At 65.3% G+C, this 55757-nt stretch carries 54 protein-coding genes and 1 riboswitch (1 of these 55 cut by a window edge); of the genes, 21 read left to right on the forward strand and 33 right to left on the reverse strand.

The annotated features are described in order from the left end of the window. Positions 1 to 84: 84 nt before the first annotated feature. Together QQL24_RS06705 and rsmI are read right to left on the reverse strand one after the other, a co-directional pair. Positions 85 to 456, reverse strand: coding sequence for a YraN family protein (locus tag QQL24_RS06705; protein ID WP_284311133.1), 372 nt, complete (start codon positions 454 to 456; stop codon positions 85 to 87). Further along, entirely contained in the window at positions 453 to 1379 is a 927-nt protein-coding gene (gene rsmI, locus QQL24_RS06710; RefSeq protein ID WP_431310646.1) for a 16S rRNA (cytidine(1402)-2'-O)-methyltransferase, read from the reverse strand. Before rsmI ends, QQL24_RS06705 begins: the two co-directional genes overlap by 4 nt. A gap of 130 nt (positions 1380 to 1509) precedes the next feature. Between rsmI and pncA the strand changes: the two genes are divergently transcribed. The 4 genes from pncA to QQL24_RS06730 all read left to right on the forward strand — a co-directional run bounded on the left by pncA (position 1510) and on the right by QQL24_RS06730 (position 4873). Then, positions 1510 to 2127, forward strand: a complete 618-nt coding sequence (gene pncA / locus QQL24_RS06715; protein WP_284311134.1) for a bifunctional nicotinamidase/pyrazinamidase — start codon at positions 1510 to 1512, stop codon at positions 2125 to 2127. 280 nt (positions 2128 to 2407) lie between these two features. Next, positions 2408 to 3439 (forward strand): histone deacetylase family protein, encoded by a 1032-nt coding sequence (locus tag QQL24_RS06720; protein ID WP_284311135.1) that lies wholly within the window; start codon positions 2408 to 2410, stop codon positions 3437 to 3439. After that, positions 3439 to 4317: an N-carbamoylputrescine amidase gene (gene aguB, locus QQL24_RS06725; RefSeq protein ID WP_284311136.1), complete on the forward strand. Its 879-nt coding sequence runs from the start codon at positions 3439 to 3441 to the stop codon at positions 4315 to 4317. Before QQL24_RS06720 ends, aguB begins: the two co-directional genes overlap by 1 nt. Before the next feature lie 169 nt (positions 4318 to 4486). Then, a complete protein-coding gene (locus QQL24_RS06730) occupies positions 4487 to 4873 on the forward strand; it encodes a DUF2794 domain-containing protein (protein WP_284311137.1) in 387 nt (128 codons plus the stop codon). 85 nt (positions 4874 to 4958) lie between these two features. Here the strand turns inward: QQL24_RS06730 and QQL24_RS06735 are convergent, their stop codons facing one another. Then, entirely contained in the window at positions 4959 to 5564 is a 606-nt protein-coding gene (locus QQL24_RS06735; RefSeq protein WP_431310650.1) for an arylesterase, read from the reverse strand. A 71-nt stretch (positions 5565 to 5635) separates the two neighbouring features. On the opposite strand from QQL24_RS06735, the gene QQL24_RS06740 reads away from it, so the two are divergent. Further along, positions 5636 to 6334: an ABC transporter ATP-binding protein gene (locus QQL24_RS06740; RefSeq protein WP_284311139.1), complete on the forward strand. Its 699-nt coding sequence runs from the start codon at positions 5636 to 5638 to the stop codon at positions 6332 to 6334. Between the two features lie 149 nt (positions 6335 to 6483). Here QQL24_RS06740 and QQL24_RS06745 read toward each other — a convergent pair whose 3' ends face one another. The 7 genes from QQL24_RS06745 to QQL24_RS06775 form a co-directional block, all read right to left on the reverse strand. Further along, the gene (locus QQL24_RS06745) at positions 6484 to 6996 is read right to left on the reverse strand and encodes a VOC family protein (RefSeq protein WP_284311140.1); all 513 of its coding nucleotides are present in this window, start codon (positions 6994 to 6996) and stop codon (positions 6484 to 6486) included. A 144-nt stretch (positions 6997 to 7140) separates the two neighbouring features. Then, positions 7141 to 7746 carry a cob(I)yrinic acid a,c-diamide adenosyltransferase gene (cobO, locus tag QQL24_RS06750; protein WP_284311141.1) on the reverse strand — a complete coding sequence of 202 codons (606 nt, stop codon included), beginning with the start codon at positions 7744 to 7746 and terminating at the stop codon, positions 7141 to 7143. Next, positions 7743 to 8267 carry a bifunctional adenosylcobinamide kinase/adenosylcobinamide-phosphate guanylyltransferase gene (cobU, locus tag QQL24_RS06755; protein WP_284311142.1) on the reverse strand — a complete coding sequence of 175 codons (525 nt, stop codon included), beginning with the start codon at positions 8265 to 8267 and terminating at the stop codon, positions 7743 to 7745. Before cobU ends, cobO begins: the two co-directional genes overlap by 4 nt. 199 nt (positions 8268 to 8466) lie before the next feature. Continuing rightward, entirely contained in the window at positions 8467 to 10653 is a 2187-nt protein-coding gene (locus tag QQL24_RS06760; protein ID WP_284311143.1) for a xanthine dehydrogenase family protein molybdopterin-binding subunit, read from the reverse strand. Positions 10654 to 10657: 4 nt separating this feature from the next. Continuing rightward, positions 10658 to 11113 (reverse strand): (2Fe-2S)-binding protein, encoded by a 456-nt coding sequence (locus tag QQL24_RS06765; RefSeq protein WP_284311144.1) that lies wholly within the window; start codon positions 11111 to 11113, stop codon positions 10658 to 10660. A 201-nt stretch (positions 11114 to 11314) separates the two neighbouring features. Next, entirely contained in the window at positions 11315 to 11926 is a 612-nt protein-coding gene (locus tag QQL24_RS06770; RefSeq protein WP_284311145.1) for an AraC family transcriptional regulator, read from the reverse strand. Between the two features lie 34 nt (positions 11927 to 11960). Beyond that, positions 11961 to 12338 (reverse strand): hypothetical protein, encoded by a 378-nt coding sequence (locus QQL24_RS06775; protein WP_284311146.1) that lies wholly within the window; start codon positions 12336 to 12338, stop codon positions 11961 to 11963. Between the two features lie 95 nt (positions 12339 to 12433). Beyond that, positions 12434 to 12625: riboswitch (cobalamin riboswitch) on the forward strand. Between the two features lie 106 nt (positions 12626 to 12731). Between QQL24_RS06775 and QQL24_RS06780 the strand changes: the two genes are divergently transcribed. From QQL24_RS06780 to cobJ, 7 genes are all read left to right on the forward strand, one after another. Further along, on the forward strand, positions 12732 to 13115 hold the full coding sequence (locus QQL24_RS06780) for a DUF1636 family protein (RefSeq protein ID WP_284311147.1): 384 nt from the start codon (positions 12732 to 12734) through the stop codon (positions 13113 to 13115). Beyond that, on the forward strand, positions 13112 to 14146 hold the full coding sequence (cobW, locus tag QQL24_RS06785; protein WP_284311148.1) for a cobalamin biosynthesis protein CobW: 1035 nt from the start codon (positions 13112 to 13114) through the stop codon (positions 14144 to 14146). The genes QQL24_RS06780 and cobW overlap by 4 nt, the downstream gene beginning before the upstream one ends. Beyond that, positions 14146 to 17646 (forward strand): cobaltochelatase subunit CobN, encoded by a 3501-nt coding sequence (cobN, locus tag QQL24_RS06790; RefSeq protein WP_284311149.1) that lies wholly within the window; start codon positions 14146 to 14148, stop codon positions 17644 to 17646. Before cobW ends, cobN begins: the two co-directional genes overlap by 1 nt. Continuing rightward, on the forward strand, positions 17643 to 19022 hold the full coding sequence (cobG, locus tag QQL24_RS06795; protein ID WP_284311150.1) for a precorrin-3B synthase: 1380 nt from the start codon (positions 17643 to 17645) through the stop codon (positions 19020 to 19022). Before cobN ends, cobG begins: the two co-directional genes overlap by 4 nt. Then, positions 19015 to 19644, forward strand: coding sequence for a precorrin-8X methylmutase (locus QQL24_RS06800; RefSeq protein ID WP_284311151.1), 630 nt, complete (start codon positions 19015 to 19017; stop codon positions 19642 to 19644). The genes cobG and QQL24_RS06800 overlap by 8 nt, the downstream gene beginning before the upstream one ends. Then, positions 19641 to 20369 (forward strand): precorrin-2 C(20)-methyltransferase, encoded by a 729-nt coding sequence (locus QQL24_RS06805; RefSeq protein ID WP_284311152.1) that lies wholly within the window; start codon positions 19641 to 19643, stop codon positions 20367 to 20369. Before QQL24_RS06800 ends, QQL24_RS06805 begins: the two co-directional genes overlap by 4 nt. A gap of 157 nt (positions 20370 to 20526) precedes the next feature. After that, entirely contained in the window at positions 20527 to 21276 is a 750-nt protein-coding gene (cobJ, locus tag QQL24_RS06810) for a precorrin-3B C(17)-methyltransferase (RefSeq protein ID WP_284311153.1), read from the forward strand. A 249-nt stretch (positions 21277 to 21525) separates the two neighbouring features. On the opposite strand, the gene QQL24_RS06815 is transcribed toward cobJ, so the two are convergent. Then, positions 21526 to 22257: a cobalt-precorrin-6A reductase gene (locus QQL24_RS06815; RefSeq protein ID WP_348536438.1), complete on the reverse strand. Its 732-nt coding sequence runs from the start codon at positions 22255 to 22257 to the stop codon at positions 21526 to 21528. Between the two features lie 119 nt (positions 22258 to 22376). Here QQL24_RS06815 and cbiE point away from each other — a divergent pair, with 119 nt between their 5' ends. The 4 genes from cbiE to QQL24_RS06835 all read left to right on the forward strand — a co-directional run bounded on the left by cbiE (position 22377) and on the right by QQL24_RS06835 (position 25972). Beyond that, entirely contained in the window at positions 22377 to 23600 is a 1224-nt protein-coding gene (gene cbiE / locus QQL24_RS06820; protein WP_284311154.1) for a precorrin-6y C5,15-methyltransferase (decarboxylating) subunit CbiE, read from the forward strand. Beyond that, positions 23597 to 23983, forward strand: a complete 387-nt coding sequence (locus QQL24_RS06825) for a cobalamin biosynthesis protein (protein WP_284311155.1) — start codon at positions 23597 to 23599, stop codon at positions 23981 to 23983. The genes cbiE and QQL24_RS06825 overlap by 4 nt, the downstream gene beginning before the upstream one ends. A gap of 32 nt (positions 23984 to 24015) precedes the next feature. After that, on the forward strand, positions 24016 to 24777 hold the full coding sequence (gene cobM / locus QQL24_RS06830) for a precorrin-4 C(11)-methyltransferase (protein ID WP_284311156.1): 762 nt from the start codon (positions 24016 to 24018) through the stop codon (positions 24775 to 24777). 286 nt (positions 24778 to 25063) lie between these two features. After that, entirely contained in the window at positions 25064 to 25972 is a 909-nt protein-coding gene (locus tag QQL24_RS06835; protein WP_284311157.1) for a DMT family transporter, read from the forward strand. A gap of 91 nt (positions 25973 to 26063) precedes the next feature. On the opposite strand, the gene QQL24_RS06840 is transcribed toward QQL24_RS06835, so the two are convergent. Then, positions 26064 to 26951 (reverse strand): DMT family transporter, encoded by an 888-nt coding sequence (locus QQL24_RS06840; protein ID WP_284311158.1) that lies wholly within the window; start codon positions 26949 to 26951, stop codon positions 26064 to 26066. Positions 26952 to 27280: 329 nt separating this feature from the next. On the opposite strand from QQL24_RS06840, the gene QQL24_RS06845 reads away from it, so the two are divergent. Both QQL24_RS06845 and QQL24_RS06850 read left to right on the forward strand, forming a co-directional pair. Continuing rightward, positions 27281 to 28234 carry an L-carnitine dehydrogenase gene (locus QQL24_RS06845; protein WP_284311159.1) on the forward strand — a complete coding sequence of 318 codons (954 nt, stop codon included), beginning with the start codon at positions 27281 to 27283 and terminating at the stop codon, positions 28232 to 28234. Positions 28235 to 28330: 96 nt separating this feature from the next. Next, positions 28331 to 28795 carry a thioesterase family protein gene (locus QQL24_RS06850; RefSeq protein WP_284311160.1) on the forward strand — a complete coding sequence of 155 codons (465 nt, stop codon included), beginning with the start codon at positions 28331 to 28333 and terminating at the stop codon, positions 28793 to 28795. A gap of 1 nt (position 28796) precedes the next feature. On the opposite strand, the gene QQL24_RS06855 is transcribed toward QQL24_RS06850, so the two are convergent. The 8 genes from QQL24_RS06855 to QQL24_RS06890 all read right to left on the reverse strand — a co-directional run bounded on the left by QQL24_RS06855 (position 28797) and on the right by QQL24_RS06890 (position 38403). After that, positions 28797 to 29642 (reverse strand): NAD(P)-dependent oxidoreductase, encoded by an 846-nt coding sequence (locus QQL24_RS06855; protein ID WP_284311161.1) that lies wholly within the window; start codon positions 29640 to 29642, stop codon positions 28797 to 28799. Between the two features lie 193 nt (positions 29643 to 29835). Beyond that, on the reverse strand, positions 29836 to 30876 hold the full coding sequence (locus QQL24_RS06860) for a heme-dependent oxidative N-demethylase family protein (RefSeq protein WP_284311162.1): 1041 nt from the start codon (positions 30874 to 30876) through the stop codon (positions 29836 to 29838). A 117-nt stretch (positions 30877 to 30993) separates the two neighbouring features. After that, a complete protein-coding gene (locus QQL24_RS06865; protein ID WP_284311163.1) occupies positions 30994 to 31977 on the reverse strand; it encodes a PDR/VanB family oxidoreductase in 984 nt (327 codons plus the stop codon). After that, complete coding sequence (locus QQL24_RS06870; protein WP_284311164.1) at positions 31974 to 32579, reverse strand: dimethylamine monooxygenase subunit DmmA family protein; 606 nt, start codon at positions 32577 to 32579, stop codon at positions 31974 to 31976. The genes QQL24_RS06865 and QQL24_RS06870 overlap by 4 nt, the downstream gene beginning before the upstream one ends. A 131-nt stretch (positions 32580 to 32710) precedes the next feature. Continuing rightward, positions 32711 to 33838, reverse strand: coding sequence for an aminomethyl transferase family protein (locus QQL24_RS06875; protein WP_431310651.1), 1128 nt, complete (start codon positions 33836 to 33838; stop codon positions 32711 to 32713). A 169-nt stretch (positions 33839 to 34007) separates the two neighbouring features. Further along, entirely contained in the window at positions 34008 to 36272 is a 2265-nt protein-coding gene (locus QQL24_RS06880; RefSeq protein WP_284311166.1) for a trimethylamine N-oxide demethylase, read from the reverse strand. Between the two features lie 30 nt (positions 36273 to 36302). Beyond that, positions 36303 to 36839 carry a flavin reductase family protein gene (locus QQL24_RS06885; protein ID WP_284311167.1) on the reverse strand — a complete coding sequence of 179 codons (537 nt, stop codon included), beginning with the start codon at positions 36837 to 36839 and terminating at the stop codon, positions 36303 to 36305. A 151-nt stretch (positions 36840 to 36990) separates the two neighbouring features. Further along, a complete protein-coding gene (locus tag QQL24_RS06890) occupies positions 36991 to 38403 on the reverse strand; it encodes an acyl-CoA dehydrogenase family protein (RefSeq protein ID WP_284311168.1) in 1413 nt (470 codons plus the stop codon). Between the two features lie 377 nt (positions 38404 to 38780). On the opposite strand from QQL24_RS06890, the gene QQL24_RS06895 reads away from it, so the two are divergent. After that, the gene (locus QQL24_RS06895; protein ID WP_284311169.1) at positions 38781 to 40493 is read left to right on the forward strand and encodes a trimethylamine N-oxide permease; all 1713 of its coding nucleotides are present in this window, start codon (positions 38781 to 38783) and stop codon (positions 40491 to 40493) included. A gap of 319 nt (positions 40494 to 40812) precedes the next feature. Here the strand turns inward: QQL24_RS06895 and QQL24_RS06900 are convergent, their stop codons facing one another. The 11 genes from QQL24_RS06900 to QQL24_RS06950 all read right to left on the reverse strand — a co-directional run bounded on the left by QQL24_RS06900 (position 40813) and on the right by QQL24_RS06950 (position 53002). After that, entirely contained in the window at positions 40813 to 42768 is a 1956-nt protein-coding gene (locus QQL24_RS06900) for a D-apionate lactonase family protein (protein WP_284311326.1), read from the reverse strand. Between the two features lie 5 nt (positions 42769 to 42773). Further along, the gene (locus QQL24_RS06905; protein ID WP_284311170.1) at positions 42774 to 43874 is read right to left on the reverse strand and encodes an ABC transporter ATP-binding protein; all 1101 of its coding nucleotides are present in this window, start codon (positions 43872 to 43874) and stop codon (positions 42774 to 42776) included. 240 nt (positions 43875 to 44114) lie between these two features. Further along, positions 44115 to 44954, reverse strand: a complete 840-nt coding sequence (locus QQL24_RS06910; protein WP_284311171.1) for a carbohydrate ABC transporter permease — start codon at positions 44952 to 44954, stop codon at positions 44115 to 44117. After that, positions 44954 to 45892, reverse strand: coding sequence for a carbohydrate ABC transporter permease (locus QQL24_RS06915; RefSeq protein WP_284311172.1), 939 nt, complete (start codon positions 45890 to 45892; stop codon positions 44954 to 44956). Before QQL24_RS06915 ends, QQL24_RS06910 begins: the two co-directional genes overlap by 1 nt. A 268-nt stretch (positions 45893 to 46160) precedes the next feature. Next, positions 46161 to 47822, reverse strand: coding sequence for an extracellular solute-binding protein (locus QQL24_RS06920; RefSeq protein ID WP_284311173.1), 1662 nt, complete (start codon positions 47820 to 47822; stop codon positions 46161 to 46163). Between the two features lie 119 nt (positions 47823 to 47941). Next, positions 47942 to 48991: an NAD(P)-dependent oxidoreductase gene (locus QQL24_RS06925; RefSeq protein ID WP_284311174.1), complete on the reverse strand. Its 1050-nt coding sequence runs from the start codon at positions 48989 to 48991 to the stop codon at positions 47942 to 47944. Between the two features lie 4 nt (positions 48992 to 48995). Continuing rightward, a complete protein-coding gene (locus tag QQL24_RS06930) occupies positions 48996 to 49784 on the reverse strand; it encodes an HpcH/HpaI aldolase family protein (RefSeq protein WP_284311175.1) in 789 nt (262 codons plus the stop codon). 156 nt (positions 49785 to 49940) lie between these two features. Next, positions 49941 to 50246, reverse strand: a complete 306-nt coding sequence (locus QQL24_RS06935; RefSeq protein ID WP_284311176.1) for a putative quinol monooxygenase — start codon at positions 50244 to 50246, stop codon at positions 49941 to 49943. Next, positions 50243 to 50965: a transcriptional regulator NanR gene (gene nanR / locus QQL24_RS06940; protein WP_284311177.1), complete on the reverse strand. Its 723-nt coding sequence runs from the start codon at positions 50963 to 50965 to the stop codon at positions 50243 to 50245. Before nanR ends, QQL24_RS06935 begins: the two co-directional genes overlap by 4 nt. A 273-nt stretch (positions 50966 to 51238) precedes the next feature. Next, positions 51239 to 52699, reverse strand: coding sequence for an SNF2-related protein (locus QQL24_RS06945; protein WP_284311178.1), 1461 nt, complete (start codon positions 52697 to 52699; stop codon positions 51239 to 51241). Positions 52700 to 52759: 60 nt separating this feature from the next. Then, positions 52760 to 53002, reverse strand: a complete 243-nt coding sequence (locus QQL24_RS06950; RefSeq protein ID WP_284311179.1) for a DUF3297 family protein — start codon at positions 53000 to 53002, stop codon at positions 52760 to 52762. A gap of 176 nt (positions 53003 to 53178) precedes the next feature. On the opposite strand from QQL24_RS06950, the gene QQL24_RS06955 reads away from it, so the two are divergent. Together QQL24_RS06955 and QQL24_RS06960 are read left to right on the forward strand one after the other, a co-directional pair. Continuing rightward, positions 53179 to 53376 (forward strand): hypothetical protein, encoded by a 198-nt coding sequence (locus tag QQL24_RS06955; protein WP_284311180.1) that lies wholly within the window; start codon positions 53179 to 53181, stop codon positions 53374 to 53376. 206 nt (positions 53377 to 53582) lie between these two features. Then, a complete protein-coding gene (locus QQL24_RS06960; RefSeq protein ID WP_284311181.1) occupies positions 53583 to 53753 on the forward strand; it encodes a hypothetical protein in 171 nt (56 codons plus the stop codon). A 281-nt stretch (positions 53754 to 54034) separates the two neighbouring features. Here QQL24_RS06960 and fabI read toward each other — a convergent pair whose 3' ends face one another. Both fabI and fabB read right to left on the reverse strand, forming a co-directional pair. Continuing rightward, positions 54035 to 54877 carry an enoyl-ACP reductase FabI gene (fabI, locus tag QQL24_RS06965; RefSeq protein ID WP_284311182.1) on the reverse strand — a complete coding sequence of 281 codons (843 nt, stop codon included), beginning with the start codon at positions 54875 to 54877 and terminating at the stop codon, positions 54035 to 54037. 189 nt (positions 54878 to 55066) lie between these two features. After that, positions 55067 to 55757, reverse strand: the 3' portion of a protein-coding gene (fabB, locus tag QQL24_RS06970; RefSeq protein WP_284311183.1) for a beta-ketoacyl-ACP synthase I. Its footprint extends 536 nt past the window's final position; 691 of the gene's 1227 nt are visible here — the last part of the coding sequence; its start codon lies beyond the right edge, outside the window; its stop codon occupies positions 55067 to 55069.

The following is a 55757-nucleotide window of genomic DNA, read 5'->3' on the forward strand; positions in this document are numbered from 1 at the left end:
TCTTCTATAGCGTGACCTTAGGCCCCCGAATCGGTTCATCCAAGGCCGATCTGCAGCTATTGCGAGGCTTTGTAGCTAGTCTGCTCAGCCAATATCGATTTCGAAACTGTTGACGATATGCACCGGCCAACGCCCGGGCGCCACATAGATGGCGTCGAAACGCTGGGTGAGGGCGATGTGCTCGGGATGGCGCGAGAGCCAGGCGCGGGCGGCGTTGGCGATGCGGCGCTGCTGGGCTGGCGTGACGGACTCCAGCGCCACGGCGAGGCTGGCGCGCGCCTTCACCTCGACGAACACCAGCGTGCCGCCCTTGAGGGCGACGAGGTCGATCTCGCCGCCCGGCACTTTGAAGCGATGGGCGAGGATGCGGTAGAATTTCAGGCGCAACAGCCAGGCGGCCTTCGCCTCGGCGCCATGCCCGTATCGGAAGGCGGCCTGGCGTTCGAGCTTGCTCAAGAGACCCTGCTGCGGCGCTCCGCGGCCATTTCGACGGCGCGGGCATAGACGTCGCGCTTGGGCAGGCCCAGGCGGGCCGAGACCGCGGCGGCCGCGTCCTTGACCGAAAGCGTGTCGAGCGCGGTGGAGAGCGAGGCGTCGACGTCGTCGGCGCTGGCGGGTTCCTCGACCGGCGGTCCCACCACCACGACGATCTCGCCCCTCGGCTCGTCGGCGATGGCGAAATCGGTGGCGAGCGAGACCAGCGTGCCGCGATAGACGGTCTCGAAGGTCTTGGTGAGCTCGCGCGCCACGGTGGCTGCCCGGTCGCCCAGCGCCGTCGCCATCGCAGCCAGGCTGTCGGCGAGGCGCGGCCCGCTCTCGTAGAAGATCAGCGTCGCCGGGATCGATTTGAGTTCGGCCAGGCGATTGGAGCGGGCGCCATCCTTGTTGGGCAGGAAGCCCTCGAAGAAGAAGCGGTCTGTTGGCAGGCCCGCGACGGTGAGGGCTGCCAGCGCCGCGGAAGCGCCGGGAGCCGAATAGACGTGAACGCCGGCCTCCACCGCCTCGCGCACCAGCTTGAAGCCGGGATCGGAGACCATCGGCGTGCCGGCATCGGAGACGAGGGCGACGCCCTGTCCGTTCGCCAGCCGCTCCAGGATCTGCGGGCGCACGCGCGGCGCGTTGTGGTCGTTATAGGCCAGCAACTGGGCGTCGATGCCATAATGGTTGGTGAGGCGGCTGGTGACGCGCGTATCCTCGCAGACGATGAGATCGGCGGCCGCCAGCGTCGTCAAGGCGCGCAAGGTGATGTCGCTCAGATTGCCGATCGGCGTCGCCACCACATGCAGCCCGGGCAGCAGGGAAGGCGCGGTCAGGCGTTGGCCGTGCAGCAGATAGCTATGCATATTGCTGGTGATTGAGGGGGAAAAATCTGGGCGCATGGGGTCCCACCTTTACCGGCAGCGAGTCGCGATCCGCCGCCTCTTTCCTGTGTAGACGCCTTGGCTCCAAAGGCAAGTTGATCTTCCGCGCGGGCTGTTGAAGATAGAATGCGAAAAATTGGAGATTTTCATGAAGCCGGGCAAGTACGACCTCCTGCTGGTGATCGACGTGCAGAACGATTTCTGCCCCGGCGGCGCGCTCGCCGTGCCGGATGGCGACTCCGTGGTGCCCGACATCAACCACATGGCCGGCGATTTCGGTCATTGCGTGCTGACGCAGGACTGGCATCCCGCCGGCCATTCCTCCTTTGCCTCCACCCACCCCGGCAAGGCGCCGTTCTCCACCGTCATCATGCCCTATGGCGAGCAGACGCTCTGGCCCGATCACTGCATCCAGGGCACGCAGGGAGCCGCGTTTCATCCGGGCCTCGACCTGCCACGGGCGCAGATGATCATCCGGAAGGGCTATAATCCTGAGATCGACAGCTATTCGGCCTTTTTCGAGAACGACCGCAAGACACCCACCGGCCTTGCCGGCTATCTCGCCGAGCGCGGCCTGAAGCGCATCTTCTGCGTCGGCCTCGCCACCGATTTCTGCGTACGCTTCTCGGCCGAGGATGCCCGTAAGCTGGGCCTGGAAACCGTGGTGGTGCTCGGCGCCTGCCGCGGCATCGACCTCGGCGGCTCGGTCGCGGCCGGGATCGCTGCGATGAAGGCGGCGGGCGTGATGCTGGTGGAGCGGGTGTAGGGGGCGGAGCCGAATGGCGCGACCTAAGCCTCCCCCACGAAGCTGGGGGAGGTGGCCGAACGAAGTGAGGTCCGAGGGGGTGTGGTCAGAATAGGGCGCGCAAAAATGGAACTCAGCGAGACCGCGTCACGCACCATTTTCTGCCCACACCCCCTCCGTCATTGCTTCGCAATGCCACCTCCCCCAGCTTCGTGGGGGAGGCGGTGTCGCGCCCCTTGCCTCACCTTCCTCTTTGTGATCACAATTCCTGACATCTCCCTCCCATCCGGAAATCCCCACCATGAAATCCGTCTATTCCGAGCGCCATAAGGGCCATGCCGGCAATGTCGAGCTGGTGGCGGGCGCCATCGTGCCGGCTTTCGAGATGCCCTCGCGCGCTGAATTCATCCGGGCGCGCATCGACGAGGTCGGCCTAGGGCCGGTGCTCTCGCCCGCTGCCCACACGCTCGACGCCGCCAAACGCGTGCATCGTGCCGATTTCATCGATTTCCTGCCCGAGGCCTATCCACGCTGGAAGGCGTCGGGACGCGAGGGCAGCGCCATCCCCTTCACCTGGCCGACGCGTGGCCTGCGTGGCGACAAGGCACCCGAATCGATCGAGGCGCTGCTCGGCTATTATTCCTTCGACGCCGGCGCCACCTTCGTGGAAGGCACCTGGGACGCCATCAAGTCTTCCTATGAAGTGGCCTTGACGGCGGCCGGCCTGGTGAAGGATGGCGAGCGGGCCGCCTTCGCCCTCTGCCGCCCGCCCGGCCATCACGCCGGCAGCTCGTTCATGGGCGGCTATTGCTTCATCAACAATGCCGCGGTGGCAGCGCAATGGTTCCGCGACCATGGCGCCGGCAAGGTCGCTATCCTCGACGTCGACTACCATCACGGCAACGGCACGCAGGAGATCTTCTACGAGCGCGACGACGTCCTGGTGGTCAACCTGCACGGCGATCCGGCCAACGAATATCCCTTCTTCCTCGGCTATGCCGACGAGACGGGCGCTGGTAAAGGGGACGGCTTCAACGTCAACTATCCCATGCCGGCCGGCACCGGCTTCGATGCCTGGGGCGCGGCGCTCGAGGAGGGCTGCCGGAAGGTCGCGTCCTACAAGCCGGACGTGCTGCTGGTCTCGCTCGGCGTCGACACCTTCGAGAAGGATCCGATCAGCGCCTTCAAGCTGAAGACCGAGCATTATCCGCTGATCGGCGCCCGCATTGCCAAACTGGGCCTGCCCACTCTCTTCGTCATGGAGGGCGGCTATGCTGTGGCGGAGATCGCCGTGAACGCCGTGGGCGTGCTCACCGGCTTCGAGGGCGCGTGATGGTGACAACAACTTTCGGCGTCGTGCAGTTCGCCTGTTCGGACAATGTGGACGAGAACGTCGCCGCCGCGGCGCGGCTGGTGCGCGAGGCGGCAGGGCAGGGCGCGCAGGTCGTCCTGGTGCAGGAACTCTTCGAAGGCCTCTATTTCTGCCAGGAGGAGCGCGCCGAGCATTTCGCCAGGGCGCGGCCGCTCGACAAGTCACACGCCACGCTCCATGCGATGCGCGAGCTCGCCGCCGAACTCAAGGTGGTGCTGCCGGTCAGCTTGTTCGAACAAGCGGGACAAGCCTATTACAACAGCCTCGTCATGGTGGATGCCGATGGCGGGGTGCTCGGCCTTTATCGTAAGTCCCATATCCCAGATGGGCCGGGCTACGAAGAAAAGTTCTATTTCCGGCCTGGCGATACGGGCTTCAAGGTCTGGCCGACACGCTATGGCACCATCGGCGTCGGCATCTGCTGGGACCAATGGTTCCCCGAAGCCGCGCGCTCCATGGCACTGATGGGAGCGGATGCGCTCCTCTATCCCACCGCGATCGGCTCGGAACCCGTCACGGGCTATGATTCGAGGGAGCATTGGCGCACTGTGATGCGCGGCCATGCCGGCGCCAACATCATGCCGGTGATGGCGGCGAATCGCATCGGCATCGAGCGGTTCGGGGAGCGCGAACTCACCTTCTACGGCTCCTCCTTTATCGCCGGCCCGCATGGCGAGCTCGTCGCCGAGGCCGGGCGCTCGGCCGAAGTCGTGCTGACCGCCAGCTTCGATCTCGAGGCAATCCGGGCCGAACGCGCGGCCTGGGGCCTCTTCCGCGACCGCCGGCCGGAACTCTATGGGCGGCTGGCGACCGCCGACGGCAGTACAAAGGTGGGGTGACCCGGGGGGCGGGTCTTCAGACCCGCCTGCTACGCAGCCTCGCAGAACAGGCAGGCGGGTCTGAAGACCCGCCCCCCGACTTGTCCCCCCAAAAACGAAATCGTGGCTTGAACATGCGCTCGATCGGCGTAAACATGACGGTATGACGACACGCCACAAAGGAGGCGTCATGACGGAGGCCGATCCGCCGGGATCGCAGGTGTCGCGAAGCGAAAGCGCAGACATTGCGTATTTTCCCGCTTCGCGACGGCCCGATCCACCAGCCATCGCCTTTGACCGGCACGAATTGCGCCAGATCATGAATCTCTATGGTCGCATGGTTTCCTATGGCGAATGGCGCGACTATGCCATCGACTTCCTGCGCGACAAGGCGGTGTTCTCGATCTTCCGCCGCGCATCCGAAATGCCGCTCTACCGCATCGTCAAGGACCCCGCGCTGGCCCAGCGCCAGGGCGCCTACAGCGTACTGGCGCCCACGGGGATGATCCTCAAGCGCGGCCATGACCTCGCACGCGTGCTGCAGGTGATCGACAAGCCGGTACGGGTGGTAGTGTAGGCTGGGACCGCCGGCTTTCCAGCCGGCCACCCTTGCCCCAAACGTCGCGTTCTGAAGAGCTGGCTGGAAAGCCAGCGCTCCCAGCCTATTTCAGCCCCTTCACGAATCCCGCCACCACCGGCGTGAGCCTGCCGACGATCACGTCCACCCCATCGGCCGTCGGATGCATGCCGTCGGCCTGGTTGAGTTTCGGCGTGCCGGCGACGCCGTCGAGGAAGAAGGGATAGAGCGGCACCTGATATTTCGCGGCGAGGTCGGGATAGATCGCGTCGAACGTCTTCTGGTAGTCGGCGCCGAGATTGGGGGCGGCGCGCATGCCCAGCAGCAGCACGGGGATATTGCGTTGCTTGAGCTGGACCAGGATCTGGTCGAGATTGGCGCGGGCCTGGCCCGGATCCATGCCGCGCAGCATGTCGTTGGCGCCGAGTTCCAGCAGCACGCCCTTGGTGCCGTCGGGCACCGACCAGTCGAGGCGGGCAAGGCCGCCATCGGTGGTATCGCCGGAGACGCCGGCATTGTCGATCGCCACATCGATACCTTGCCTGGCGAGCGCCGCCTGAAGCTTGGCCGGATAGGCATTCTGGGCTTCGAGGCCGAGGCCAGCCGTCAGGCTGTCGCCCAGCGCCACCAGGTGCGGCGGCTCGGCGCGGGCCGCGAAGCCGCTGACAAGGAACGTGAGAATTGCCACAATCGATGCGTAGATGCGAAGACGAACCACGGAAAACCTTTCGAGTGCCCCAAATTCCTGCAAGCACCCCTATCATGAATGACGCTGTCGACCTCACCGATGTCCATCTCAGCCTCGGCACCGGCGCGGCGCGCGTTCACATTCTCAAGGGCGTTACGCTGAAAATAAGGCAGGGGGAGGCCGTCGGCCTTGTCGGACCCTCGGGCTCTGGCAAATCGACGCTGCTGATGACCCTGGGTGGACTGGAGCGGCCGGACAGCGGCACGGTGCGCGTCGCCGGCCAGGATCTCGGCACGCTCAACGAGGATGGCCTGGCCCGTTTCCGCGGCCGGCATATCGGCGTGGTCTTCCAGTCCTTCCACCTCATCCCGACCATGACGGCGCTGGAAAATGTCGCCGTGCCGCTGGAACTGGCCGGCCGGCGCGATGCCTTCGACAAGGCGCGGGCTGAACTGGAGGCGGTCGGCCTCGGTGCGCGCACGGCGCACTATCCGGCGCAATTGTCGGGCGGCGAACAGCAGCGCGTGGCTCTCGCCCGGGCGCTTGCACCGGAACCGGCAATCCTGATCGCGGACGAACCCACCGGCAATCTCGACGAGGGCACGGGCACCAGCATCGTCGAGCTGATGTTCCGCCTCAAGCGCGAGCGCGGCGCCACGCTGGTGCTGGTGACGCACGACCTCGGCCTCGCCGCCCGCTGCGACCGCATGATCCGCATCCGTTCGGGCCATATCGAGGCGGACGAGGCGGCGAAGATCGAGGCGGCGGAGTAGCGCTGGGAGCGCGGACGTCTCGTCCGCTCTTGAAACGCGCCGCTGAAGGATAGGGCTGCAACGAAATTGAATTGAGCAAACCAAAACGGGCAGTGTCTTATCCCAAGCCGCTTTGTTTCAAGAGCGGACAGGATGTCCGCGCTCCCAGGTTACGCCTTCAACAGCCCCGGCACATCCAGCCGCCGCGTATACATCGCCAGCTTGCCGTCCTCGGCCCGAGGCCAATCCTCCTGCGGCCGGTCCCAGTAGAGCTCCACGCCGTTCTGGTCGGGATCGCGCAGATAGAGCGCCTCGCTGACGCCGTGGTCGCTGGCGCCGTCGAGCTCGATGCCGGCGGCCAGCACGCGGCGCAGCGCATCGGCGAGCGCCGCACGCGTCGGATAGAGGATGGCGGTGTGGTAGAGGCCGGTCGAGCCGGGCGGTGGGGGCGAGCCGCCCTTGCTCTCCCAGGTGTTGAGGCCGAGATGGTGGTGGTAGCCCCCGGCCGAGAGGAAGGCGGCCTGCGAGCCATAGCGCGCCATCACGTCGAAGCCGAGCACGCCGACATAGAAGCCGAGCGCCCGGTCGAGATCGGCGACCTTGAGATGGACATGGCCGATCTTCACGCCGGCAGAAACGGGCTGGGGAGCGGGGTCGAGGGGATGGAGCGGTTCGGTCGACATGGATGGGTTCCTTTTCTCAGTGTGAGATAGGCTTTCCGCTCGCTTTTGACCATGCGCGGATTGGAAGAAGTCTGCTGCCGGGGGGAGGATGCTTCTCCATAGACGCTAACATGAAATGCAGAGGCTTGCGTCGCGCTCTTCGCTCTAAAACTCGATGCCTTCCTGCGCCTTCACCCCGGCGGCGAAATGGTGCTTCACCAGCGTCATCTCCGTCACCAGATCGGCCGCCTCGATCATCTCCGGCTTGGCATTGCGGCCGGTGACGATGACATGCAGGTCCGGGCGGCGCGCCTTGAGGGTGGCCACCACCTCGGCGAGGTCGAGATAATCGTAGCGCAGGGCGATGTTGATCTCGTCGAGCACCACCAGGCGCATGCCGGGATCGGCCAGCATGTCCTTGGCCGCCTCCCAGGCGCGGCCGGCCGCGGCGATGTCGCGGGCGCGGTCCTGCGTTTCCCAGGTGAAGCCCTCGCCCATGCTCTTCCAGCTGACGAGATCGTCGAAGCGCTCCAGCGCTTTGCGCTCGCCGGTGGACCAGGCCCCCTTGATGAACTGCACCACGCCGACACGCCAGCCATGGCCGAGCGCACGCATGATCAGGCCGAAAGCGGCGGTCGACTTGCCCTTGCCTGGGCCGGTGTTGACGATCAACAGGCCTTTTTCGGTGATCGTCTTGGAAGCGACCTCGGCGTCCTGCACCGCCTTGCGCTTTTCCATCTTCGCCTTGTGGCGTGCTTCATCGTCCGTCATTTCACCACCATGGGCAGGCCCGCCACCATGAAGACGACGCGGTCGGCAAGCGCTGCGATCTGTTGATTGAGCCGTCCCTGCTCGTCCCGGAAGGCGCGGGCGAGGGCATTGTCTGGCACGATGGACAGGCCGACCTCGTTGGAGACCAGCACCACCGGGCCCGGGGTGGAAGCGAGTGCCTCGGCAAGTCTCGCGAAGGCGGGCTGCAGGGCATGCTTGCCCAGCATGAGATTGGTGAGCCAGAGGGTGAGGCAGTCGACAAGGATCGGCCCCTTGGCCGCACTGATCGCCTCGGGCAGAGCGAGTGGGGCATCCACGGTGCGCCAGCTCTCATCGCGCCGCGCCTGATGATCGGCGATGCGGTCGCGCATCTCCTCGTCGAAGGCCTGGGCGGTGGCGATATAGGTCCAGGGCGCAGGATGGGCCGAGATCAGCGCCTCGGCATGGCGGCTCTTCCCGGAACGGGCGCCGCCGAGGACAAAGGTGAGGCGAGGGGAAGTCCTAAGACGAGGGGAAGTCATGGGGCCTGTGTGGCGGGTTTGGCGGCGGATGGCAAGCCCGGGAGCGCGGACTTCCAGTCCGCTCTTGAACCACAGACGCAAACGAAGAGGGCGGTGCCCGCTTCGGTCGAGGAAACCGAAAGGAGGCGCCGCTCCTTCCTACCAACTCATCGTTTCAAGAGCGGACTGGAAGTCCGCGCTCCCAGGGAGACGCCCCCAGTCACGCCCCGCTCGACAGGTCCACATTCTTGATCGGCAAGGCGCGGATGCGCTTGCCGGTGGCGTTGAAGATGGCGTTGCAAACGGCAGGGGCGATCGGCGGGGTGCCGGGCTCGCCGATGCCGCCCCATTTGGTGCCGCCACTCAGCACCAGATGCGTCTCGATCTTCGGCGTGTCGGCGAGGCGAGCGACCTCGTAGTCGTCGAAATTGCCCTGCACCACCGCGCCCTTGTCGATGGTGATCTCGCCGAACAGGGCGGCCGAAAGGCCGTAGACCACCGCACTTTCGATCTGCATCACCGCCGTGAGCGGGTTGACGACATGGCCGCAATCCACCGCCGCCACCACGCGGTCGACCTTCACCTCGCCCTTCGGGCTGACGGTAAGCTCGACCACTTCGCCGACGATGGTGCCGAAGGATTCATGGATGGCGATGCCGCGCCCGGCCCCCTTGGGCAGCGGCTTGTCCCAGTCGCTCTTCTTGGCCAGCGTGTCGAGCACGGCGAGGAAGTCCGGCTTGCCCTCCAGGAGCTTGCGCCGATAGCGATAGCCGTCCATGCCCGCCGCCTGCGCCAGCTCGTCGATGAAGCCTTCCAGGGCGAAGGCGTTCTGCGAGGACCCGACCGAGCGCCAGAACATCACCGGCACATGGGTGTTCTTGAGGATGCAGTCGACCTGCGTCGCCGGAGAGCGGTAGGGCATGTTGGCGAGGCCCTCCACGGCCGAGGGCTCGACGCCGTTCTCCACCTTGCCCAAGCCGAGCGAGCGCTGGATCGAGCCGACGGCGGTGCGCATATGCATCGCCGTGGGCAGGCCGTCCGTACCGAGCGCGGCCTGGAAGCGGATGGCGGCCTGGGGGCGATAGCGGTCGTGCCGCATGTCGTCCTCGCGGGTCCAGACCAGCTTCACCGGCTTGCCGACTACCTTGGAGATGGTCACGGCCTGGACGAGTTCGTCGTTCACCGCGCGCCGGCCGAAGCCGCCGCCGAGGAAGCAGTTGTGGATCTCGACCTCACTTGGCGGCACGCCTGCGGCCTTGGCGGCGAGCTGCAGGGCCATGTCGGGGTTCTGCGTGCCCATCCAGATCTCGACCTTGCCCTCGGTGACATGGGCCGTACAGTTGAGCGGCTCCATCGGGGCGTGGGCGAGATGCGGCGCCTGGTAGAGGGCATCGACGCGCTTGCCGGCGCTGAGCCCGGCGTCGACATCGCCCTCCTTCTTGGCGGTGACGGCCGGCCCGTCGAGCGCCGCGATATAGTCGGCGTCGAACTGCTTGGAGGTGGTGCTGGCGGCAGGCCCCTCATCCCAGACGATCGGCAGATTGGCGAGGGCTTCCTTGGCGCGCCAGAAGCGGTCGGCGACCACGGCGACACCGCCCTCGATCGGCACCACGGCGATGACGCCGCGGCGGCCCTTGATGGCGCTCTCGTCATAGGACTTCACCGTGCCACCGAAGACGGGGCAGGTGGCCGCGGCGGCATAGACCATGTCGGGCAGGCGGATATCGATGCCGAACTTGGCGGCGCCGACGAGCTTGGGCGGCGTATCGAGACGGGCCACAGGCTTGCCGATCAGGGTGAACTGGTCCGGCGTCTTGATGGCGGGATCGCCGGCGAGCGTAACCTTGGCAGCCTCGGCCGCAAGCTCGCCATAGCGCAGGTTCCTGCCGCTGGCCTGGTGCATCACCTTGCCATTGTCGACGCTGCAGCTCTCGGGCGAAACGTTCCAGCGCGCGGCCGCCGCCTGCACCAGGCGCACGCGGGCATTGGCGCCGGCCGCTTGCAGGAACTCGCGCGACCGCCGGACTGCGCCCGAGCCGCCGGTGCCCATGCGCTTGTAGACGTTGTTCTCGCGCAGGTTCCGGCTGGCGGACGCATATTCGGCCTTCACCTCGGCCCAGTCGCAGCCGAGTTCCTCTGCCACGATCATTGGCAGTGAGGTGAAGATGCCCTCGCCCATTTCCGATTGGGCGACGCGGATGATCACGGTGTCGTCGGGCTCGACCATGATCCAGGCGTTGATCTCCTCGCCCGCCTTGTTCTCGTCCCAGGGTTGCCTGTCGATGACCAGCGCCTGGGTGGCTTGCGGAATGATGCCGCCGATCATCAGACCGCCGGCGGCAGTGAGCGAGATCGAAAGGAAGCGGCGGCGGTTCAGGATCGCGAGGTTCTTGTCAATGGCGTTCATGGTCCTACCCCTTCATCATGTCGGCGGCGCGATGGATGGCGGCGCGGATGCGCGGATAGGTGCCGCAACGGCAGATATTGGTGATGGAATTATCGATGTCCTCGTCGCTCGGGTGCGGCGTGTCCTTGAGGAAGGCGGCGGCGGCCATGATCTGGCCGGACTGGCAATAGCCGCATTGCGGCACGTCCTCGGCCAGCCAGGCCTGCTGCACCGGATGCTTGCCGTCGGGCGATAGGCCCTCGATGGTAGTGATGTGGGCGCCATCCACGTCGCCGACCTGGGTCTGGCAGGAGCGTATGGCGGCGCCTTCGACATGCACGGTACAGGCGCCGCATTGGGCGATGCCGCAGCCGAACTTCGTGCCGGTGAGGCCGAGTTCGTCGCGGAGGACCCAAAGCAGAGGGGTTTCGGGCTCAATATCGAGCCGATGCGAAATATTATTTACAATAAGGGCAACCATAAGCAGGCCTTTCAGCGGCTGATGCGCGGCAGAAGACCGGGCCCATCGGCGTTGGCCTTCTGTTGGGCGATTGCGAGGAGGCCAGATTAGCAGCATCCGAGGGGGCTGAACGGCAGGGTAACGCAGACGTGAGTCATCGTTATCGGCGGGGAGCGCGTCGTGATTTCCGCGTTTCCAAAGCCGGCAAAGTGCCGTACCGGTTCAGCGCTTGGGATGAAAATCCGACTGCGGCTGGATCTTCTCCGCCGAGAAAGTGCCGACGCCGAGGATCACCTTGCCCCTGGGCACCGTGATGTTGCGGGCGACGCCCGACCCCTTGAGCAGGCCGGCCCGCAGGTCCGGATCCGGATCGCGGAAGGTGTCGCCGGCCTCGAGCCTGCAACTGTCGACCGTGATGGCGCCGAGCAACTGGCTGCCCGAGCCGAGCTCACTCTCGCCGAACACCGCCGCGCCGTTCTGGTAGCGCCCCGTGTCGCCGATAAGAATATGAGCGCCGGGCCGATTCGCCTTCGCCGTGAAACCGCCCTCGCCGAACTGGTTGCCGGAACCGATGACGATGGCACCGAGCGAGGCCTCCACCAGCGTGTTGGTGTGGAAGATATTGCGGTCACCGATGGTGAGTTCACCCGCCGCCTCGCAGAGGAGGTAGACGCAGGGAAAGATCGTGTTCCCGCCGCCGATTTGGGCCCTTGCCGAGATCAGCGCCGAATAGGGATCGTAGATGCGATTGCCGGCCTCGATCAGCCGGACGACCTCCTCGATGGTCAGCAGGTTCTGGGCACGCCGCAGGTCGTCGAGCTGGGAGGGATGCACGCGGTCGGGAGCTTTCTGATGATAGGGAAGAGGGTCAGTGCTTGAGCAGGAGCCTGCTGTAGCCGAGGGCGTCACCGCTAATGGCCACCAGCACGCCGACGGATACCAGAGTGAGGCCGATCAGGAAGATTCGGACGAGGCGCTGGTAGATCGGCTCCTCGAGGGAGGAGACGGACAGCATGCCCGCCATCGACCAGATCTGGAAAAAGATGCCGACAGCGATGAGGATCACGGCAGCGAGGTCCTCGGGTATCCAGTTGCCCGGTTGGGAAGCCCAGTTGTTGAGGAAGCCGAGCGAGAAGGCGAGCACCACGCCGATGGCCGTCACCGAGCCATTGCGGAAGGTGGAGTCTATCCGCTTCGGCGGCTCGACAACAGGCGTCGGCGGCGGGGAGGGCGTCTCGTCGGCCATGGCAGCCTCGATGCTTGAGAGCTATTCGCTGATCTTATGCCGGATTTTGCGGCAGTGATGGAAGCGGGAACATTGACAAGCCGGCTCGCGCGGCCCTTATGTCATGCGCGAACGGTCTCTCTCGTCGAGAGAGAAGAGGGAATGCGGTGCGGGCCTTGTCCCAAAGCCGAGGCTGCCCCCGCAACTGTAAGCGGCGAGCGCCCTGCCACAGGCCACTGGGAAACCGGGAAGGCGGCGGAGCGCGGTGAGCCGTGAGCCAGGAGACCTGCCGTTCGCAGGCAATACACCGGTCCGGGCGGGGCGCCGCGGCCATCGGTCCCTTTTTTGGAAGATCGCCGGCCTTGCCGTCGCTTCCGGCGCCCCGCAGCCGTTCCGGCGGCATGAATGGGGCCGATGCAAGAAACTCCGCTGCCAGTCCTGGTGCATGTGTGCGTGACCTGCCGGCGCGAAGGCGATGATCCCGAGGCGCCGCGCCAGGGTTCTCGCCTGCGCGATGCCCTTGTCGGGCTCCTCCCGGATGGCATGACACTCCAGCCGGTCGAATGCCTCGGCAATTGCAAGCGCTCCTGCACCGTGGCGCTGTCGGCCCAGGGCAGCTGGACCTATGTCTTCGGCGATCTCACGGCCGAGAGCGGGCCGGATGTCGTCACCGGCGCCAGGCTCCTCGCTCATTCGACGGATGGCCTGATGCCCTGGCGCGGCCGCCCCGAACCTTTCAAGCGCAGCATGATCGCGCGCATCCCTCCCATCCAACCTCTCAAGGACGCCGCCGAATGAACGCGCACAGCAAGGTTCCCTGCACCATCGTCACCGGCTTCCTCGGCGCCGGCAAGACGACGCTGATCCGCAACCTCCTCGCCACCGCCAATGGCCGCAGGCTCGCTCTGATCGTCAACGAGTTCGGCGATGTCGGCGTCGATGGCGACATCCTGAAATCCTGCGGTATCGAGAGCTGCCCGGAGGACGCGATCGTCGAACTCGCCAATGGCTGCATCTGCTGCACCGTGGCGGATGATTTCGTGCCGGCGCTCGAAACCCTGCTCGCCCGGCCCAATGCGCCCGAGCATATCGTCATCGAGACCTCCGGCCTGGCGCTGCCCAAGCCCCTGGTGAAGGCCTTCAACTGGCCGGCGATCCGCTCGCGCGTCACTGTTGATGGCGTGATCGCCGTGGTCGATGGTGCCGCCGTCGCTGCCGGCCGCTTTGCCGATGATCCCGAGGAGCTCAAGCGCCAGGCCGAGGGCGATGCCTCGCTCGACCACGACAATCCGCTGGAGGAGGTCTATGAGGACCAACTCCTCTGCGCCGACCTCGTGGTGCTGAACAAGGCCGATCTGATGTCGGCGGTCGAGGCCGACAGCGTCGAGAAGGATATCGAGAAGACCGTGCCGCGCGCGGTGAAGGTGGTGCGCACCTCAGAAGGCCGCATCGATGCGGCGGTGCTGCTCGGCATCGGGGCGGCGGCGGAGAGCGACCTCGAAGCACGCCCCTCGCATCACGACCACGAGGAGGAGCATGATCACGACGATTTCGACACCTTCATTGTTGACCTGCCCGCCATCCTCGAAGCCGACGCGCTGGTCCGCAGGCTGAAGGCCGCCGCCGAGACCCATGACATCCTGCGCATCAAGGGCTTCGTCGCGGTTGAAGGCAAGCCGATGCGCCTGCTGGTGCAGGGCGTCGGCGCCCGCTTCTCGCAGCATTTCGACCGCGCCTGGGCACCGGGCGAGGCCCGCGCCAGCCGCCTCGTCATCATTGGCGAGAAGGGCATCGACCAGGGCGCCATCCGCCTGGCATTGGAGGCCTGATGCATCTGCTGCCTGCCGATACGCGTTCGCTCGATGCCAGCGAGGCGGCCATCGATCTGGGCCAGGCGCCCGGGCCGATCGTCTTTGCCTCGCTGACCGATAGCGACCTCGCTCTGGCGGCAGCTTCCGGGCTCGAGGATCTACGCCTCGCGCCCCTGCAGAGACTGCGCCACCCGATGTCGGTGGATCTCTATGTCGAGAACACGGCGAGGCACGCGAAGGCCATCGTCGTGCGGCTGCTCGGCGGCATGGATTACTGGCGTTATGGCGTCGAGGAACTGGCGTCCGCTGCTCGCGCGCAAGGCATCGCGCTGGCGCTGATTCCCGGCGATGCCAGGCCGGATGGCCGGCTCGCCGCGCTCTCCACCGTGCCGGCAGAGGTGCTGGAGACGCTGGCGCGCTATTGGCGCGAGGGCGGGGTGACGAATGTGCGGGCGTCGCTGCTTTATGCCGCGCGGCTGGGTGGGCTGGATTACGGCGAGCCGGACGAGCCGGTCGCGGTGCCGAAGTTTGGCATGCTGGGAGCGCGGACATCTTGTCCGCATCTTGGAAACGAGTCGCTACTCGGGAAGGAAGATGCGGACAAGATGTCCGCGCTCCCAGCCGTCATCCTGTTCTACCGCTCGATCCTGCTCTCCGCGGACACCGCCCCCATCACCGCCCTCACAGAGGCCCTGGAAGCCCAAGGTCTCGCCCCCACCGCCCTCTATGTCGGCTCCCTCAAGGACGCCGAGACCGGCGCCTGGGTGCGCGAGCAGCTCAAGGCCTTGAAGCCCACCGTCATCCTTAATGCCACCGCCTTCTCCGCGCTCGACGACGACGGCGCCTCGCCGCTCGACGTCGCCGATTGCCCCGTGCTGCAGGTCATCACCTCCTCCTCTGCCGAGGAGGCCTGGGAGGCATCCAGCCGCGGCCTTTCGGCCGGCGATCTCGCCATGCATGTGGCCTTGCCCGAACTCGACGGCCGCCTCAGCGCCGGCGTGATCTCCTTCAAGGCCGAGCGGCAGGCCGGCGCCTTCTCGCATCTGGCGCATCAGCCGCATGTGGAGCGCATCGCCGCCGTGGCCGCCAAGGCCGCAGCCTGGGCCCACCTCGCCGCCAAGCCGCGGGCGGAGCGTCGGCTCGGCCTGGTGCTCTCCAACTATCCCGGCGCGGACGGGCGTCTTGCCCATGCCGTCGGGCTGGACGCCCCGGCCTCGACGCTGGCGATCCTCGACCGGCTGGAGGCAGAGGGCTATGTGATCGCAGATCGTCCGAAGGACGGGGCGGAACTGCTCCAGCGGCTGGAGCCGATTCCCGGGACCGCAGGCGTCTCGCCTGCTCTTGGAAACGATGCCGGCTTAGATAAGGGCACGGTTTCGGTGTGCCGGTCTTCAGACCGGCATGCCCGCGACGGCGAAGAAGATGCCGGTCTGAAGACCGGCACACCGAGCCTGCGCCTTTCCCTCCAGGCCTATCGCACGTGGCTCGACGCCCTCCCGCAAGCCATCCGCGAAAAGCTCCTCACGCACTGGGGCGATCCTGCCACCGATCCCCTCTGCGTCGACAACACCTTCACCTTTGCCGGCCTCACCTGCGGCCATGTCGCCATCGCCATCCAGCCGGAACGTGGCTCGGCCCTCGACCGCAAGGGCGATCACCATTCGCCAGACCTGCCGCCGCGCCATGCCTATCTCGCCTTCTATCTCTGGCTGCGCGAGAGCTTCGGCATGGATGCGATGATCCATCTCGGCACCCATGGCACGCTGGAGTGGCTGCCCGGCAAGGCCGCCGCCCTCTCGGCGGCGTGCTTCCCGGAACTGGCGGCCGGTCCTCTGCCGGTGCTCTATCCCTTCATCGTCAACAATCCCGGCGAGGCGGCGCAGGCCAAGCGCCGGCTCGGCGCCGTGACCATCGGCCACCTCACGCCACCCTTGCGCGAGGCCGGGCTCTCGGGCGCCGCGATCGAAGTGGAGCGGCTGATCGACGAATATGCCAGCGCCGACGGACTCGACCCGCGCCGCATGGGCTATCTGCGCCGCGAGATCATCGAGAAGGCGCAAGATGGCGGCCTCGCCGCCGAATGCGGTATCGCCCCCGATCTCGGCGAAGAGGAGACGCTCGCCCGCCTCGATGCCTTCCTCTGCGACGTCAAGGAGTTGCAGATCCGCGACGGCCTGCATGTCTTCGGGCAGGCGCCGGCGGAGTCCGGCCACCTCCTCGATGTCCTGGCCGCAGCCAGCGGCGAAGCCGAGCGCCCGGTGCTGGCGGCCCGGCTCGATCGCTGCGGCGAGGCCGAGATGACGGGCCTGATCGCCGGGCTCGACGGCCGCTTCGTCCGGCCGGGTCCGGCCGGCGCGCCGACAAGGGGCCGGGCGGACGTGTTGCCCACCGGGCGCAACCTCACCACGCTCGATCCGCGCGCCATCCCCACCCGCGCCGCCTATGCGATTGGATCGCGTGCGGCCGATGCCCTAGTGCAGCGCTTCCGGCAAGATCACGGCGACCATCCCCGCCGCATCGTGCTCGACCTCTGGGGCTCGGCCACCATGCGCACGGGAGGCGATGATCTCGCCCAGGCTCTGGCCCTGCTCGGCGTCAGGCCGATCTGGGACAACGGTTCCAACCGCGTCTCCGGCTTCGAGATCCTGCCGCAAGCCAGGCTCGACCGGCCGCGCGTCGACGTCACCCTGCGCATCTCCGGCCTGTTCCGCGATGTCTTCGCCCAGCAGATCGCTCTGTTCGACGAGGTCGTACGGGCGGTCGCCGCGCTGGATGAGACGCCAGAGTGGAACCCGCTGGCCGAAGCAGCCCGCGCCAGTGGTGAACGCCCGCTACGCATCTTCGGCGCCGCGCCCTCCGCCTATGGCGCCGGCATCACCGACCGCATCGCCCGCGGCGCCTGGGAGACCCGCGCCGATCTCGGCCGCGATTATCTCGCCGCCAGCGCCCATGCCTATGGCGCCGGCTTGGACGGCGATGCCGCCCCCGCCGATTTTGCTGCGCGCGTCGCCAGCGCCGATGCCCATGTGCATGGTCAGGATCATCGCGAGATCGACATTCTCGATGATGTCACCTTCGCCGCGCATCAGGGCGGCTTCGCCGCGGCGCTGGAAGCGCTCGGCGCCAAGGCCGCGCTCTACCACGCCGATCTCAGCAATCCGCAGGCGCCGAAGCTGCGCAGCCTCGGCGAGGAGGTCGGCCGCCTCGTGCATGGCCGCGCAGCCAGCCGGCGCTGGATCGACGGCATGATGGCGCATGGCTATGCCGGCGCCGCCGAGATGGCGAACGCCATGGACTCGCTCTTCGCCTTCTCCGCCACGGCCGGCGTCGTCACCAACGCCGCCTTCGACCGCATGCACGAGGCCTATGTCGAGGACGCCGAGGTCGGCGCCTTTCTCGAAAAGCACAATCCGGCGGCTGGCCGCGCCATCCGCGCGCGCCTTGCAGAAGCAATCCGCCGCGGCCTTTGGCAGCCCCGGCGCAATTCCGCCAGCCAGCTCCTGGACGACGCGGCATGAGCGGGCAGCGCAAGGGGTGGTGCCCAGGCGCCCTCAAGCCGATGCGCACCGGCGACGGCCTGCTCGTGCGCGTGCGACTGACCGGCGGACGATTGTCGCCGGCGCTGGCGGCGGCGCTAGCGCAGGCGGCGAGGGAGCATGGCAACGGCCTGTTCGACCTGACAGCGCGCGCCAATCTGCAGCTTCGCGGCGTGCGGGATGAGACGCTGCAGCCGCTGCTTGATCGCTTGTCGGAGCTTGGCGTGCTGGATGACAGCGCGGCGGCGGAGCAGGTGCGCAACGTGCTGGCGAGCCCGCTGGCGGGGCTGGACGAGACGGCGCTGATCGATGTGAGCCCGTTAGTGGTGGAGCTGGAGCGGCGGCTGACCGGGGACGAGCGCTTTCATGCGCTACCGCCCAAGTTTGGCTTTCTGGTCGACGGCGGCGGGGTGTTGCCGCTGGAGGGGATCGAGGCGGATATCGGGTTGCGGGCGGTGAGTGCGGATGCTTTCAGGCTGACGGCCGATGTGACGGAAGTCGGGCCGGTTTCGAAGGGCGAGGCAGTTGAAGCGGCGTTAGAGGTCGCAGAGCAGTTCCTGCAAACGCGTCAACCTGAAGAACGTCGCATGCGGGACGTGGTGAGACGCCTGCCAGCCGAGGCGCGGGCCCTCCCCACGAAGCTGGGGAGGGGCAGGGGTGGGGTGTGGTCCGCTAGGGAGACCTCTACGGACAGGGCTCAGCCAAGCTTGGCCCCGCCTTATCCGGAGGTTCCATCGCAAGCGGACCACCCCCCCTCCGACCTCACTCCGTTCGGCCACCTCCCCCAGCTTCGTGGGGGAGGCGAGTCGCACCTCGCTGGCAAGTATGACACCTTCTTTGCCGCTGCGGCTCCCTTCGGCCGGCTCGATGCACGCCAGCTCGAAGGTTTTGCCACACTCGCGCAAGCCCACAACCTCGAACTCCGCCTCACGCCCTGGCGAGCCATCCTGCTCGCCTCGAACACCACCCCACCCCCTGAGCTTGGGGACAACATCGCCGCCCTCGGTCTCGTCAGCGACCCCTCGGACCCCCGCCTTGCCATTGCCGCTTGCCCCGGCAGTCCTTCTTGTCTATCCGGCGAGGCTCCGGCGCAGGTCGATGCTGCGAGGCTCGCGCCCGCGTTGGCGCCTTTCATTCAGGCGGGAGCTTCCGTGCACGTCTCAGGCTGTGCCAAGGGCTGCGCGCGGCGGGCGCCGGCCTCGATCGTGCTGGTGGGGGAGGCGGGGCGCTACGCTGTGGCTTTCGAGGCCGACAGCAAGGCGGCGAGCTCCTGGCCGGCGATGGAAGTAGACGAAATAGCGGCGTTCCTGGCCAAGAACCCGCAACTGAACAGTTCCAAGAGCAAGTCCCATGTCTGAACGCGACTATATCCGTGACGGTGCCGAGATCTATCGCCGCTCCTTCGCGATGATCCGGGCCGAGAGCGACCTGTCGCGCTTCACGGCGGAGCAGGCGCCCGTCGTCGTGCGCATCATCCATGCCTGCGGCATGGTGGAGGTCGCCGGCGATGTCGAGATGTCGGCCGACCTCGTTTCGGCCGCCCGCGCTGCGCTGCGGGCTGGCGCCCCGATCCTGTGCGATTCCAAGATGGTTGCCAACGGCGTCACCCGCGCCCGCCTGCCTGCGGACAACCCGGTGATCTGCACGCTGGACGATCCGCGCACGCCTGATATCGCCAGGGAAATCGGCAATACCCGCAGCGCGGCGGCCATGGAGTTGTGGCGCAAGCACCTCGGTGGCGCCCTGGTCGCCATCGGCAATGCGCCGACCGCACTCTACCACCTAATGGACATGATCGACAAAGGCGCGTCCAAGCCTGCCGCCATCCTCGGCGTTCCCGTCGGCTTTGTCGGCGCTGCCGAATCCAAGCACGATCTCCGTGCCTGGGGCCAGGTGCCCTGGCTGATCGTGCAGGGGCGCAAGGGCGGCAGCGCCATGACGGCGGCGGCGATCAACGCGCTGGCGAGCGAAATCGAATGAGCGCCGGCCGTCTCTACGGTGTCGGGGTCGGCCCCGGCGATCCCGAGCTGATGACGCTGAAAGCGGCGCGGCTCCTACGCTCGGCGCCGGTCGTCGCCTATTTCTGCAAGCTGGGCAACCGTGGCCATAGCCGCACCATCATCGAGGGCTTCCTCGCCGACGACGTGATCGAGGAGCAGCTTGCCTATCCGATGACGACGGAGGTCGCCGCCTCCGATCCGGCCTATCGAACTGCGCTGACCAGCTTCTACGACGCTTCCACCGCGCGTCTGTCCGCCCATCTCGACGCGGGGCGCGATGTCGTGGTGGTGTCGGAGGGGGATCCCTTCTTCTACGGCTCGTTCATGCCGATCTTCCATCGCCTGTCTTCCTCCTATGAGACGGAGGTGGTGGCCGGCGTCTCCGGCATGGCGGGCTGCTGGACCCGGGCGGGCACGCCGATCACCTATGGCGACGATATCCTCACCGTGCTGCCGGCGACACTGGGGCGCGAGGCGCTGAAGCGCCATCTCGAACTCGCCGACGCGGCCGTGATCATGAAACTCGGCCGCCACTTCGCCAAGGTGCGCGAGGTGCTGGAAGAGCTCGGCCTCGCCGCCCGCACCGTCTATGTCGAGCGCGGCACCATGGCGGGCGAAAAGATCCTGCCGCTGCCGCCGGCTGATTTCACCGGCGCGCCGTACTTTGCCATGCTGCTGGTGCCAGGGCAGGGGCGGCTGCTGTGAGGGAGATGGTGGGTCATCCCGTGCGCAACGCAGCGCAAAGCGACGCGATGCAGACACGGGACCGTTCTCCGTTTGCGCCTCTTTCGTCAGGCTGTCCCGTGTCTGCGGCGCGTCATTGCATGCCGCACCGCGCACGGGATGACGAGGAGGGCCTCCCATGACCGGCCGCGTCATGATCATCGGCCTCGGGCCCGGCCCTGCCAAATGGGTGACGCCCGAGGCGAACACGCTGCTGGCCGAGGCTACCGACATCATCGGCTATGGCCCCTATGTCGCCCGCGTGCCGCCCAGCAAGGCCGTGCGCCATGCCAGCGACAACCGCGTCGAGATCGACCGGGCTCGTCATGCCCTCGAACTCGCAGCCGATGGCGCGCAGGTGGCCGTGGTCTCGGGCGGCGATCCCGGCGTGTTCGCCATGGCGGCGGCGGTGTTCGAGGCGGTCGAGGTCGGCGAGGAAAGCTGGCGCGAGCTCGACATCGTGGTGGCGCCTGGCGTAACGGCGGTGCTGGCGGCGTCGGCCCGCATCGGCGCGCCCCTCGGCCATGATTTCTGCGTGATCTCGCTCTCCGACAATCTCAAGCCCTGGTCGATCATCGAAAAGCGGCTGGTCGCAGCGGTCGAGGGCGATTTCGTGCTTGCCCTCTACAACCCGGCTTCGAAGGCGCGGCCGGACCAGATCGCCAGGGCTTTCGAGATCCTGCGCCGAAAGGCCGGCGAGCGCGTCGTCATCCTGGCCAAGGCGGTGGGGCGGCCGGATGAGGAGATCGTCTATACCAGTCTAAAGGCGGTGGAGCCCGCTGATGTCGACATGCGCACGCTGGTGCTGATCGGCTCCTCGCAGACACGGATGATCGCGCGCGAGGACAAGGAGCCGTGGGTCTACTCGCCGCGCCGCTGGGAGGCGTGAGTGAGGGGGCGCGAGCTTTCCGGAGTAGAGCGCGACTCGCCTCCCCCACGGAGCTGGGGGAGGTGGGCCGGCGAAGCCGGCTCGGAGGGGGTGTGGGCCGACAGGCTCGACCTCCCAGAAAAGCGCTCCGCTTCTTTGCGAAATGGCACCTCATCCTGTCATGAGCAGCTAGCGGACCACACCCCCTCCGACCTCGCTTCGCGAGGCCACCTCCCCCAGCTTCGTGGGGGAGACCTGTCGCGCTTGCCGCTAGGCCGATCTCTTCTCGATCCAGGCCAGCGCCTCTTCCGCCGTCGCAACGCTTTCCACTTCCACCACCTCAGGCCGCTTCAGCAGGATCACTGGCAGCCCCAATCGCCTCGCCGCGACAATCTTGCCATAGGTCGCGCTTCCACCCGAATTCTTGGTGACCACCACCTCGATCTCTTCCTCCTGCATCAGCGCAAGCTCGTCCTCCTCTGCAAACGGCCCGCGCGCCAGGATCAGCCTGGCATAAGGCGGCAGTTCCTCCGGCGCGTCGACCGAGCGCACCAGGTAGAAATGCTGGGGCGCGGCGAGAAAGGCTGGCAGTTCCAGGCGGCCGGTGGTCAGGAAGACGCGGCGCGGCTTGGCTCCCAGCGCGACGGCCGCCGCTTCGGCATCCGCCACTTCGGTCCAGTCGTCGCCGGGCTCGGCGCGCCAGGCAGGGCGGCACAGGGTGAGCAGTGGCACGCTCGTCCGCTGCGCCGCCGCCACCGCATTGGCCGACATCTGCTCGGCGAAGGGATGGGTGGCGTCGACCATCGCCGCCACCTGATGCTCATTGAGGAAGGCGCTCAGTCCGTCCACGCCGCCGAAGCCGCCGATGCGATGGGGAATGGGCGGCGGCGCCGGGTTCTGCGTGCGGCCGGCCAGCGAGAGCATGGCTGGGATCCCCGGGCGCTCGGCCAGCAGGCGCGCCAATGCCGCCGCTTCGGTTGTGCCGCCGAGGATAAGGATCATGATGACCTCCAAAGCAAAATGCGTTTGGCTAGAGGCGGTCTTCCGGATTGGCTCATTGTCATCAGAGCATTTTGCGATTCTTGGCGACGCGACGAAGGTATGGCGTCTATGGGGATTCGATGAGCGCTATCAATCATTCCCAACGCTGGCTGTCCATCGTGGGCATCGGGGAGGACGGCCTTGCGGGCCTTTCGCCGATCGCAGCCGCTGTGGTCGCCCAGGCGGAGTTGCTGGTCGGCGGCGCGCGCCATCTCGCCATGGTGTCGGCGGGATCGGCTGAGCGCCTGGCCTGGCCGCCGCTTCTCAGCGGTGCGATCGCTGAGATCGAGGCGGCGAGGGGCCGGCGCGTCGTGGTCCTGGCGTCGGGTGATCCCTTCCTCTGGGGCGTCGGCGTTACGCTGGCCCGCTCCATCCCGGCCGAGGAGATCGCCTGCTATCCCGCGCCGTCCTCCTTCGCGTTGGCTGCAGCCCGGCTCGGCTGGGCGCAGCAGGATTGTGCGCTGATCTCGCTGCATGGCCGCCCCCTCGAGACGCTGGTGCCGCATGTCCAGCCCGGCGCACGCATCCTGGCACTGAGCTGGGACGGCAAGACTCCGGCCAGGGCTGCCGAGCGCCTCACCGCCATGGGCTTCGGCCCCTCGCGCCTCATCGTGCTGGAGCGCATGGGCGGGCCGAACGAGGTGATTCGTACGGCACGGGCCGATACTTTCGATCTCAGGGATGTCGACCCGCTGAACGTGCTGGCCATCGAGGCCATGCCAGGTCTGGAGGCGCGGCCTTTGCCGCTCACCGCCGGGCTGCCTGACGAGTTTTTCGAGAACGACGGCCAGCTCACCAAGCGTGAGATCCGGGCGGTGACACTCTCGGCGCTGCATCCGCTCAAGGGCGAGCTTCTGTGGGATATCGGCCTCGGTGCCGGCTCGATCGCCATCGAGTGGCTGCTGCGCCATCCCGCCAACCGCGCCATAGGCATCGAGGAGAATGCCGAGCGTGGGGCGCGGGCGATCGTCAACGCCGTCAATCTGGGCACGCCGCACCTGCGCATCGTGCATGGCGCGGCCCCGGCGGCACTTGAGGGGCTGGAGGCGCCGGATGCCGTCTTCATCGGCGGCGGCGTGGGCGATGAAGCGGTGTTCTCGGCCGCCTGGGCCGCGCTGAAGCCGGGCGGCCGGCTGGTCGCCAATGCCATCACGCTGGAAAGCGAGCAGAGGCTGGCACAATATTTCGCCCGTCACGGCGGCAGCCTGATCCGTGTTTCCGTCGAGCGGCTCGTGCCCGTCGGCAGCATGCATGGCTGGCGGCCGGCCATGCCGGTGACGCAATGGAGCGTGGTGAAGCCATGACCCGTATCGTCGCCGCCGGGCTCGGCTGCCGCAGGGACTGTCCTGGCGCGGAGATCGCCGCGCTCGTGCGCCTGGCGCTGGACGAGGCGGGCCTCGCGCCCGGCGATCTCGCCGGCCTGTTCGCCCCGGCCTTCAAGCAGGGCGAGGCGGGGCTCACCGCGGCGGCGGTCCTGCTCGGCGTGCCGCTGGTGCTGATGCCGGAGACGGCGATGAAGGAGGCCGAGCCACGGGCTGTCACGCGTTCCGAACGGGTGGTGGCCTTGACCGGACTCGGCAGCGTGGCCGAAACCGCGGCGCTGGCGGGGGCTGGACCGCGGTCGCGACTCCTGCGCGCGCGCATTGCGAGCGCGCACGCGACCTGTGCCCTGGCCGTAAGCGAGTAAGGATTCAGCGTGTTGCGCAGCGGAGCTTTTTCATGACCGTGCATTTCATCGGCGCCGGGCCCGGTGCGCCCGACCTCATCACCGTGCGCGGGCGCGATCTGGTAGCGCGCTGCCCTGTCTGCCTCTATGCGGGCTCGCTGGTGCCGCCGGAGATCATCGCGCTGGCGCCCAGGGATGCCCGCATCGTCGACACCGCCCCGCTGACGCTCGATCTCATCATGGTGGAGATCGAGGCGGCGCACGCCAGGGGGCTCGATATCGCGCGCCTGCATTCGGGAGACCTGTCGATCTGGAGCGCGCTGGGCGAGCAGACGCGCCGCCTGCGGGCGCTGGACATTCCCTATACGATCACGCCCGGCGTGCCTTCCTTCGCTGCAGCCGCCGCCGCGCTCGGCAAGGAACTGACGCTGCCGGAGGTCGCGCAATCCGTGGTGCTCACCCGCACCTCCGGCCGCGCCTCGGCCATGCCCGAGGGCGAGAGGCTGGAGGCCTTCGCCGAGACGGGAGCGACGCTGGTGGTGCATCTTTCCATCCACGCGCTCTCCCGCGTTGTGGCGGAAACCATGCCGCACTATGGCGCGGATTGCCCGGCGGCGGTGGTGTTCCGCGCGAGCTGGCCGGATGAGCGCGTGGTGACCGGCACGCTGGGCGATATCGAGGCGAAGATTGCCGCCGCCCCGATGGAGCGCACGGCGCTGATCCTGATCGGGCGCTCACTCGGCGCCGAGGATTTTCGCGAGAGTGCGCTCTACGATCCCGATTATCGCCGCCGCTATCGTGGTTTCGAGGGGTAGGGGCGCTTCGGGTGCACGGGCATCCTGCCCGTTCTTCCTCTCCCCTAGAGCAAAACGCGTTTAGGCGTAAACGCTGCTTTGCACTAACTCCATGTTTCGACGCGTCTTTGCGATTCTTGCCGATTCCGCCAAATCGCAAAACGCTTTAAGCGCGATGGTTCCAAGAACGGGCAAGATGCGCGTGCACCCGGAGGCGACCGCAATCGAACAGGAATGTCGCGTTCAGGCTATTTGATGTCCTGAATCCGGGCATTCTGCTAAAATCCTTCTCTGGTTGCGTCACGCCATGACTTCCCGTCAGACTGCTCTCTATGGCGCCTTCCTGGCGCTGGCCGCTGGAACGGTGTTTTCCTTCGGCAGCCTCACGGTGCGTGTCTCGCCCAGTCTCGATGCCGTGCAATATCTGCTCTGGCGCAGCTTCGGCCTGTTGCCGCTGGTGCTGATCGTCGCCCTGCTCCAGGGCAAGTCACCACTTCGCCAGATGGTTGCCGGCGGCTGGCTCGGCCTCGGCGGTGCCGTCTGCATGACGGTGATGGCCGATCTCTTCATCTTCGCCATGAAGACGACCACCATCGCAAACGCCTTGCTGTTCTCCAGCGCCGCGCCCTTGATCGGCGCCATACTGGCGCGGCTAATCCTGAAGGAGCGCATCCTGATCTTCACCTGGCTCGGCATCGTCATCGGCATCGGTGGCCTGCTGATCATGACCTGGGGCGAGCTCGGCAGCGGCAATGCCATCGGCAATCTCGCGGCCTTCGGCGTCGGCTTTGCCTATGGGCTCTATTCGATCATCGCGCGGGTGGGGCGCGACCGCGACATGTCCGGCGTGGTGATGGGCTGGGCGGTGATCACCATCATCACCTGCAGCCTGTTCATGCTGGCGACCGGTTCGAGCTTCGCCACACCGATGGTGGAGAACCTGGCCGCGATGCTGCATGGCGCGGCTTTCATTGGCGGCGGCATGTATCTGCTCAACACGGCCGCCCGCCATGTCGGCGCCGGGCGCCTGGTGCTGCTGGCGCAGACCGAGACGATCCTCGGGCCCGTCTGGGTCCTGCTCTTCTTCGCCGAGGTGCCGCGGCTGACCACCATCATCGGCGGCGCGGTGCTGCTGGCCGGTGTGCTGCTGTCGGCCTTTGCCCGCAGCGATGCTCCCGAGGACGAGACCGAGGTCGCGGCGCGGGCCTCAGTGTGAAGCCGGGTGTACGGGCATCCTGCCCGTTCTTGAACCGCCACGCTTGATGAGAAGGAAGAACGGGCAGTATGCCCGTGCACCCCGGGCGCTCTCAGCGCCTGGAGACGCGCAGCCCGTCGATGACGTGCCAGACCACCGCGCCGAAGACGATGGTGCCGCCGATGATCGCGGCCTGGCCAGGGTTCTCCGCGAAGATCAGATAGACCCAGAGCGGGGAGAGCACCACGTCGAGCGTGGTGATCAGGCCCGATTCCGCGGCCGGGATCTTGCGGGCGCCGGCGAGGAACATGAAGAAGGCCAGCGGGATCGAGGTGAAGGCGAAGACGGCCAGCACCAGCCAATCGAGCTGCGTGGCATGGCCGGGCGAGGCGAAGGGCAGGCCGATCAGTGCCGTGAACAGGCAGCAGAACAGGTTCACCGGCAGCATTTCGAGCCCCGGCCGTGCCCGCACGATCACCGCCACGGTGGCGAAGGAGAGCGCCATGCCGAGCGCCATGCCGTCGCCGAGCAGATGGCCCGAACCGAAGGAGCCGGAGACCATGACGATGACACCCACCAGCGCGACCAGCGCGGCGACCAGGGTCTTGAGCGGCACGGCTTCGCGCATGATCATCCAGGCCAGGCCCGCCGCCCAGAAGGGCGTGGTGGCATAGATCACCGAGACATTGGCGATGGTGGTGTGGAAGAGCGCGCCGACATAGAACAGCATCGACAGAGAGGCGCAGGCCGCCACCCCCACCCCGAACCAGCCGATCGAGCGGATTGCCTTGAGGCTGTCGCCGCGATGCATGGCGATGAGGCCGACCAGCATATAGACCGCGCCGACCGCCGCCCGCATGCTCACCGTGGTCCATTCGTCGACCGTCAGCAGGCGCGCGAAGATGCCGCTGATGCTCCAGGCCACCGCCGAGGCGGCAACCAGGAAAACGCCGAGACGATGGTTGGATCGGACGGCGGCGGAATCGGCGATGGCGGACATGGGGGAACCTGTGAGTTGCTCCGCACCATCGTGGTTTCCAGTGATTTCTTCAAGGTGGGTTATCTATCTTCATCGACAAGCAAAACTTGATGATCCTGGGAGCGCGGACATCCCGTCCGCTCTTGAAACGTTTCGGCTGAAAAATAGGGCAGCATCGTTTCCGGTTGCGGAACTGCAAAGAGCGGCGCCCTATCCGCCAGCGCAACGTTTCAAGAGCGGACGGGATGTCTGCGCTCCCAGGCTTGTCGCGATCCGCATCACTCATGTCGCGCCATGCAAAGGCGGCGGCGGCTTTGCCCTGTCTATTCGCGTCGACAGGGAGGAACATCATGGCCAGGACATTCGCGATTGTTGGAACGGGCGTCATCGGCGCCGGCTGGGCGGCACGGGCGCTTGCCCATGGCCTGGATGTCGTGGCTTTCGATCCCGCGCCGGGGTCTGAGGCCAAGCTGCGCGCCGCCATCGACAATGCCTGGCCGGCGCTGGAGAAGCAGGGTCTGGCCGAAGGCGCCGACCGCAAGCGCCTGAGCTTCGCCAGGACGATCTCGGATGCCGTCGGCCGCGCCGATTTCATCCAGGAGAATGCGCCCGAGCGCGAGGAACTGAAGCAGAGCCTGCTCGCCGAGATCGACGCCGCCGCCAAGCCCGGCGCCATCATCGGCTCGTCCACCTCGGGCCTGCTGCCGAGCCGCCTGCAGGCCAAGATGGCCAATCCCGGCCGCCTCGTGGTCGGCCATCCCTTCAATCCGGTCTATCTCCTGCCGCTGGTCGAAGTGCTGGGCGGCAAGCAGACCACGCCGGAAACGGTGGAAGCGGCCAAGGAATTCTACACCTCGATCGGCATGCGCGCCCTGCATGTGCGCGTCGAGATCGAGGGCTTCATCGCCGACCGTCTGATGGAGGCGCTCTGGCGCGAGGCGCTCTGGCTGGTGAATGACGGTGTCGCCACCACCGAGGAGATCGATGCCGCGGTGGTCTATGGCTGCGGCCTGCGCTGGTCGCTGATGGGCACCTTCCTCACCTTCCATCTCGCCGGCGGCGAGGGCGGCATGCGCCACATGCTGCACCAGTTCGGCCCGGCCCTGAAGCTGCCCTGGACCAAGCTGGTGGCGCCGGAACTCACCGAAGAGCTGATCGATCGCGTCGCCGATGGCTGCGAGCACCAGGCTGCCGGCCGCCCGATCAAGGAATTGGAACGCCGCCGCGACGATTTCCTCATCGAGGTGATGGCGCTGGCAAAGAAATACTGGCCCGAGGCCGAAGGGCTGGAGGGAAGGATCTGATCCCCGGGTGCGCGGACGTCCCTTCCGCTCTTCCTTCTATCCAGCACGAATCGTTTCCAAGATGCGGACGGGACGTCCGCGCACCCGGGAATTAATATGCATCTCATCGACGAAACTGTCCGCCCGGAATGGATCGACTATAACGGCCACCTCTATGACGGTTACTACGCCGTCATCTTCGCCAAGGCGATCGACGAATTCCTCATCCGGGTCGGCCTCACGCCAGCTATGCGCGAGAGCACGCGCCATACCATCTACACGATGGAGACCCATGTCCGCTTCCTGTGGGAAGTGAAGCTCGGCACGCCCGTGAGCGTGACCTGTCAGGTCCTGGACCTCGACGCCAAGCGCGTGCGGGTGTTCCTGTCGATGCACGACAAGGTCCGCAACATCGCGGTGGCGACCTCCGAGCAATTGCTGATGTCGATCGACCAGGCCGGCGAGGCGCATTCGGCGCCCTGGCTGCCGGAGAGCGCCCGCATCCTGGAGGGGCTGCGGCAGGAGCATGCCGCCCTGCCGGTGCCGAAGGATGCAGGGCGCAGCATCGCCATCAAGCGATAGATCAGTCTTTGAGCCGGAGAAAGTCGTCGATCGCCTGCGTGTTCGCCTGCGGACCCTCATAGTCGTCAGCAATCGTCTCGTAGAAGTCGGCGAGCGCTTGATAGAGCCGCGCGCTGGCCGGGTCGTCGCCGGCGAAGGCCGCGATCTCGCGCATCTCCGCCACCCAGCGATAGGCCTTCGGATACATGTCCGGCAGCGATTTGCCGAAGCGCTGCAGCAATTGCGCCTGGCTGAGGCCGAGTTCCTTGTGAAGCGAGGCGGCGGCTCCTCCCCGCACTGCGGCAAGAATCATGGCGGCAGCGATGCCGGTAAGGCCCTTGGTGATGCCGGCATAGGACATCTTCAGCGCCGAGGCGGTGCCGATGGGGCCTTCCATCACCACCGTCTGCAACCCCACGTCATTGAGAGCGTCGAGCTCGAGCGCCGGTGTGCCGGACATGTAGAAGGTCGGGCCTGCACCCCCGGGAACCGGAGGGCCGCCGATGATCCCGGCATCCGCGAAGGGAGCACCGCTTGCCTCAATGACACCGGCTACCCGGGTAACCGTTTCGACGCTGACCGCATTGCAATCGACGAAAATAGGCTTGCGATGGCTCTGTCTGAGGAGAGGAGCAATGGTTTCGGCAAGCGGAAGCGCCTGCGCCGGCGGAACGATGGAAAATATAATGTCCGCTTCGACGAGCCGTGTCGGCTCGACGCCGATCATGCCCGCGTCGTCAGCTCGCCTTCGCGACTCCACGCTCCTCCCCTCCAGCAGGGTCGTGACGCGAATGCCATGTTCGAGCAGGCGGCGCGCGACGGCGCTTCCCATCGCGCCCGGTGCAATGATGGCGATCTCCCGAAACATGGTCATCCTCTCCGGCTGCGCCCCGCCGAACCGTATGTAGGATGAATCGACCCGTTGTCGATTTTAAGATGGGCGGGGCGGTGGCTGGGAGCGCGGACGTCCCTGCGACACTCGAAGAGTGTCGGACGATCCGCTCTTGAAAACGAATCGTTCTGTGACTGAGGAAGAGCGGACGAGACGTCCGCGCTCCCAGTCAGTCCGGCCACCCTCCCGGGCTCGTCTCCGCGCCGTCGTCATAGCGAGACAGCCACTCCACGGCCATGTCGCGATAGCGCGTCAGGCCCTTGTAGTCGACCAGCTCAGGCGGCAGCGTCTTCAGCACCCGCGGCAGGCGGCGGCCCCATTTGGGTACGGTCACCAATTCCTCCAGCTTGATCAGGTAGCAGCGGATCGGGAAGACGATGGCGTTGGAGCGCGGCAGGCGGAAGAAGCTCTGCAACTCCACGCGCAGATGCAGCTTGTTGCCGATATTCTCGGGGGTCAGCGTGGCGCGGTCGGTGCCCCATTTGTGATAGTTCTCGGGCGAGGTGTCGAGGCGGGGATTGACCGTCATCGTCCAGTTGAGGCGGCGCACCGGCGAGCCCTGGCGCAGGTTCAGCATGAATTTCAGCGCCCGTTCGAACACGCCGAGCTGATGGGCGAGCGGCACCGGGCCATGCCATTCCATGAAGTTCATGCCGATGTCGAAATCGAGCGACCAGTCGGCCTGGGTGGTGACGATGCCGGCATCCATCCACAGATTGCCGTCGCGCTGGTCGAGCAGGCAGAAATCGCCTTGGGATTGCCTGGTGATGTATTCCATCGGCCCGTAGGGCAGTGTCGAGACATCGCCGAAGGTGAACTTATCGTCGATGCCGAGCGGCCGGTTGATCCAGTGCCATTTGTCGCCGTCGCGCGTCAGCGAGAAATGCTCGGGATAGGAGGTCGACTTGCACTCCATCAGGAGTTCCAGGAGGTCCCAGCCCGCCAGCGTCATGTGCGGCAGCGACTGGCAGCGCAGCGGGTCTTCCTTCAGCACCAGTGCGCGGTCGGCCATCTCGGAGACGTAATGCTCGTCGACATCGATGGGATGCTCATAGACCGAGCCCTTCGGTCCGGACACATGCGGCTCGATATTGACCGCATACATGTAGCTGTCCTTGTCGAAGGGAAAAGGAAAACGCCGGATCGCCGCCGGGCTGTTGCGGAAGGTGAAATCGTCGCGGAAGGTTTCGTGGCGGAATTCGATACCCATTTTGGCGTTCCTTGTGAGAGGTTCCTGGGATCGCAGGCTTCCAGCCTGCATCTTGAACCGCTTGCGTTGCAAAGAGCAGGCTGGAAGCCTGCGGTCCCAGGGAAGGCGGTCCCAGGATTACAAATCCAGCACCAGTTCCCGGCCCTCGAAGCGCGAGACGCAGGGCATGACCTTGGTGCCTGAGGCCTTGTCGGCCTCGGAGAGGTAGTGGTCGTTGTGCAGCAGCCTGCCGTCGCAGGCGATGACGCGTGTTTCGCACTGGCCACAGGCCCCGCCCCGGCAGAGATAGGGCGCATCGACGCCGGCGGACTCGATGGCCTCCAGCATGCTCTGATGCGTGCCGACCAGGATGTGCTTGCCGGACTGGGCGAGGGTGATTTCGTAGGGCGACCCGGTAGCCGGCGCCAGGAACTGCTCATTATGTAGGTTCTGCTCCGGCCAGCCCTGGTTGCGCGCGGTGGAGAGCACCCAGTTGATCATGCCGCCGGGACCGCAGACATAGAGATGCGTGCCGAGGGGCTGGCGCGACAACAACTGGCTCAGCGGGATCGCCTCGCCCTGGTTGTCTCGATAGATGTGGATGCGCTTGCCATGGCGCTCGGCCAGGTGCTCGAGATAGGCGCCATGCTCGTCCGAGCGTACGGCGTAATGCAGCTCGAAGGGCCGGTCCTCGTCCGAGAGCTGCGCCATCATCGCCATGAAGGGCGTGATGCCGATGCCGCCGGCGAACAGGAGATGCTTCTTCGCCCTCTGGTCCGGCGGGAACAGATTGACGGGGTGGCTGATCTTCAGGACATCGCCCGGCTTCACCTTGCCATGCATGAAGAGCGAGCCGCCGCGCCCGTTCTCGTCACGCCGCACGCTGATCGTGTAGCAGGTCTTGTCGCCCGGCGTGCTCATCAGCGAATAGGGATTGCGCCGCAGCGTGGGGCCATCCTCCATCTCCACCACGACATGGGCGCCGCCGGAGAAATTCGGCAAGGCGGAGCCATCGACAGGGGTGAAATGGAAGCGCTTGATCTCGGAGGTGACGTCGTGGATCTCGGTGACGCGCACTGCGATCTTCGGGGTCTTGTCGCTCCGATTCTTGGTTTCATTCATGGGAAGGCCTCCTCGGTCGCCGGGACGACGCCGGGTTCTTCCGCATCGATGCACACCCCCTGAAAGGCAGCGATACGGCGGGAATAATGGTCGCGCACCAGCAAGGTCAGTCCGCAATGGGCGCATTTGACCGGCTGCGTCCTGACATTCTCGGTGATGCCCTTGCAGTGCACGCATTGCACACGCCGCTCCTCGGAGCCGCGATGCTCGGTCTGCATCGAGAGGTGGTCGACGCCGGCCTCGATCGCCACCTTCATGGCCTGGCCGATCAGGCCTTCGGTGCCGGCGAGATAGATCTGCGTGCCCATATGGGCGGTCGCCAGCGTCTGGGCGAGGCGGGGCAGGGCGGCGGCGAGGGAGGGGCCCAGGTAGAACATGTCGGGGCCGAGCGCCTTCAGCGCCTCGCCGTAATTCTTCGGCGCCGCACCAGCCGGAATGTAGATGATGTGCGCCTTGTCGAGGAACGGCACGGTGGCCGTCTTGGCCGCATCGAGAATGGCCTGCGCCCCCTCGGCATCCGCCACGAACAGATGCAACGTGGGGCCGGGGCGGATGGCGAGCTTGCCGTAGACAGGGCGGCTTTTTATGCCAGATACGAGCATTGTTCGTTCAGTCCTGCAGATCTATCGGCTCCACAAAGCAAGGAGCGGGCCAGATGCATTGCGGAGGAGCGGACCAACGTTTGACTGTCAAAGTCGCGTTGGCCCTCACGGCATAAAGCGCCGTTTGCTCCTCACGCAGCCGTGCGCTTCTTCTTCTCCGGATCGTCGAAGGTGATGGTGTGGGCGATCGCGGAACACCGCACGTTCTTGCCCTTCACCTCGAGCTTGGTGCCCTGCTTGGCCACCCCGACATCCATGCGGGCGATGGCCATCGAGCGCTTGGTGGCGCGCGAATACATGCCGCAGGTGACCAGGCCTACCTTCTTGCCGCCGGCCCAGAGTTCGTCGCCGGCATCCAGGATCTTGTCGGTGTCGGCCAGGACGCCGAATATCTTGAAGCGCTCCTTGCCCTTCAGGCGATAATGCTCCTCGGCGCCGCGGAAGCCGGTCTTGCCGGGCGAGACGGTGAAGGTGAGGCCGAGCTCCCAGAGCGTGTCGCCGGGGCCTTCATTCTCGAAGGGATACATCTGCGAATTGTCATAGGGATAGAACAGCAGGTAGCTCTCCACCCGCAGCCAGTCGAGCGCGGTGAAGGAAGCGGGCACGATGCCCATGCGCTTGCCTTCCTTCAGGATGGTGTCCCAGATCTCGACGGCATCCTCGGCCTTGCAGAAGATCTCGTAGCCGCGCTCGCCGGTATAGCCGGTGCGCGAGATCATCACCGGCTTGCCGAACAGGGTGGTCTGCATGTGGTGGAAATATTTGAGGTCCTTGATCCCGGGCACGTGCTTGGAGAGGTATTTCACCGCCAGCGGACCCTGCAGCGAGAGGTCCTGCAGATCGTCGTCGAAGATCACCGCGACATTCTTGCCGGCTGCATCGCGGGCCATGTCCTCGAAGCCCGTACCCGAGCCATAGACCGTCATCCAGGAGTTGGGGCCGGTGCGATAGAGGATGCAGTCGTCGGTGAACTTGCCGGCATCGTTGAGCACGCAGGCATAGGCGGACTTGCCGGGATAGATCTTGCGCACGTCGCGCGTGGTGAGGCGCTGCAGCACCTGGTGCGAATGCGGGCCGACCAGATGCGCCTTGCGCAGGCCCGAGACGTCCATCAGCGCCGCCTTGGTGCGGATCGCCTCATGCTCATCGGCCAGGTCGGACTTGGTATAAGTCCATGCCGTCTCCATGCCGTTCCAGTCTTCCAGCGTGGAGCCGAGAGCCTTGTGGCGCGCAGCGAGCGGCGAACGCCGCCAGGACATGACACTCATCGATGGTTCCTTCTTTATAGGTGTTTTGTCATCCCGGACGCATTGCAGCACGAAGTGATGCGATGCAGATCCGGGACCGTTGGTTGAAAGTGCTCTACTCGTCTTGCGGTCCAGGATCTGCGTCGTGGCGCTAGGCGCCACTCCTTGTCCGGGATGACGTTCACATCTTCACCCTCGTCTTGTCCGGATCGTAATGGGCAAAGCGCACCACCTTGGCTTTGAGGCGCTTCTGGTGGCCGTCGAGCTTGCCGACCTCGATTTCCGTGCCGATGGCGCTGGAACCGACGTCGACTCTCGCGAGCGCAATCGTCTTGTCGAGAATGGGTGAGCGCATGCCGGAGGTGACGACGCCGATGCGGGCGCGGCCGGCATAGACATGGTCGCCGTGATGGGCGCTCTCGCGGCCCTCGATCTCCAGGCCGACGAGCTTGCGCTGCGGCTCGGCCTTGCGTTTCACCAGCGCCTCGCGGCCGACGAAATCGCCCTTCTTGGAGACGAGCGGCACGGTAAAGCCGATACCGGCCTCAAAGGGGTCGATCTCATCCATGAATTCATAGCCGGCAAAAATAAGGCCGGCTTCGATGCGCAGCATGTCGAGGGCTTCCAGGCCCATCGGCACCACCCCGAGCGGCTTGCCGGTGGCGAAGACAGCGTCCCACAGCGTCGCGCCGTCGCGCGGATGGCAGAAGATCTCGTAGCCGAGCTCCCCCGTATAGCCCGTGCGCGACACCACAAGTGCCGGCCCCTGCGCATCGCCGAGACGGCCCACGGTGGAGCGGAACACGCCGATTTCCGTCACCGCGGGCTGGGTCGGCGCGGTCCAGACGATCTTGCTCAGGAGATCGCGGCTCTTCGGCCCCTGCACCGCAATGTTGTGGAGCTGGTCGGTGGAGGAGCGCACCCAGGCCTTGAAGCACTTCTCGACAGCAAGCTGGCGCAGATGCGCGCCGACATAGGGATCGCCGCAGATCAGGCGGAACTGCTGCGGCCCGAGGCGGAAGACGGTGCCGTCGTCGAGCATGCCGCCATGCGGATAGCAGATCGCGGTGTAGACCACCTGGCCGACCGCGAGCTTGGTGACATCGCGCGTCACTGCATAGTCGAGCAAAGCCTCGGCGTCGGGGCCCAGCACCTCGAACTTGCGCAGGGCGGAGAGGTCGATGACGGCGACCTTTTCACGGCAGGCCCAGTATTCGGCGACAGCCCCATCGGCCAGGAAGGAATTGGCGAACCAGTAGCCCTTGTATTCCACCATACGGCGCGAGAGGGGCGCCACGCGCGAATGGAAGGCCGTTTCCTTGGTGAAAACGGGGGGTGAATCGGGTGTCATGCGGGTCGCAATCGCCTTGGGGAAGTCATGCTCCGCGCCATAGACGCGGACCTGGATGTCGGTGGGGTTCCAGCCATTGGCCGGATCGATGTCGTCGGCGCAGGAGGAGGCCGCACAGGTGAGATCTGCGAGCGCGCGCAGCAGCACATAGTCGCCAGGGCGCGACCAGGGCTCGTCGGCGCCGATGGTGCCGTCGTGATTGACCTGCGTGTTGAAGAAGAAATTGATCGCCGGCCAGCCCGGGCGCGAGGGGATGCCGACGGGAGCCAGCACCTTGTTGAAGTTCTCCGAGCAGGAATCATGGCCGGGATAACCCTGGTCATCATAATACTTCATGGTGCAGGCGAGGCCGAAAGTATCGTGCCGCCCGCAGGTGTCCTGCACCACCTCGACGGTTGCCCGCATGCGCTGGTCGTAGAATTTCGAGAACAGGCCAGGGCCGGGATAGGCGCGGCCCATGATGGTGCGGGTGGCCGTGGCGTCGAGCCCGCATTCGATGCCTTGGCCGAGGAGCTCGGTATCGAAGGCGAGGAAGTCGGAGCACTGGCGGCCGTCGATATCCATGATCTGGATATATTGGCCGGCCTTGACTTCGAAACGTTCTGCCGTGGCCGCCTTGATGCGGAAATCCTGCAGCGGTTCGGCCAGAGGCGGAACCGGCTGGCTCGCGGGCGGCGCCTGCTCGCTTCTGGCGATCTCCAGAGCGAAATCCGTGGCGGGGGCGACGGCATCGGCGGTGGAGGGTGTAGAGGGCACAATGAGCACGCAGGTCATCTCGTCCTCCGCCGCGAGGGCGAGGGCTTCGCCGGCCTCGGCCTGCGGTCCCGACACCAGGATGCCGCTGGCGCTGGCGAGATCGCGGCCGGCAAGACGGTGGTGTGTGGCGCCGGCATTCTCATTGGCCGCGATCAGCCCCGCCAGAGCGTCGCGTGGAGCGGCCGGATGCGAGGCGGGCAGGGCGTCCTTCGGCCCGAAAGCATAGAGCAGGGCATTCTGGCCGCCCTCGAGATCGAACACCCGCAGGCGGTCTCCCTTGCCAAGCGCAAACACCTGGCTCGACCCTCCGGTGACACGAAGCATTTCGGCTTCAGGCATGATGTGCTCCCAAGCTTGGCCCCCACGCCATTAGCCGATCTCCTCGCCCAAAGCGCGGTAGCGGCCGCCGAAAAAGAGCAGGGGCTCGCCTTCGACATTGTGTTCCATGTCCACCACCCGCCCGACGATGATGCGGTGGTCGCCGCCTTCATATTGGGCGTGATGCAGGCAGTCGAAGGCGGCCATGGTGTTGGGCAGGATGGGTGCACCGAAGCGGCCGGGCGTGTAATCGACGCCTTCCCACTTGTTGCCGCCCAATTTGTTGTTCCCTTGTCGGGAGAAGCGCACCGACAGAGCGCGCTGGTCCTTGCGCAGCACGTTCACGCAAAAGCCGGGCGCTTCCAGGAAGGCGGACAGGCTGCGCGCCGTATTGGCGATGGAGAACAGCACCAGCGGTGGATCGAGCGACACGGAGCTGAAGGAATTGGCGGTGATGCCGATCAGGCCGGCCTCGGGATGGCTGGCCGTCACCACCGTCACGCCAGTGGCAAACAGGCCAAGGGCCCCCCGGAACCGCAAGGGGTCGAGCACCTGCTTCACCGATCCTGCCGCGCTCCCCTGGGCCATGCTTCCTCGCACCCGCAAGCCGTTTCCGGTCCCATGGACCGGAGACAACCCCGCTTTCCTGTTTCCACGCATCCTCTTAGCCGAAAAGCCGGTCGGCTTTCCTCGAAAATGCTTGCCTGCAAGCGGGATATGAGCTGCCGTATCCACGATTTTACGCCGTTTTCCGCGCGGCGGGTGGATTGGCTTCGGCAAGAATCCGCTCGGCCAGCGCGCGCTTGGCCTCGGCGTCCATCTTCTTGATCTCATTGGAAAGAACACGCTCGTTGATCGCGGTGTTCCAGTAGTCCAGCGATTCGAAGCCGAGCAGCGAGGCCTTGCCGACGAACTGGCGCAACACCTCATTGGTCGGGCCCATCACCCAGCCGGCCTTGGCGTCGCGCAGATAGCGCTCGATCTGCAATTCGGGCTTGTAGCCGGTGCCGCCGCAGGCATGCAGCATCTTGTCGGAGACATGGGCGACATTCTTGGCGGCGGCGAATTTGAGCTGCCAGAGCCAGTGCAGGAGGCCGGCGCGCGGCAGATAGGTCACATCGTCCTTGTGAAGGGACCAGTCATTGTTGCCGGTGGCGTCATCCAGCGCCCTGGCGATCGTGAAATCCATCGAGCGCACCACATTGGTGTCGATGATGGCCTCGCCCACATAATCCTGGATGGTGGGATAGTCGGCCACCCGCATGCCGACATCCTTGTGCGTCTTCTTGGTGGTGTGCGCCTTGGCGATGTCGATCATGCCCATGGCGATGCCGTTCCAGCAGGCCGAGGAGCAGAGCAGGAAGAAGGGATCGACCACCTCGTCATTGGAACGGGCGCCATCGCCGACCGGGCCGACGAGACGGTTCTTCGGCACCACCTTGTTAATTTCGAGCGGGCCGGACTGGTTGCCGCGCAGGCCGAGGCCGTTCCAACTCGCCGGATCGTAGCTCGCCTCGTCCCCCAGGATCAGGAAGCAGGAGAGGTCGGCATAATTGCCATTGAAATTGGGCGAGGTCGTCTGGACGATATACCAGTCGGCAAAGCCGCCGGAGGTGGTCCAGGAGGCCTTCTTCTTGACGTGCCAGCCTTCCTTGGTTTCCTCGGCTCCGGAGGAGATCGGGTACCAGAAATGCGAGCCGGTCTCCGGGTCGGAATAGGAGAGGGTGCCGATCAGGCAATCCTTGTCGAGGCGCTTGAGGATGTCCTTGAGGGCGGCGTTGTCGTGATGGCGCAGCAAGGCGGCGGCGACAGCGCCTGTATGCATGGTGTAGCACATCGCCGTGGAGGCGCAGCCATAGCGGGCGATGGTCTCCACCACCATGGCGGCGCAGACATGGTTCTCGCCCAGGCCCCCGAGTTCCCGGGGCACGATCAGGCCGAGGAAGCCGTGCTTGGCCAGGGCCTGGAAATTCTTGCGGGGATAAACGCGGTTGCGATCGCTTTCGATGGCGTTGACGCGCAGTTCGGTGTGGCAGAGTTCGATGAGCGTGGCTTGCAGGGCCTTCTGGCGTTCGGTGAGGACCCATTGCGGGTCCCACTCGAAGCCGAGGCCCCAGAACGGTTCCCCGCCCCACATCTTGCCTGCCGCCATTCTCGGTATCCCTGGTCTGGTCCCGGACTGTTATCGACACGCCCGGTGATCGGCGAAGTTTCCAGACAAGAAACAAGTTTGTCCAGCAGGAAATTTTCGCAAGCCCTATTCTTTTTCGGGGACGCTGCAACCGGAGCGTGTAGAGGCTGCCAAATTGATGCATGTGCATAAAAAATAGGCAAGAAATCTGTGATTTGTGGCTTTTTCGCTAAAAACTAGGAGTTGACGCTTCCTCTCAGTATGTCACTCTTCACTCATAGGAAAAAAGAAAGACGGCAGGTAAAGTCGGGAGCTCCATCCGGTCGCCATGACTCACCTCCGCGAACCACTTGCCTTCGCGCACCATCCTGTGAAGTCGATCTGTCCGGGGAACCATAATGACAACAACAACCAACATCGCGACCAGCGCGGAAGCCGAGGGTCAGCTTCTGCGCCATATCGATTGGCGCGGCGCCTTCTGGGTCGCCAGCGGCGTGCCTGCCCTCGTGCTGTTCTCGATCGGCGGCATCGCCGGCACGACAGGCACGCTAGCCTTCCTGATCTGGACGGCCTCCATGATCATGGGCTTCATCCAGTCCTTCACCTACGCCGAGATCGCGGGCCTGTTCCCGAACAAGTCGGGTGGCGCCTCGGTCTATGGCGCCACGGCGTGGCTGCGCTATTCGAAATTCATCGCGCCGCTGTCAGTGTGGTGCAACTGGTTCGCCTGGTCACCGGTGCTCTCGCTCGGCTGCTCGATCGCGGCGGCCTATATCCTCAATGCCTTCTTCCCGATCCCGGCCTTCACAGAGACCTCGCCGGAAGTGGTGGCCTATATCGCCGCCCATGTCGGCACGGCGCCGGCTGATGCCATCACGGCCGTGACCACGGCGGCGACGCCGGCGATCCGCACCTGGTCGCTGTTCAGCCACACGCTCGGCCCGGTCGGCTTTTCCTTCAACGCGGTGTTCTTCATCGGCGCCATCCTGATGCTGATCACCTTCGCCATCCAGCATCGCGGCATTCTCGGCACGGCCAATATGCAGAAATATATCGGCTTGCTGGTGATCATCCCGATGCTGATCGTCGGCGTGGTGCCTTTGATCACTGGGCAGATCAACTGGGCGAATTACTCACCGCTCGTGCCACTCGCCACGGCCTACGCGCCTGATCCCGGCCACTGGAACATCGCGGGCTGGACCCTTGTGCTCGGCGGCATGTTCATTGCCGCCTGGTCGACCTACGGCTTCGAGACGGCGGTCTGCTACACCAGCGAGTTCAAGGATCCGGGCACCGACACCTTCAAGGCCATCTTCTATTCCGGCCTCCTGTGCATGCTGCTCTATATCCTTGTGCCTTTCACCTTCCAGGGTGTGCTCGGGCTGAACGGCATGCTGGCTGGTCCGATCGTCGATGGCTCCGGCGTGGCAGCGGCCATGGCGCAGATGGTGCATGGCGGCGCGCTCATCACCAATCTCCTGGTGATGCTGATGATCCTGGCCCTCATGCTGGCGATCATGACAGCCATGGCCGGCTCCTCCCGCACGCTCTATCAGGGCTCCGTCGACGGCTGGCTGCCCAAATATCTCAGCCATGTGAACTCGCATGGCGCACCGACCCGCGCGATGTGGACGGATCTCGTCTGCAACCTGATCGTGCTCGCCATCGCTTCGACGGATGCGACCAGCTTCTTCTTCATCCTTGCCGTGTCGAATTGCGGCTACATCATCTTCAACTTCCTCAACCTTAATGCCGGCTGGATCCATCGCATGGATAATGGCCATATCGCGAGGCCCTGGAAGGCGCCAACCTTCATCATCGCCCTCGGCGCCATCTTCGCCTATGTCAACGCCGTCTTCATGGGCGCGGGCGCCAAGGTCTGGAACCCGCAGGCGCTGTGGGCCGGCCTGATCTTCGCCGCCCTCATCATTCCGGTGTTCTGCTTCCGGCACTTCATCCAGGACGGCGGCAAGTTCCCCGATCATATGCTGGACGATCTCGGCCTCAAGGCCTCCGATCTCCAGGTGAAGAAAGCGGGCATGCTGCCCTACCTCACCCTGGTCGCGGGCATCCTCGTGGTGCTCCTGGCGAACTGGTACTTCACGATGTGAGTCGTCCTGCCACGGACTGACTGAGAAGCCTTCCGCGATTCGGCTGTTGAATTCATACATCGCAGTATCGTCAGGAAAGGGCGCGGGCCATCCTTCCCCGACTGCGGGGAAGGTGGCATTGCGAAGCAATGACGGAAGGGGGAGAGCGACGCGACGGAGCTTTTTTGGATTGGTAGTGCCACCCTACCCCTTCCGGCCCGGCTGCGCCGGTCCACCTTCCCCGCAGTCGGGGAAGGACAGCCGCGCCTCTTCTTGCCGGCGCAGATGTGTGAATTCGACAGCCAGCTTCGTGGAGAAAGCTCTTCTCTGTCTGTGCACGTCAGCCGATCTCGATTCGGGCGACCGCATAGGAAAGCAGGCTGAGAGGGGCATTGCCGAGCGTGCGGGCTTGTCCGAAGGCTCCCGCCCTGGTCGAGGCCTCGACGAAATTCGTCTCGTCCAGCGTGGCGATCCTGGCCCCATCAACGCCCTTCAGCACCACCTCCTGCACTGCCGATGTCAGGTTGGCGAGCCAGAGCACTGTGCCCTTTCCGGCGCGATAGGCAAAGGCCTCGACGGCCGTCTTCCGGTCCGATTTCGCCTCGACCAGCCTGGCCCCGCCATCGGCCGCCAACGCCGCCATGACATGGAAGGCCGGATAGAGGGCGCCGTCCGGCTGGCTTTCATAGAAGGGATGTGGCCCGTCCATGTGGCGGTGGATGAAGCCGAAGGGCCCGGTCGGCGCACCCATGCTCAAGGCGCTGACACCGCCGCGGGCACAGGCTGCGGCATAGCCCAGCGTGTAGGCGGCGTTGAAGAGGCCGCGCTGGCGCGGATCGAGCCGCGACAGGCAGGCGCGCCGGTTGTCGGGGTTGGGCGTGGTCGCCCTGCCATAGGGGTTCTCGCGGCAGCCGATGCTGCTCGGGCCGACACGATAGGGCTTCTCGCCCATGAAGGCCTTGGTGGAGAGGAAGACATAAGGCAGTGATTCGAGCGTCTCCATCACCGAGCGGTCGTCGGCGGCGTGCACGGTGGGGCAAGTGGTGTGGGTGACGAAATCGAGCAGCGCGGCCGGCGGGCGCTTGCGGTTGAGCTCGGTGAAATAGGTCGCCATGCCGCCGCCGAGCTTCACGCCCGGAAAGGCCGCGCGCGCCGCGCCGAGGATCGCTTCGAAGCCCGGCATTTCCGGCCAGGGCGAGCCGGGCAGCACGGATTTCATGTCCTGGGCCGGGAAGACCTCGATAGCGGTCGGTTTCAGGCCTGATTCGGCCACCGCCTCGGCCACGGGGCTCAGATCGGCCGCCGGATCCATGCTGCCGGGAATGATGATTTCGAGCGTCACCTCGGCCCGCAGGGCTTCGGCGAGCTTGCGATAGGCCTGGAGCTCGCTAAGGCCGTCGCCGTGGCGGCGATCGACCTCGCAGACCAGGAATCTGGCGCCGAGCGCCTTGAGGCGATCGATATGCTGCAGGGCATGAGGCGCCTCTTCCGCCGGCACGCCGATGCCGATGGCCGGCAACCTGCCCGTGGTTTCTCCGTCAAGTGTAACGTTGATGGGCTGAACGCCGACGCTCGCTGCCGCCTTCGGCCTGTCGCCGCTGATCGAAAGCTTCACGGCCTGTGCGATCGGTTCGCCCTGCTTCAGCGTATAGGGCCAGGGACGGGCGAGGGGGCGGACATAGGTCTTGTAGGAAGCATCCGTCCAGTTGCGCTGGTCTTCCATCTCGAAGGTGTCGCCTGTCATCGTGCAGGTGACCCAGGTGCCCGGCACCACCTCATGCGACAGCGAGCGAATATCGAGGAAGGGCTGCATGGGATCGATGCGGTCGGGGAAGGCCGCGGTCTCGTCGGGGCCTTCCACATGCTGCACTTTCACCGGCTGGCCGGCCACGCCCACGAGCGGGTGCAGCACGATGAAGCCGGTGCGATTGGTGAGGACATCGGTGTGAGGATGGGCGGTCACCTCGAAATCGAGCGAGCCGTCGCTGCGTCCCGCGATGTGCGCATCATAGACGAGCTTGCGCTTGGCATCCTCGCAGGTGGCGCGATAGGAAACACTGAAGCCTTCGGAGCTCTCTTCCACCGCGAGGTCCGTGATTTCCGGCGAGAGCGTGCCCCAGTTCTCGTCGCGGATCAGGAAGGCGATGGCGCGGATCATCTCGATGCCGCCGAGGCGGATGGCGCGCAGGGCGGCGCCATCGAGCTCCGCGGAGAGCGGGCCGGCCTTGAGCAGCCGGGTCTGGGCCGAGGATTCCTCGGTGCCGTAGAGCCGGATGGCGAGACTAGGTTCGGGCATCGTCGTCACAGCGCTTTCTCCGTTGCGGCGTCGAACAATGACGCGCGATTGAGGTTGATGTCGAGGGGAATGCGCTGGCCCGGCCGGCTGACGTCATGGGCCTGCAGCTCGGCCAGCACCGGGGTGCCGGCAAGACGCAGCGTCGCGAAGCTGCGTGAGCCCGTGGGCTGCAGCAATTCGATCTCGGCATCGATGCGGGCGATGCCGGGGCCGGGGGCCGACCCGCTTGCGCGGCTCACATGTTCCGGGCGGATGCCGAGCAGGATGGCGCTGCCATCGGCAATGCCGGCCGGCATGCGTCCGGCGGGCAAGGGCAGGCTTTCGATCGGCCCGGCCAGACGGATGGCATCGCCCGCTTCGTTGCGTGCGAGCGTGCCGGGCACGAAGCCCATCTGAGGCGAGCCGAGGAAGCCGGCGACGAAGCGCGAGGCCGGCTTCTCGAACAGGTCGAGCGGTGCACCGCTCTGCTCGATCACGCCGTCACGCATCAGCACGATGCGGTCGGCCAGGGTCATCGCCTCGATCTGGTCGTGGGTGACATAGATCATCGTGGTCTTGAGGCCCTGATGCAGGCGCTTGATCTCGCCGCGCATCTCCTCGCGCAACTGCGCGTCGAGATTGGAGAGTGGCTCGTCGAACAGGAAGATCCTGGGATTGCGCACGATGGCCCGGCCGATGGCGACGCGCTGGCGCTGGCCGCCGGAGAGCTGGCGCGGATAGCGGCCGAGCAGAGCGGTGATGCCCAGCATGGCGGCGGCGCGGTTGACGCGCTCCGCGATCTCGGGCGGCGGCATCTTCCGGGCGCGCAGGCCGAAGCCGATATTCTCGGCCACCTTCATATGCGGGTAGAGCGCATAGTCCTGGAACACCATGGCGACGTCACGGTCGCGCGGGCGCATATCGTTCACCACCTCGCCGCCGATGGCAATCTCGCCCTCCGAGATATCCTCGAGGCCCGCTATAGTGCGCAGCAGGGTGGATTTTCCGCAGCCGGACGGGCCGACCAGCACGGTGAACTCGCCATCGGCGATGGCAAGATCGATGCCCTTGACGGCATGATAGGCGCCATAGCGCTTGTGCAGGCTGGTGATACGGACCTCAGCCATGGGGAACTCCGCGTTGGTTGAAGGGCGCGACCTCGCCTCCCCCACGAAGCTGGAGGAGGTGGCATTGCGAAGCAATGACGGAGGGGGTGTGGGCAGAAAAGAGTACTGGAAGCGCAAGCCCGGAACGGCGCTTCCCGAGCCTCACTCCGCCCACACCCCCTCCGACCTCACTTCGTTCGGCCACCTCCCCCAGCTTCGTGGGGGAGGCTGATCGCGCCTTTTCCTGACAACGATATCCCCTCATCCCCTCACCGCCCCCAGCGTCAGCCCCCGCACCAGATGCTTCTGCGCCAGCACGCCCAGCATGATGGACGGCACCAGCGAGACGATCGCCAGCGCGCTGGCCTCGCCATATTGCGCGCCCTGGAAGCCGAGGAAGGCGCGGAACACGGTGGGCAAAGTGAAGGCGGCCCGGCTGGTCAGGATCAGCGCGAAGAAGAATTCGGTCCAACAGGCGATGAAGGCGAACACCGCCGCCGCCACGATGCCGGGCGCCGAGAGCGGCACCGCCACGCGCCAGAAGGCCTGCCAGCGCGTGCAGCCGTCGACCAGCGCGGCATCCTCCATCGAGCGGGGCAGGCCGCGAAAATAAGCGAACATCATCCATACCGTCACCGGCAGAGTGAAGACGGTGTAGGCGATGATGAGGCCGACATGCGTGTCGTGCAGGCCGAAATTGCGATAGATCAGGAAGATCGGCAGCACCACCGCGATCGGTGGCAGGAAGCGCTGCGAGAGCACCCAGAAGGAGAGATGCTTGCCGCCCGTGCCGAAGCGCGCCAGGCTGTAGGCCATCATGGTGCCGAACAGAGCGGAGAGGATGGTCGCCGCCACCGAGATCACCAGGGAGTTGATCAGCCCCTGCATGCCCCGATAGGCGAACAGCGCCGCGGTGTAGTGCACGATGGTGGGCGCCTTCGGGAACCAGACCGGCGGCACGGCGAGATAATCGTCGCTCGGCTTGATCGAGGTGATGAACATCCAATAAAGCGGCATGAGCACGAAAAGCAGGAAGAGGCCGATGAAGATCAGCCGGCCGATCATGCCCCTGCGCCGCCATTTCGGTGTGGGATCCGCCATCACGCTTCCTCCGTGTTCAGGAGACGCCGCACCAGCAGGCTCACCACTGCCGCGGTGAAGATCAGGAAGATCCATGCCCCCGCCGTGGCCTGGCCGATATGGAACTGGGTGAAGCCCACCGTGTAGAGATAGAAGGACGAGGTGTAGGTCTTCGTGCCCGGGCCGCCGCCCGTCATGATGAAGATGGTGTCGAACAGCTTGATGGCGTCGAGCAGGCGGAAGGTGATCGCAAGCAGGATCATCGGGGCGAGCTGGGGCAGCGTGATGGCCCGGAAGGCCAGCCAGCTGTCGACGCCGTCGAGCTCGGCCGCCTCATATTGGTTGGCGGGGATCGAGGTCAGGCCGGCGAGCAGGATGACGAACATGAAGGGCGTCCACTGCCAGACATCGGCGACCACCAGCGAGATGTAGAGCCACGGCGTTTCGGTGAGCCAGGAGATGGTGACGTCGTGGCCTGTGAGCACGGAAAGCACGTAATTCGTCGGCCCGAAGGGGCGCTGGAGCATCAGCGCCCAGGCCTGGCCGACGATCACCGGACTGATAAAGAGCGGGATGATCAGGATCGACATCACGAGCCCGCGACCCGGAAAGCTGCGCACCATGGAGAGCGCCAGGGCGAGCCCCAGTCCGAACTCGATGATGACATTGACGGCCGAAAGCAGGACGGTCAGCAGCAACGACCAGCGCGCCACCGGGTCGAATACGACTTGCGAGAAGTTCTTCAGGCCGATGAAGGCGTGGCCGGGAATCTGGAAATCGTAATTGACGAAGGCGACCCAGACCGAGAACAGCAGGGGGTAGACCGACAACGCCAGGATGAGCAGCACGGCGGGCGCCACCAGCAGCCATTTGAAGTGCCGGTCGCTCCACTCCGACAGGCGCGTGAGGGCGCTTGGTGGCGGGCGAGGGGGAGAGAGGGGGCTGGTGTTTTGTGTCATCCAAGCCGGTCCGTTGCCATTTCAGAACAAGGCGCGGGCCCTCCCCACGAGGCTGGGGAGGGGTAGAGGTGGGGTGTGGCCAGGACAGAGTGCGTCCGTGAGTTGGTGACGGTATCTGCTATTTCCGCCGGATGACTCGTGAACACAGCAAGAGGAACGAAGTGGTGTTCCAGCTGCTTTTTTTGGCCCACACCCCCTCCGACCTCACTTCGTTCGGCCACCTCCCCCAGCTTCGTGGGGGAGGCTCGCGTCGCGCCTTGCTCCTCCCTCACTCCAGCTTCACCGCCATGCCCAGCGATTCCACCGTATGGTCGGCAGAAGAGCCTGGCAGCTTGTTGTATTCGGCGAAGAAGGCCTTCTGGCTGTCGACGCCGAGGCGCTCGGTGGTCTGGTCCCATTCGGCGGCGGCGGTATCGAGCGCCGCCTTGGGATCGGTGCCGGCCCAGACCGAGGAGCACATGCGGTCGAGCGAGAGGGCATAGTCCTGCCAGCCGGGCATGACCATGTCGAGCAGGCCGCCATTGGCCGAATTGCAGAGATTGACGAGATATTCCTTCGCATCCGGCCAGAGCGCCCGGTATTCCTCCGATTTGTAGTGCGAGAGGCGATAGGGATCGCGCAGCGAATAGGGCAGCATGGTGCGCGCCAGCGAGACCGGCGGCGAGGTCGCCCATTGCATGAAGAGATAGGCCGCCTCGGCATTGGGCGAATCCGCCGTCAAGGCCTTGGAATAACCGGTGGCATGCTCGGGATGGCCGCCGGGCACCACGGCATAGCCCACCTTGCCGGCGATCGAGGATTGCGGAATGAAGTTGATCGCCTTGGCGCTCTGCGAATAGTTCGCGGCCATGCGCCCCGTGGGCGGCCAGGAATAGATCATGGCGACCTTGCCTTGCAGGAAGGCGGCCCAGAGCGAGACGGCATCGAGTTCGTTGTTGCCGGGGATCGAGGCCTTGTTGGCGGCGATCATGTTCTCCAGCGTCTTCATGCCGGCGGGCGTGGAAAGCTGCGCCTTCATGTCGGCATCGAAGAACACGCCCTTGTTGGCGCGGAACTGCTGCAGGAAGTCGAACTGGTTGCCGGGGCTGCCCGCCTTGCGGAAATGGCCGGCACCATAGACGTTGGGCTGCAACTGGTCGGTGATGAACTGGGCGGTCTGAGCATAATCCTCCCAGGTCTTGGGGACTTCGAGCGCCTTGCCGAACTTCTTCTGATAGGCATCCTGGAGCTTGGGATCGCTGAAGATGTCCTTGCGATAGTAAAGGGCGAACATGTCACCATCGTCGAAGAAGCCCCAGATCTTGCCCTTGTAGGTCGGCAGCGCCTTGAAAAGCGGATGATAATCGTCGAAATCCGCCTTGTTCATATATTTGGCGATGTAATCGTCGAGCGGGGCGATCACGCCGCCATCGGCGAGCGAGGGCGTCCAGGCCGGTTCGATATCGAGGATGTCATAGGCGCCGGAGGCAGCGATGTGCTCCGCGATCGGCTTGGAATATTGGTCGGGGTGCGAGAGCTCGACCACATTGGACTTCATGCCGGTGAATTTCTCCCAGACGGGGCCGGAGAAATTGCGCGGATCGAGCGCCTGCAGGCCGGACTCATAGGTCATGTTAAGGGTGACGTTTGGAAACTGCTTGGCGGCTTGCACGGCGCGGAAGGCCGATCCGTCGGCCGGTCCTTCCGTCGAGGCCTTGACGGCGGCGGCCTGGGCCCTGCCGAGCGGCGTCGAGGCGTCCGCGAGGTCGACGGCCGCCTGCGCGAGGGCCTGGTCCACCCAGGCCGGCAAGGCGAGGCCCGCCAGCGGGATCATGCCCATCATCTGGCCGAACCTCTTGATGAAGGTCCGCCGCGAGGGCTTGCCGGCCAGGAAGGCATCGACTTCCTCTGCCAGGCCCTGTTCGAAATCACGCCGTTCACGCTCATTCATGGTCTTGCTCCTCCCGATTGTCTCGTCCCGAGGGCGCTTCGGCCGAGACCTGTTTATGCGAGGGCGCCCGGATATTGGGTCGTTCTAAGATGTCGCGCAGCCCCTCATGTCTGCCTCCTCTACCCCCCAAACCTCTCGCCATACTCCACCAGCCGCTGCTTCCAGCGTGCATCCTCCAGCACCGCGCGATTGACCACGCCACGGGGCACGCGGCCGTGCTGAACCTCGATCACGGCTGCAACATCGGCAGCTCCATTGCCGGCAAAGCACTGGTCTGTCCAGCACAGCGCATGCGGGGCCAGGATGACGTTGTCGAGCTTGAGGATGGCATCGTCCGGGTCAGGCGGCTCCTGCTCGAGCACGTCAAGCCCGGCGCCGGCGATGCGGCGTTCCTGCAGCACCTTGGTGAGCGCCTTCTGGTCGACGATGGGGCCGCGTGCGGTGTTGATCAGATAGGCCGTCGGCTTCATCAAGGCGAGGCGTTCGGCATTGACGAGATGGTGCGTCTCGGGCGTCAGCGGACAGCTCACCGAGACGATGTCGGCGCGCCGGAACACATCCTCCAACCCGACCAGCTCGATGCCGAGTTCGGCGGCCACCGCCTTGTCGGCATAGGGATCGTGGGCGATGAACTTCATGTCGAAGGGCTTCAGCAGCCGGAACAGTTCGGCGCCGATATTGCCGATGCCGAGCGAGCCGATGGTGCGCCCGACGAGGCCGACGCCCATGTGCTCCGAGCGCCTGGCGAAGCCCTCGGCGGCCTGACGCGTCAGCCTGTCCTTGACCATCAGCTTGCCGGTGAGAGCGAGCATCAGGGTGATGATCGAAACGGCGACCGGTCGGCGTACGCCGTCTGGCGTGATCACCAGGGCGATACCGGCCTTGGTGCAGGCCTTGACATCGACGGTGTCGTAGCCCACCCCGAAGCGCGCCACCACCGCAAGGCGCCCGCTTTTCGGCACGCTGTCGGCATTGAAGCGGTGGGTGAGCAGGATCAGGGCGTCGAAATCCTCGAGCTGCTCGGCCCGTAGCGGATTGGCCACCTCCAGATACTGCATCTCGACGCCGGGCGCGTTCCTGAGGGCCTCGAGATCGAAATCCGGATAGGTCGGGGAACCGTCCGCCTTCCTGAAATCGCCCGACAGGGCAACGCGGAAAGGTGCAGCCATGGCGCTAGCTCCTGTGGTTCTTGGTGCCTTCGCGCAGGCGGTTGATCGCCTCCGCAAGGGCTGACTGCAGCACCCAGACGTCGCCGGAATAACAAATGAAATCAAAGCCTTCCTTGACGAGCTGGATGCCCGTCTCGACATTGGGCACCAGGCGGCCCAGCGACTTGCCATGCTTCTTGCAGGCAGCATGGGTGCGGGCGATCGCCTCCTTGAAGGTCTTGTGCTCGAATTCACCGGGAATGCCGAGCGAGACCGAAAGGTCGAAATGACCGACCCAGAGGCAATCGACGCCATCGATGGCGGCGAGTTCGTCGGCATTCTCCACGCCCTCGGCCGTCTCGATCTGGCAGAAGAAGGTCGAGCGCTTGTTGGCGGCCAGGAACTTGTCGGCGACGCCCCCCGGGGTATAGCGGTCATGTGCCACGCCGAGGGCGACGCCGCGGCCACCTTGCGGGTAATATTTCATCGAGTTGAGGATATGCCGGACCTCGGCGGCGTTGTTCACCATCGGGAGCATCAGCCCTTCGGCGCCCATGTCCATGGCGCGGGCGATGTGGTGATATTCCTTCGAGGGTACGCGCACGATGGCGGGCAGGGTGGCCGCCTCGAAATAGCGGATCACGCTCTTCACGGTCTCGAAGTGAAAGCCGGAATGTTCGAGGTCGAACAGCACGAAATCGCAGCCGGCCGATTTCAGGATGTGACCGATGCCGGGTGTGGCGAATTCCACGACGAAATGGCCGAATTTCGGCGCCCGGCCTTGCGCCATGGCTTTGAGGCCCTGGTCCGTCATTCCAATTTCCTCCAAACAGGTCCGCCCGTTTTCCGGGTCGATGTCATCAAAATCAGTTCGTTCGCCGCAATATCTAGTCGGCAAACCAATAGGTCTTTTGTTGTGACAAAACGCGGCGGGTACGCCCGCTCGCGGCATGCGCAGTCTTCTTGGACGTCAGGCCGAGCCTTCGCAGACAAGTCCGCCTGTCGTCACTACTTTGCTGGCAACCATTTCCGCGCTCTCGGCATCGAAGGCGAAGTAATGCTTCGTTTTCATATGGGCGTCGAAGGCGGCGCGGTCGTCATAGATCTCGTAGAGCAGCACCCTGTCGGCCTCGCCATCGAGCTCGACCACGTCGAAGCGCTGGCAGCCAGGTTCGTCATGGGCGGATACCCTTGCGTTGAGATCGACGAGGGTACGGAAGGCGGTGCGGGCGCCCGGCCTGAGGCGGAAGTCGACCATGACGACATAGCGGCTCATCGCCGGCCCTCCACGATGTCCGTGTAGCGCTGCGCGACATATTCGAGATGATTGCGCATGGCCTGCTCGGCCCTATCAGGATCGCGGGCGGCAACGGCCTCGTAGATGGCGCGGTGGGCTTCGAACACGGTCTGGTAGACGGCCGCGTCCCTGGCGGGCGCCAATGTGGTCTGGCGCTGTTCCGTCAGCCAGTCGGCAAGCGCGGCATGGATGGCGGTGAAGATCGGATTGCCGGGAATGACGGCCAGCACATAGTGGAAGGCCACATCCGTGTCGCGGAAGCGCTTGAGATCGCCGATGGCGGCCTCGTTCCGGTCGAGAGCCGCCTTGAACTCCACGATGTCCTCGTCGGTGGCGAAGCGCGCCGCATAACGGGCCAGACCTGTCTCGAAGAAGATGCGGGCGTTCTGGAAGTCATGCACGCCGCCGGGCGCCGCCAGCATATGGCGGGCGGTACCGGAGAGGGCGCCGATGACGAATTCCGGCGTGGGGCGGGTGACGCGGGCGCGCTCGCCGGAGCGAATCTGCACCAGGCCCATCTTGCGCAGGTGAAACAGCGCCTCCCGCACCGCCGGGCGTCCGACGCCGTATTGGCGCATCAGGTCGCGCTCGGAAGGCAGGAAATCGGAGGGCGCGTATTGGCCATCCTGGATCAAACGCTCCAGGTCATCAGCCACTTCCTCATAGAGCTTGCGCCGTTTGATCGCTGCATGGGCCATTTTTGGTATACCTATGATACCAGGAAGAGGAAGGTTAATACCGGCGGAGACGGCGAGTCAAAGAAATTGCATGCTGCAATGCGGGGTGCGGATCGCCTGGTTGGCAGGAGGGGCGAACTCGGTGTGCCGGTCTTCAGACCGGCATCTTGACCCCTTATGCCCGCGGGCATGCCGGTCTGAAGACCGGCACACCAAAGCCTTTCTTGCAAGCGAACTGTTTCCAGGAGCAGGCAGGGATGCCTGCGATCCCAGGACGCTGCGGACAGGTGAACTCTATCCGGCTTCCGCTACCGCTCCGTCGATCACCCGCCCGATCGCATCCAGCATGGCGGTGTCGTCGCCGGCCATGCCGTCCATATCGGCCATGCGGGCCGTGACGGTGGCGGCGATCGTCTCCTCCACCGTGTTCTCGGCATAGGCGTAATAGATCACCGCATGCTGACCGTCGCGGTGGCAGCGTCCCTCGATCTGCTGGAGCTGGATGGCGCTGTGGCGCATGTCGTGCACGATGAGGGAGCGTTCGCGCTCGCCGCCCGGCAGTTCGCCGCGATGAAGCGAGATCGATTCGGTCACCGTGAAGACGACGGCGTCGAGCTCGCCGCTCTGGAAGGCGATGCGCATCGCCTCGTTCGTCTCGCCCGTCTGCGTGCCGTTGATCTCGCCGACGCGCCAGCCATGGCCCCTGAGCTTTTCGGTGAGCAAGGCGCTCGTCTCCAGGAAGGCGACGGAGATGGCGACCTGCTGGCCATTGCCGATCAGATCGTCGGCGAAGTCGGCGGTGCCGGCGATGCGCAAGAGGCTGCCCTTCTGGCGGAAGCGCAAATCGGCCGCCCAGCCGGCGGCGCGGCGGGTGGAGCCGCCGAGCAGGCCGATCTCCTTGCGGAATTCGCGCCAGGTCGCCTCATAGAGCCGGCGGCTCTCGGCATCGAGAGCGGTGGGCGTGACCTCGCGCTGGACTTCCGGCCAGCCGGCGATCTCCTCCGGCCGCCGCCTGAGGCCGATGGCGTTGGCGCCCTTGTAGAGCAGGTCCGACATCGCCTTGCGGTCCGGCTCGTTTGGTTCCCAGGACCAGTTCTTCCAGCGCCCCTTGGCCCGCCCGATCCTCAGCCGCTTCATCAAGGCACGGAAGGCATCGAGATCGGCGCCTTTCTCGCCCGTGGCGGCCGCGAGGAGCCGGGCGAGGTAGGAGAGCTCGTGCGGCGCCTGGCCCGCCGTGGCGCTCATATAGAGCGTGAAGCTCGCCGCCGCCGCCATCTGCCGGCAAACGAGGCCCTGCTGCGAATAGGGATTGCGGATGCGGTGGCTCTCGTCGACAACCACCAGCGGCCAGACGCGCTTGGGCGTGCCGAGCTTGGCAAGCTCGTTGTTCTTGGCCCGGGTCGAGCGCTTGCTGCTCACGGGCGGCGGCGCCATCAGCGATTTCGTCTTCTCGAAATTCATCAGCGTGACGGATTTCGGCTTCAGCCCCGAACGCACGATGGTGCTGCGCCATTGTGGGATGGCACCCTTGGGGCAGATCACCAGCACGTCCTGCTCGGGCATGGCCGACAAGGCGAGCCAGGCCGACAGCGTCTTGCCGAGGCCGGTCAGGTCGCCGAGCAGGAAGCCGGGCTTGCCCGCGGCCCGGGCGGCCAGGATGGCATCGCGGGCCTGGAGCTGATGGACGCGCGGAACAAGAGCGGTTCCCGATCCGATCGATCGGAAAATTTGCTCTTGATTCTTGGTTTCATGCATTTTCTTCACGCGAACCGGCATCCACTTCGCTTGAAAATGTCATGACGAGAGGGGAGTTACTCACTCCTTCTCCCGGAAATAGGGCTCGACCTTGCCCTTGAGCTTGATGGTCAGCGGATCGCCGTGGCGATCCCTGGCATTGCCGGCGGCGACGCGGATCCAGCCTTCGCTCACGCAATATTCCTCGACATTGGTCTTGTCGACGCCGTTGAAGCGGATGCCGACGCCACGCTCCATCAGGGCCTCGTTGAAATACGGGCTCTTGGGGTTGGCGGCGAGGCGGTCGGGCAGCGTGTCGGTCATGGCGGGCACTCTCGGAACGAAATCATGTGCCGCACTTACCCCCAAGTGCGTCCGATGCCAATGCATTCTGCACATTTTCCGGCTCGGAAAGCGTGCCGGGCCTCGTAAAGCAGGTGCATGCGGATGCGATGCCAGCTAAGCAGGGCTCTTAGAGAATCGAATGCAGGAGCGCAGCGATGGACAATCTTCCCCTCAAGAAGGCGAAGCTGCTGGCCGAGATCGTCAACATCCAGAAGCAGGCCAAGGTGGCGGCGGTGCAGAAGAACCGCGGCGCCCATTACGAGCGCCAGGCCCGCGAGGCGGAGGAGCGCGTCGCCAAGCTGCGCGAGGAGATCGCCACGATCGACGCTGAAATCGCCGCCAAGAAGGGCTAGGCCCATCTCTTTGATGGGCTGAGCGACCAGATAGGCGTCAAAGAGATGCAATAATTGCAGGGCTTTTTATCAATTTGGTAAAAAACGAGGCAAAATAGGGCCATAAAGTCGTTAGCTATGCATATAGCGTGTCGCTGCAATGCGACATAGGTTATTGCAATGCAGCATGATCGTGCCAAACTCTTTGCAACAGAAGGAGTTTCATCATGATTTTCGTCAGCCTTATCGCCCATCTCAAGGATCGCATGGCCAAGCACGCGGAGTTTCGCCGCCTGGTCGCCGAGATCAACAGCCTTTCCAATAGCGACCTCGTGGACCTGCGTGCCGATCGCACCGATATGATCCGCTACGCTCACCATCAGGTTTACGGCGTCTGAGCGGCTTGAGTGACGGTGCCGGCTTTGCCGTCGGCGCTGCTGCCTCCCACGTGACCGGATCCGTCGAAAAAGCGGGTTCGGGCTGCGTGTGAGATCCCGGAAGCGCGGACGTCCCTATGATACTCAAGAGAGTGTCGGACGGCCCGCTCTTGGAGAGGGTTCGTTCAGTAAATAAGGGCGTCAACCTTGGTGGTTGCGCCCTTTTTTGCGTCGTTGTCGTTTCCAGGAACGGATCGTCCGACACTCTCTTGAGTGTCGTAGGGACGTCCGCGCTCCCAGACTTACTCCGCTGCCGCCTTGGTCGGGACGACGCTTGCTTCGGCGGCTTCCTGGGCCTTGAGGGCCTCCGGATGCGGCATCGAGATGATGTTGTAGCCGGAATCCACGAAATGCACTTCGCCGGTGACGCCCGAGGCGAGGTCCGAGAGAAGGTAGAGCGCCGAACCGCCCACTTCCTCGATGCTCACTGTGCGGCGCAGCGGAGCGTGGGCGCGCTGGTAGTTGAACATCAGGCGGGCATCGGTGATGCCGGCGCCGGCCAGCGTGCGGATCGGGCCGGCTGAGATGGCATTGACGCGCACGCCCTGTGGGCCGAAATCCGAGGCGAGGTAGCGCACGGAAGCTTCCAGTGCGGCCTTGGCGACGCCCATGACATTGTAGTTCGGCATCACGCGGGTGGAGCCGCCATAGGTGAGCGTGATGATCGAGCCACCATCATGCATCAGGTCGGCCGCGCGCTTGGCGATCTCGGTAAAGGAGAAGCAGGAGATCACCATGGTTTTGGAGAAATTGTCCCGCGTCGTATCGGCGTAACGGCCCTTGAGCTCGTTCTTGTCGGAATAGGCGATGGCGTGGACGAGGAAGTCGATCTTCCCCCACTTCCTGGCGAGCGTGGCGAACACCTCGTCGACCGAGGCGATATCCTCGACATCGCAAGGCACCAGCAGGTTCGAGCCGACGCTGTTGGCCAGCGGCTCGACGCGCTTGCGCAGGGCTTCGCCCTGATAGGTGAAGGCCAACTGGGCGCCGTGGTCGGCAAGGTTCTTGGCAATACCCCAGGCGATCGAATGATCATTGGCAACGCCCATGATCAGACCGCGCTTTCCTTGCATAAGCCCCAACATGGCGTGCAACTCCAAATCCTGAACTTCAGTTGTTGGGTGCTATCACGACTGAATCGGCAGACCGCACCGCATTTCCGCCTCTTTACCACGTTTCGATAAAGCTGCTGGCGATTTGCTTGTTGCGCCAATCACTTTATCTGTCTCTTTGTTACGCGATATCGGCCGGAAAGCGGCTTTTGCGGTGGTTTTTCAGGCGTCGAGGCGCTTGAAGACCAGGGCCGCGTTGGTGCCGCCAAATCCGAAGGAGTTCGACAGGACATGGCTGAGCTTGGCGTCGTCGATCCGCTTGCGCACGATCGGCATGTCAGCAAAGGCCGGGTCCAACTCCTCGATATGCGCGCTCTCGCAGATGAAGCCATTATTCATCATAAGAAGTGAATAAATTGCTTCCTGCACACCGGTAGCGCCTTGCGAATGGCCGGTCAGGGCCTTGGTGGCCGCGATCGGCGGGCACTTGTCTTCGGAACCGAAGACCTTGCGGATAGCCTCGATCTCCGGCGGGTCGCCGGCCGGGGTCGAGGTCGCGTGGGGGTTGATGTAGTCGATCGGCGCCTTCACATTGGCGATGGCCATGCGCATGCAGCGCTCGGCGCCCTCGCCCGAGGGGGCGACCATGTCGTGTCCGTCGGAAGTGGCGCCATAGCCGGCAACCTCGCCATAGATGCGCGCGCCGCGTGCCTTGGCATGCTCCAGCTCCTCCAGCACCAGCACGCCGGCACCAGCCGAGATGACGAAGCCGTCACGGTTCTTGTCATAGGGGCGCGAGGCGGTGGAGGGGGTGTCGTTATATTTGGAGGACATTGCGCCCATGCCGTCGAACAGCACGGCCAAGGTCCAGTCGAGCTCCTCGCAGCCGCCGGCGAACATCACGTCCTGCTTG

Origin of the sequence: Labrys miyagiensis (assembly GCF_030160835.1) — a bacterium.
Lineage (GTDB): Bacteria > Pseudomonadota > Alphaproteobacteria > Rhizobiales > Labraceae > Labrys > Labrys miyagiensis.

Bases quoted from the DNA above. Each gene is read 5' to 3' on its own strand.
- cobJ (WP_284311153.1), top strand. From the start codon at position 20,527: ATGACCGGCCGCGTCATGATCATCGGCCTCGGGCCCGGCCCTGCCAAA.
- QQL24_RS06775 (WP_284311146.1), bottom strand. From the start codon at position 12,338: ATGGCCGACGAGACGCCCTCCCCGCCGCCGACGCCTGTTGTCGAGCCG.
- QQL24_RS06930 (WP_284311175.1), bottom strand. From the start codon at position 49,784: ATGACGGACCAGGGCCTCAAAGCCATGGCGCAAGGCCGGGCGCCGAAA.
- pncA (WP_284311134.1), top strand. From the start codon at position 1,510: ATGAAGCCGGGCAAGTACGACCTCCTGCTGGTGATCGACGTGCAGAAC.
- fabI (WP_284311182.1), bottom strand. From the start codon at position 54,877: ATGTTGGGGCTTATGCAAGGAAAGCGCGGTCTGATCATGGGCGTTGCC.
- QQL24_RS06945 (WP_284311178.1), bottom strand. From the start codon at position 52,699: ATGCATGAAACCAAGAATCAAGAGCAAATTTTCCGATCGATCGGATCG.
- cobN (WP_284311149.1), top strand. From the start codon at position 14,146: ATGCATCTGCTGCCTGCCGATACGCGTTCGCTCGATGCCAGCGAGGCG.
- QQL24_RS06805 (WP_284311152.1), top strand. From the start codon at position 19,641: ATGAGCGCCGGCCGTCTCTACGGTGTCGGGGTCGGCCCCGGCGATCCC.
- QQL24_RS06730 (WP_284311137.1), top strand. From the start codon at position 4,487: ATGACGGAGGCCGATCCGCCGGGATCGCAGGTGTCGCGAAGCGAAAGC.
- aguB (WP_284311136.1), top strand. From the start codon at position 3,439: ATGGTGACAACAACTTTCGGCGTCGTGCAGTTCGCCTGTTCGGACAAT.
- QQL24_RS06850 (WP_284311160.1), top strand. From the start codon at position 28,331: ATGCATCTCATCGACGAAACTGTCCGCCCGGAATGGATCGACTATAAC.
- cobO (WP_284311141.1), bottom strand. From the start codon at position 7,746: ATGACGGACGATGAAGCACGCCACAAGGCGAAGATGGAAAAGCGCAAG.
- QQL24_RS06760 (WP_284311143.1), bottom strand. From the start codon at position 10,653: ATGAACGCCATTGACAAGAACCTCGCGATCCTGAACCGCCGCCGCTTC.
- QQL24_RS06915 (WP_284311172.1), bottom strand. From the start codon at position 45,892: ATGACACAAAACACCAGCCCCCTCTCTCCCCCTCGCCCGCCACCAAGC.
- QQL24_RS06835 (WP_284311157.1), top strand. From the start codon at position 25,064: ATGACTTCCCGTCAGACTGCTCTCTATGGCGCCTTCCTGGCGCTGGCC.
- QQL24_RS06800 (WP_284311151.1), top strand. From the start codon at position 19,015: ATGTCTGAACGCGACTATATCCGTGACGGTGCCGAGATCTATCGCCGC.
- QQL24_RS06900 (WP_284311326.1), bottom strand. From the start codon at position 42,768: ATGCCCGAACCTAGTCTCGCCATCCGGCTCTACGGCACCGAGGAATCC.
- QQL24_RS06855 (WP_284311161.1), bottom strand. From the start codon at position 29,642: ATGTTTCGGGAGATCGCCATCATTGCACCGGGCGCGATGGGAAGCGCC.
- QQL24_RS06825 (WP_284311155.1), top strand. From the start codon at position 23,597: ATGACCCGTATCGTCGCCGCCGGGCTCGGCTGCCGCAGGGACTGTCCT.
- QQL24_RS06765 (WP_284311144.1), bottom strand. From the start codon at position 11,113: ATGGTTGCCCTTATTGTAAATAATATTTCGCATCGGCTCGATATTGAG.
- QQL24_RS06920 (WP_284311173.1), bottom strand. From the start codon at position 47,822: ATGAATGAGCGTGAACGGCGTGATTTCGAACAGGGCCTGGCAGAGGAA.
- QQL24_RS06880 (WP_284311166.1), bottom strand. From the start codon at position 36,272: ATGCCTGAAGCCGAAATGCTTCGTGTCACCGGAGGGTCGAGCCAGGTG.
- QQL24_RS06910 (WP_284311171.1), bottom strand. From the start codon at position 44,954: ATGGCGGATCCCACACCGAAATGGCGGCGCAGGGGCATGATCGGCCGG.
- QQL24_RS06885 (WP_284311167.1), bottom strand. From the start codon at position 36,839: ATGGCCCAGGGGAGCGCGGCAGGATCGGTGAAGCAGGTGCTCGACCCC.
- QQL24_RS06840 (WP_284311158.1), bottom strand. From the start codon at position 26,951: ATGTCCGCCATCGCCGATTCCGCCGCCGTCCGATCCAACCATCGTCTC.
- QQL24_RS06935 (WP_284311176.1), bottom strand. From the start codon at position 50,246: ATGAGCCGCTATGTCGTCATGGTCGACTTCCGCCTCAGGCCGGGCGCC.
- QQL24_RS06865 (WP_284311163.1), bottom strand. From the start codon at position 31,977: ATGAATGAAACCAAGAATCGGAGCGACAAGACCCCGAAGATCGCAGTG.
- rsmI (WP_431310646.1), bottom strand. From the start codon at position 1,379: ATGCGCCCAGATTTTTCCCCCTCAATCACCAGCAATATGCATAGCTAT.
- QQL24_RS06815 (WP_348536438.1), bottom strand. From the start codon at position 22,257: ATGATCCTTATCCTCGGCGGCACAACCGAAGCGGCGGCATTGGCGCGC.
- QQL24_RS06845 (WP_284311159.1), top strand. From the start codon at position 27,281: ATGGCCAGGACATTCGCGATTGTTGGAACGGGCGTCATCGGCGCCGGC.
- QQL24_RS06905 (WP_284311170.1), bottom strand. From the start codon at position 43,874: ATGGCTGAGGTCCGTATCACCAGCCTGCACAAGCGCTATGGCGCCTAT.
- QQL24_RS06720 (WP_284311135.1), top strand. From the start codon at position 2,408: ATGAAATCCGTCTATTCCGAGCGCCATAAGGGCCATGCCGGCAATGTC.
- QQL24_RS06745 (WP_284311140.1), bottom strand. From the start codon at position 6,996: ATGTCGACCGAACCGCTCCATCCCCTCGACCCCGCTCCCCAGCCCGTT.
- nanR (WP_284311177.1), bottom strand. From the start codon at position 50,965: ATGGCCCATGCAGCGATCAAACGGCGCAAGCTCTATGAGGAAGTGGCT.
- QQL24_RS06955 (WP_284311180.1), top strand. From the start codon at position 53,179: ATGGACAATCTTCCCCTCAAGAAGGCGAAGCTGCTGGCCGAGATCGTC.
- cobM (WP_284311156.1), top strand. From the start codon at position 24,016: ATGACCGTGCATTTCATCGGCGCCGGGCCCGGTGCGCCCGACCTCATC.
- QQL24_RS06950 (WP_284311179.1), bottom strand. From the start codon at position 53,002: ATGACCGACACGCTGCCCGACCGCCTCGCCGCCAACCCCAAGAGCCCG.
- QQL24_RS06890 (WP_284311168.1), bottom strand. From the start codon at position 38,403: ATGGCGGCAGGCAAGATGTGGGGCGGGGAACCGTTCTGGGGCCTCGGC.
- cbiE (WP_284311154.1), top strand. From the start codon at position 22,377: ATGAGCGCTATCAATCATTCCCAACGCTGGCTGTCCATCGTGGGCATC.
- QQL24_RS06925 (WP_284311174.1), bottom strand. From the start codon at position 48,991: ATGGCTGCACCTTTCCGCGTTGCCCTGTCGGGCGATTTCAGGAAGGCG.
- cobU (WP_284311142.1), bottom strand. From the start codon at position 8,267: ATGACTTCCCCTCGTCTTAGGACTTCCCCTCGCCTCACCTTTGTCCTC.
- QQL24_RS06870 (WP_284311164.1), bottom strand. From the start codon at position 32,579: ATGCTCGTATCTGGCATAAAAAGCCGCCCTGTCTACGGCAAGCTCGCC.
- QQL24_RS06875 (WP_431310651.1), bottom strand. From the start codon at position 33,838: ATGTCCTGGCGGCGTTCGCCGCTCGCTGCGCGCCACAAGGCTCTCGGC.
- QQL24_RS06895 (WP_284311169.1), top strand. From the start codon at position 38,781: ATGACAACAACAACCAACATCGCGACCAGCGCGGAAGCCGAGGGTCAG.
- cobW (WP_284311148.1), top strand. From the start codon at position 13,112: ATGAACGCGCACAGCAAGGTTCCCTGCACCATCGTCACCGGCTTCCTC.
- cobG (WP_284311150.1), top strand. From the start codon at position 17,643: ATGAGCGGGCAGCGCAAGGGGTGGTGCCCAGGCGCCCTCAAGCCGATG.
- QQL24_RS06780 (WP_284311147.1), top strand. From the start codon at position 12,732: ATGCAAGAAACTCCGCTGCCAGTCCTGGTGCATGTGTGCGTGACCTGC.
- QQL24_RS06960 (WP_284311181.1), top strand. From the start codon at position 53,583: ATGATTTTCGTCAGCCTTATCGCCCATCTCAAGGATCGCATGGCCAAG.
- QQL24_RS06860 (WP_284311162.1), bottom strand. From the start codon at position 30,876: ATGGGTATCGAATTCCGCCACGAAACCTTCCGCGACGATTTCACCTTC.
- QQL24_RS06740 (WP_284311139.1), top strand. From the start codon at position 5,636: ATGAATGACGCTGTCGACCTCACCGATGTCCATCTCAGCCTCGGCACC.